At 62.1% G+C, this 54,458-nt stretch carries 58 protein-coding genes and 1 tRNA gene (2 of these 59 running past the window's edge); 24 read left to right on the top strand and 35 right to left on the bottom strand.

Going from position 1 to position 54,458, the window contains the following annotated elements:
• The 3 genes from AC1D1B_RS23695 to gcl form a co-directional block, all read right to left on the bottom strand.
• A protein-coding gene (locus tag AC1D1B_RS23695; protein ID WP_477334798.1) for a 2-hydroxy-3-oxopropionate reductase crosses the window boundary here: on the bottom strand, positions 1 to 132 show its 5' end (the start). The gene continues 783 nt to the left of window position 1, outside the view; 132 of the gene's 915 nt are visible here — the first part of the coding sequence; its start codon is at positions 130 to 132; its stop codon lies beyond the left edge, outside the window.
• Between the two features lie 223 nt (positions 133 to 355).
• The gene (gene hyi / locus AC1D1B_RS23690; protein WP_477334796.1) at positions 356 to 1,153 is read right to left on the bottom strand and encodes a hydroxypyruvate isomerase; all 798 of its coding nucleotides are present in this window, start codon (positions 1,151 to 1,153) and stop codon (positions 356 to 358) included.
• Positions 1,154 to 1,164: 11 nt separating this feature from the next.
• Entirely contained in the window at positions 1,165 to 2,946 is a 1,782-nt protein-coding gene (gene gcl, locus AC1D1B_RS23685) for a glyoxylate carboligase (RefSeq protein WP_477334794.1), read from the bottom strand.
• A 204-nt stretch (positions 2,947 to 3,150) separates the two neighbouring features.
• Between gcl and bhcR the strand changes: the two genes are divergently transcribed.
• Positions 3,151 to 3,972, top strand: a complete 822-nt coding sequence (gene bhcR, locus AC1D1B_RS23680) for an HTH-type transcriptional regulator BhcR (protein WP_477334792.1) — start codon at positions 3,151 to 3,153, stop codon at positions 3,970 to 3,972.
• A gap of 5 nt (positions 3,973 to 3,977) precedes the next feature.
• Here the strand turns inward: bhcR and AC1D1B_RS23675 are convergent, their stop codons facing one another.
• Positions 3,978 to 4,334, bottom strand: a complete 357-nt coding sequence (locus AC1D1B_RS23675; RefSeq protein WP_181061891.1) for a hypothetical protein — start codon at positions 4,332 to 4,334, stop codon at positions 3,978 to 3,980.
• A gap of 124 nt (positions 4,335 to 4,458) precedes the next feature.
• Here AC1D1B_RS23675 and AC1D1B_RS23670 point away from each other — a divergent pair, with 124 nt between their 5' ends.
• A complete protein-coding gene (locus tag AC1D1B_RS23670) occupies positions 4,459 to 4,878 on the top strand; it encodes a hypothetical protein (protein WP_477334790.1) in 420 nt (139 codons plus the stop codon).
• 57 nt (positions 4,879 to 4,935) lie between these two features.
• Here the strand turns inward: AC1D1B_RS23670 and AC1D1B_RS23665 are convergent, their stop codons facing one another.
• The gene (locus tag AC1D1B_RS23665) at positions 4,936 to 5,250 is read right to left on the bottom strand and encodes a BA14K family protein (protein WP_477334789.1); all 315 of its coding nucleotides are present in this window, start codon (positions 5,248 to 5,250) and stop codon (positions 4,936 to 4,938) included.
• Between the two features lie 261 nt (positions 5,251 to 5,511).
• Positions 5,512 to 5,679: a hypothetical protein gene (locus AC1D1B_RS23660; protein WP_477334787.1), complete on the bottom strand. Its 168-nt coding sequence runs from the start codon at positions 5,677 to 5,679 to the stop codon at positions 5,512 to 5,514.
• Positions 5,680 to 5,837: 158 nt separating this feature from the next.
• Here AC1D1B_RS23660 and AC1D1B_RS23655 point away from each other — a divergent pair.
• Positions 5,838 to 5,913: transfer RNA gene (locus AC1D1B_RS23655), tRNA-Thr, on the top strand.
• 122 nt (positions 5,914 to 6,035) lie between these two features.
• Here AC1D1B_RS23655 and AC1D1B_RS23650 read toward each other — a convergent pair.
• From AC1D1B_RS23650 to AC1D1B_RS23635, 4 genes are all read right to left on the bottom strand, one after another.
• Positions 6,036 to 6,605 carry a DUF2569 family protein gene (locus AC1D1B_RS23650; protein ID WP_477334785.1) on the bottom strand — a complete coding sequence of 190 codons (570 nt, stop codon included), beginning with the start codon at positions 6,603 to 6,605 and terminating at the stop codon, positions 6,036 to 6,038.
• Positions 6,606 to 6,756: 151 nt separating this feature from the next.
• On the bottom strand, positions 6,757 to 7,449 hold the full coding sequence (locus tag AC1D1B_RS23645; RefSeq protein WP_477334783.1) for a TetR/AcrR family transcriptional regulator: 693 nt from the start codon (positions 7,447 to 7,449) through the stop codon (positions 6,757 to 6,759).
• A gap of 65 nt (positions 7,450 to 7,514) precedes the next feature.
• Positions 7,515 to 8,942, bottom strand: coding sequence for an amidase (locus AC1D1B_RS23640; RefSeq protein WP_477334781.1), 1,428 nt, complete (start codon positions 8,940 to 8,942; stop codon positions 7,515 to 7,517).
• A gap of 98 nt (positions 8,943 to 9,040) precedes the next feature.
• On the bottom strand, positions 9,041 to 10,069 hold the full coding sequence (locus tag AC1D1B_RS23635; RefSeq protein WP_477334779.1) for an extracellular solute-binding protein: 1,029 nt from the start codon (positions 10,067 to 10,069) through the stop codon (positions 9,041 to 9,043).
• A 685-nt stretch (positions 10,070 to 10,754) separates the two neighbouring features.
• Here AC1D1B_RS23635 and AC1D1B_RS23630 point away from each other — a divergent pair.
• Entirely contained in the window at positions 10,755 to 11,522 is a 768-nt protein-coding gene (locus AC1D1B_RS23630; protein WP_477334777.1) for an NAD kinase, read from the top strand.
• A 72-nt stretch (positions 11,523 to 11,594) separates the two neighbouring features.
• On the opposite strand, the gene AC1D1B_RS23625 is transcribed toward AC1D1B_RS23630, so the two are convergent.
• Positions 11,595 to 12,275 (bottom strand): outer membrane protein, encoded by a 681-nt coding sequence (locus AC1D1B_RS23625; RefSeq protein WP_477334775.1) that lies wholly within the window; start codon positions 12,273 to 12,275, stop codon positions 11,595 to 11,597.
• A 349-nt stretch (positions 12,276 to 12,624) separates the two neighbouring features.
• On the opposite strand from AC1D1B_RS23625, the gene AC1D1B_RS23620 reads away from it, so the two are divergent.
• Positions 12,625 to 14,241, top strand: coding sequence for a DEAD/DEAH box helicase (locus AC1D1B_RS23620; protein ID WP_477334773.1), 1,617 nt, complete (start codon positions 12,625 to 12,627; stop codon positions 14,239 to 14,241).
• A gap of 67 nt (positions 14,242 to 14,308) precedes the next feature.
• Here the strand turns inward: AC1D1B_RS23620 and AC1D1B_RS23615 are convergent, their stop codons facing one another.
• The 8 genes from AC1D1B_RS23615 to AC1D1B_RS23580 form a co-directional block, all read right to left on the bottom strand.
• Positions 14,309 to 14,917: a hypothetical protein gene (locus tag AC1D1B_RS23615; protein WP_477334900.1), complete on the bottom strand. Its 609-nt coding sequence runs from the start codon at positions 14,915 to 14,917 to the stop codon at positions 14,309 to 14,311.
• Positions 14,918 to 15,145: 228 nt separating this feature from the next.
• Entirely contained in the window at positions 15,146 to 15,796 is a 651-nt protein-coding gene (locus AC1D1B_RS23610; protein WP_181061880.1) for a YiaD family glycine zipper/OmpA-like lipoprotein, read from the bottom strand.
• Positions 15,797 to 15,947: 151 nt separating this feature from the next.
• Positions 15,948 to 16,316 (bottom strand): GFA family protein, encoded by a 369-nt coding sequence (locus AC1D1B_RS23605; protein WP_477334771.1) that lies wholly within the window; start codon positions 16,314 to 16,316, stop codon positions 15,948 to 15,950.
• A gap of 108 nt (positions 16,317 to 16,424) precedes the next feature.
• Positions 16,425 to 16,802 carry a hypothetical protein gene (locus AC1D1B_RS23600; protein WP_477334769.1) on the bottom strand — a complete coding sequence of 126 codons (378 nt, stop codon included), beginning with the start codon at positions 16,800 to 16,802 and terminating at the stop codon, positions 16,425 to 16,427.
• A 267-nt stretch (positions 16,803 to 17,069) separates the two neighbouring features.
• Entirely contained in the window at positions 17,070 to 17,477 is a 408-nt protein-coding gene (locus tag AC1D1B_RS23595; RefSeq protein ID WP_477334767.1) for a GFA family protein, read from the bottom strand.
• A gap of 165 nt (positions 17,478 to 17,642) precedes the next feature.
• Positions 17,643 to 18,774, bottom strand: a protein-coding gene (prfB, locus tag AC1D1B_RS23590; protein WP_477267708.1) for a peptide chain release factor 2 whose coding sequence is annotated in 2 segments (ribosomal slippage) — positions 17,643 to 18,707 and positions 18,709 to 18,774 — 1,131 coding nt in all. Because the reading frame shifts where the segments join, the coding sequence is not laid out codon by codon here.
• 209 nt (positions 18,775 to 18,983) lie between these two features.
• Complete coding sequence (locus AC1D1B_RS23585; protein ID WP_181061873.1) at positions 18,984 to 21,440, bottom strand: penicillin-binding protein 1A; 2,457 nt, start codon at positions 21,438 to 21,440, stop codon at positions 18,984 to 18,986.
• A gap of 213 nt (positions 21,441 to 21,653) precedes the next feature.
• Positions 21,654 to 22,913, bottom strand: a complete 1,260-nt coding sequence (locus AC1D1B_RS23580; RefSeq protein ID WP_477334766.1) for an N-acetylmuramoyl-L-alanine amidase — start codon at positions 22,911 to 22,913, stop codon at positions 21,654 to 21,656.
• Between the two features lie 649 nt (positions 22,914 to 23,562).
• Here AC1D1B_RS23580 and AC1D1B_RS23575 point away from each other — a divergent pair.
• The gene (locus AC1D1B_RS23575; protein WP_477334765.1) at positions 23,563 to 26,508 is read left to right on the top strand and encodes an Rne/Rng family ribonuclease; all 2,946 of its coding nucleotides are present in this window, start codon (positions 23,563 to 23,565) and stop codon (positions 26,506 to 26,508) included.
• 232 nt (positions 26,509 to 26,740) lie between these two features.
• Here the strand turns inward: AC1D1B_RS23575 and AC1D1B_RS23570 are convergent, their stop codons facing one another.
• Both AC1D1B_RS23570 and AC1D1B_RS23565 read right to left on the bottom strand, forming a co-directional pair.
• Positions 26,741 to 27,670 (bottom strand): glutaminase, encoded by a 930-nt coding sequence (locus AC1D1B_RS23570; protein WP_477334764.1) that lies wholly within the window; start codon positions 27,668 to 27,670, stop codon positions 26,741 to 26,743.
• An 11-nt stretch (positions 27,671 to 27,681) separates the two neighbouring features.
• A complete protein-coding gene (locus AC1D1B_RS23565; protein WP_477334763.1) occupies positions 27,682 to 28,830 on the bottom strand; it encodes a pyridoxal phosphate-dependent aminotransferase in 1,149 nt (382 codons plus the stop codon).
• Between the two features lie 155 nt (positions 28,831 to 28,985).
• Here AC1D1B_RS23565 and AC1D1B_RS23560 point away from each other — a divergent pair, with 155 nt between their 5' ends.
• The 6 genes from AC1D1B_RS23560 (at position 28,986) to aat (ending at position 34,316) form a co-directional block, all read left to right on the top strand.
• Positions 28,986 to 30,398: a M48 family metalloprotease gene (locus AC1D1B_RS23560; protein ID WP_477334762.1), complete on the top strand. Its 1,413-nt coding sequence runs from the start codon at positions 28,986 to 28,988 to the stop codon at positions 30,396 to 30,398.
• A 57-nt stretch (positions 30,399 to 30,455) separates the two neighbouring features.
• Positions 30,456 to 31,259, top strand: a complete 804-nt coding sequence (locus AC1D1B_RS23555; RefSeq protein ID WP_477334761.1) for a DsbA family protein — start codon at positions 30,456 to 30,458, stop codon at positions 31,257 to 31,259.
• Between the two features lie 150 nt (positions 31,260 to 31,409).
• Complete coding sequence (aroQ, locus tag AC1D1B_RS23550) at positions 31,410 to 31,844, top strand: type II 3-dehydroquinate dehydratase (protein WP_112564337.1); 435 nt, start codon at positions 31,410 to 31,412, stop codon at positions 31,842 to 31,844.
• 26 nt (positions 31,845 to 31,870) lie between these two features.
• A complete protein-coding gene (accB, locus tag AC1D1B_RS23545) occupies positions 31,871 to 32,332 on the top strand; it encodes an acetyl-CoA carboxylase biotin carboxyl carrier protein (protein ID WP_477334760.1) in 462 nt (153 codons plus the stop codon).
• Positions 32,333 to 32,342: 10 nt separating this feature from the next.
• On the top strand, positions 32,343 to 33,686 hold the full coding sequence (accC, locus tag AC1D1B_RS23540) for an acetyl-CoA carboxylase biotin carboxylase subunit (protein WP_112392211.1): 1,344 nt from the start codon (positions 32,343 to 32,345) through the stop codon (positions 33,684 to 33,686).
• Positions 33,687 to 33,698: 12 nt separating this feature from the next.
• Positions 33,699 to 34,316: a leucyl/phenylalanyl-tRNA--protein transferase gene (gene aat, locus AC1D1B_RS23535; protein ID WP_477334759.1), complete on the top strand. Its 618-nt coding sequence runs from the start codon at positions 33,699 to 33,701 to the stop codon at positions 34,314 to 34,316.
• Between the two features lie 9 nt (positions 34,317 to 34,325).
• On the opposite strand, the gene AC1D1B_RS23530 is transcribed toward aat, so the two are convergent.
• The 3 genes from AC1D1B_RS23530 to AC1D1B_RS23520 form a co-directional block, all read right to left on the bottom strand.
• Entirely contained in the window at positions 34,326 to 34,712 is a 387-nt protein-coding gene (locus AC1D1B_RS23530) for a hypothetical protein (protein WP_477334758.1), read from the bottom strand.
• 75 nt (positions 34,713 to 34,787) lie between these two features.
• Entirely contained in the window at positions 34,788 to 35,339 is a 552-nt protein-coding gene (locus AC1D1B_RS23525; protein WP_477334757.1) for a DUF2155 domain-containing protein, read from the bottom strand.
• Positions 35,340 to 35,454: 115 nt separating this feature from the next.
• Positions 35,455 to 35,853: an NADH:ubiquinone oxidoreductase subunit NDUFA12 gene (locus AC1D1B_RS23520; RefSeq protein WP_477334756.1), complete on the bottom strand. Its 399-nt coding sequence runs from the start codon at positions 35,851 to 35,853 to the stop codon at positions 35,455 to 35,457.
• A 225-nt stretch (positions 35,854 to 36,078) separates the two neighbouring features.
• Here AC1D1B_RS23520 and panB point away from each other — a divergent pair, with 225 nt between their 5' ends.
• The 3 genes from panB to AC1D1B_RS23505 all read left to right on the top strand — a co-directional run bounded on the left by panB (position 36,079) and on the right by AC1D1B_RS23505 (position 39,146).
• Positions 36,079 to 36,909 (top strand): 3-methyl-2-oxobutanoate hydroxymethyltransferase, encoded by an 831-nt coding sequence (gene panB, locus AC1D1B_RS23515; RefSeq protein ID WP_477334755.1) that lies wholly within the window; start codon positions 36,079 to 36,081, stop codon positions 36,907 to 36,909.
• A complete protein-coding gene (gene panC, locus AC1D1B_RS23510) occupies positions 36,906 to 37,763 on the top strand; it encodes a pantoate--beta-alanine ligase (RefSeq protein ID WP_477334754.1) in 858 nt (285 codons plus the stop codon). The genes panB and panC overlap by 4 nt, the downstream gene beginning before the upstream one ends.
• Before the next feature lie 222 nt (positions 37,764 to 37,985).
• Entirely contained in the window at positions 37,986 to 39,146 is a 1,161-nt protein-coding gene (locus AC1D1B_RS23505; RefSeq protein ID WP_477334753.1) for a helix-turn-helix transcriptional regulator, read from the top strand.
• Positions 39,147 to 39,181: 35 nt separating this feature from the next.
• On the opposite strand, the gene AC1D1B_RS23500 is transcribed toward AC1D1B_RS23505, so the two are convergent.
• Both AC1D1B_RS23500 and gatB read right to left on the bottom strand, forming a co-directional pair.
• Entirely contained in the window at positions 39,182 to 39,670 is a 489-nt protein-coding gene (locus AC1D1B_RS23500) for an N-acetyltransferase family protein (protein WP_477334752.1), read from the bottom strand.
• On the bottom strand, positions 39,671 to 41,170 hold the full coding sequence (gene gatB / locus AC1D1B_RS23495; RefSeq protein ID WP_477334751.1) for an Asp-tRNA(Asn)/Glu-tRNA(Gln) amidotransferase subunit GatB: 1,500 nt from the start codon (positions 41,168 to 41,170) through the stop codon (positions 39,671 to 39,673).
• 414 nt (positions 41,171 to 41,584) lie between these two features.
• Between gatB and AC1D1B_RS23490 the strand changes: the two genes are divergently transcribed.
• Positions 41,585 to 41,827: a YjhX family toxin gene (locus AC1D1B_RS23490; RefSeq protein WP_477334750.1), complete on the top strand. Its 243-nt coding sequence runs from the start codon at positions 41,585 to 41,587 to the stop codon at positions 41,825 to 41,827.
• Between the two features lie 48 nt (positions 41,828 to 41,875).
• On the opposite strand, the gene AC1D1B_RS23485 is transcribed toward AC1D1B_RS23490, so the two are convergent.
• Complete coding sequence (locus AC1D1B_RS23485) at positions 41,876 to 42,307, bottom strand: CBS domain-containing protein (protein ID WP_477334749.1); 432 nt, start codon at positions 42,305 to 42,307, stop codon at positions 41,876 to 41,878.
• Between the two features lie 89 nt (positions 42,308 to 42,396).
• A complete protein-coding gene (locus AC1D1B_RS23480; protein WP_477334748.1) occupies positions 42,397 to 43,158 on the bottom strand; it encodes a rhomboid family intramembrane serine protease in 762 nt (253 codons plus the stop codon).
• 273 nt (positions 43,159 to 43,431) lie between these two features.
• Here AC1D1B_RS23480 and AC1D1B_RS23475 point away from each other — a divergent pair, with 273 nt between their 5' ends.
• From AC1D1B_RS23475 to AC1D1B_RS23455, 5 genes are all read left to right on the top strand, one after another.
• The gene (locus AC1D1B_RS23475) at positions 43,432 to 44,514 is read left to right on the top strand and encodes a WD40/YVTN/BNR-like repeat-containing protein (protein ID WP_477334747.1); all 1,083 of its coding nucleotides are present in this window, start codon (positions 43,432 to 43,434) and stop codon (positions 44,512 to 44,514) included.
• 59 nt (positions 44,515 to 44,573) lie between these two features.
• The gene (locus AC1D1B_RS23470) at positions 44,574 to 44,813 is read left to right on the top strand and encodes a MoaD/ThiS family protein (RefSeq protein ID WP_477334746.1); all 240 of its coding nucleotides are present in this window, start codon (positions 44,574 to 44,576) and stop codon (positions 44,811 to 44,813) included.
• A gap of 522 nt (positions 44,814 to 45,335) precedes the next feature.
• Entirely contained in the window at positions 45,336 to 45,974 is a 639-nt protein-coding gene (locus tag AC1D1B_RS23465) for a PAS domain-containing protein (protein ID WP_477334745.1), read from the top strand.
• Positions 45,975 to 46,130: 156 nt separating this feature from the next.
• A complete protein-coding gene (locus AC1D1B_RS23460) occupies positions 46,131 to 46,748 on the top strand; it encodes a PilZ domain-containing protein (RefSeq protein ID WP_477267700.1) in 618 nt (205 codons plus the stop codon).
• A gap of 300 nt (positions 46,749 to 47,048) precedes the next feature.
• Complete coding sequence (locus AC1D1B_RS23455) at positions 47,049 to 47,657, top strand: transglutaminase-like cysteine peptidase (protein ID WP_477334744.1); 609 nt, start codon at positions 47,049 to 47,051, stop codon at positions 47,655 to 47,657.
• 180 nt (positions 47,658 to 47,837) lie between these two features.
• On the opposite strand, the gene AC1D1B_RS23450 is transcribed toward AC1D1B_RS23455, so the two are convergent.
• On the bottom strand, positions 47,838 to 48,497 hold the full coding sequence (locus AC1D1B_RS23450; protein ID WP_477334743.1) for a DUF2726 domain-containing protein: 660 nt from the start codon (positions 48,495 to 48,497) through the stop codon (positions 47,838 to 47,840).
• A gap of 101 nt (positions 48,498 to 48,598) precedes the next feature.
• Between AC1D1B_RS23450 and AC1D1B_RS23445 the strand changes: the two genes are divergently transcribed.
• Positions 48,599 to 49,210: an ankyrin repeat domain-containing protein gene (locus AC1D1B_RS23445; protein ID WP_477334742.1), complete on the top strand. Its 612-nt coding sequence runs from the start codon at positions 48,599 to 48,601 to the stop codon at positions 49,208 to 49,210.
• 148 nt (positions 49,211 to 49,358) lie between these two features.
• On the opposite strand, the gene AC1D1B_RS23440 is transcribed toward AC1D1B_RS23445, so the two are convergent.
• On the bottom strand, positions 49,359 to 49,886 hold the full coding sequence (locus AC1D1B_RS23440; protein ID WP_477334741.1) for a gamma carbonic anhydrase family protein: 528 nt from the start codon (positions 49,884 to 49,886) through the stop codon (positions 49,359 to 49,361).
• A 100-nt stretch (positions 49,887 to 49,986) separates the two neighbouring features.
• Positions 49,987 to 50,355 (bottom strand): DUF6949 family protein, encoded by a 369-nt coding sequence (locus AC1D1B_RS23435; protein WP_477334740.1) that lies wholly within the window; start codon positions 50,353 to 50,355, stop codon positions 49,987 to 49,989.
• Positions 50,356 to 50,470: 115 nt separating this feature from the next.
• Between AC1D1B_RS23435 and AC1D1B_RS23430 the strand changes: the two genes are divergently transcribed.
• The gene (locus tag AC1D1B_RS23430) at positions 50,471 to 51,196 is read left to right on the top strand and encodes a hypothetical protein (RefSeq protein WP_477334739.1); all 726 of its coding nucleotides are present in this window, start codon (positions 50,471 to 50,473) and stop codon (positions 51,194 to 51,196) included.
• Positions 51,197 to 51,281: 85 nt separating this feature from the next.
• On the opposite strand, the gene AC1D1B_RS23425 is transcribed toward AC1D1B_RS23430, so the two are convergent.
• The 3 genes from AC1D1B_RS23425 to AC1D1B_RS23415 form a co-directional block, all read right to left on the bottom strand.
• Entirely contained in the window at positions 51,282 to 51,485 is a 204-nt protein-coding gene (locus tag AC1D1B_RS23425; RefSeq protein WP_006200852.1) for a DUF3126 family protein, read from the bottom strand.
• A 153-nt stretch (positions 51,486 to 51,638) separates the two neighbouring features.
• Entirely contained in the window at positions 51,639 to 52,487 is an 849-nt protein-coding gene (gene cysE / locus AC1D1B_RS23420) for a serine O-acetyltransferase (RefSeq protein ID WP_142864913.1), read from the bottom strand.
• A 229-nt stretch (positions 52,488 to 52,716) separates the two neighbouring features.
• On the bottom strand, positions 52,717 to 53,343 hold the full coding sequence (locus AC1D1B_RS23415) for a VOC family protein (protein WP_477334738.1): 627 nt from the start codon (positions 53,341 to 53,343) through the stop codon (positions 52,717 to 52,719).
• A gap of 112 nt (positions 53,344 to 53,455) precedes the next feature.
• Here AC1D1B_RS23415 and AC1D1B_RS23410 point away from each other — a divergent pair, with 112 nt between their 5' ends.
• The gene (locus AC1D1B_RS23410; protein WP_477334737.1) at positions 53,456 to 54,067 is read left to right on the top strand and encodes an HD domain-containing protein; all 612 of its coding nucleotides are present in this window, start codon (positions 53,456 to 53,458) and stop codon (positions 54,065 to 54,067) included.
• A gap of 22 nt (positions 54,068 to 54,089) precedes the next feature.
• Here the strand turns inward: AC1D1B_RS23410 and AC1D1B_RS23405 are convergent, their stop codons facing one another.
• On the bottom strand, positions 54,090 to 54,458 hold the 3' portion of the coding sequence (locus AC1D1B_RS23405) for a GNAT family N-acetyltransferase (RefSeq protein ID WP_477334736.1). 129 nt of this gene lie beyond the right edge of the window; only the last 369 of its 498 coding nucleotides appear in the window; the start codon falls outside the window, past its right edge; its stop codon occupies positions 54,090 to 54,092.

The raw sequence follows: 54,458 nt of genomic DNA, 5'->3' as shown, positions 1-54,458 counted from the left end.
GCCCTTGGCGATAAGATCGGCCGGCGGTTTCGAGCGGTGATCGCTGGCGATGACGGTGTAGCCGGCGTCAAGCAGATGCCCCGCCATCGGCGCGCCCATGATGCCGAGGCCGATAAAGCCGATGGTTTCCATTTTGGTTCTCCGTCTTTTGTTGGGCCGCGTTCTGTCGCGCCCCCCTCTGTCCTGCCGGACATCTCCCCCACGAGGGGGGAGATTGGCAGCCTCGACGCATCGCTCCCTCCCGCCACGTTGGGGATTGGCGAAAGCCGAGATGGCATCCGATCTCCCTCCTCGTGGGGGAGATGGCCGGCAGGCCAGAGGGGGGCGCGAAGGATCGCGACTTCAATTGCAACAGCTAAGCCGCCGCGCTCCCCTGCCCGTTAAGCTCCCTGAACCACCCCAATCCAGCCTCCGTCCCCGCCTTCGGCTTGTATTCCGCCCCAACCCAGCCGGAATAGCCGATGCGGTCTATGTGCTCGTAGAGGAAGGGATAATTGATCTCGCCCGTCCCCGGCTCATGACGGCCGGGATTGTCCGCAAGCTGGATATGCGCGATGCGGCCAAGGTTAGTCTCGATGGTACGGGCGAGATCCCCCTCCATGATCTGCATGTGATAGATGTCGTACTGCAGGAACAGGTTCTTCGAGCCGACGCGGTCGATCAACGCCAGCGCGTGCTCCGAATAGTTCAGGAAGAACCCGGGAATATCGCGGGTGTTGATCGGCTCGATCAAAAGCCTGATGCCGGCCTGCTCCAGTTTCTCGGCCGCGAAAGCCAGGTTCTCGGCAAAGGTGTTTTCCAGCACCGAACGATCGGCACCCTGCGGCGCGATACCGGCGAGGCAATTGATCTGTTCGCAGCCAAGTGCATGGGCATAGCTGATCGCCTTGGCGATGCCTTGCCGGAATTCCGGCACGCGGTCGGGCAGCACGGCAATACCGCGCTCGCCCTTTGCCCAGTCGCCGGCCGGCAGATTGAACAGCACCTGACTGAGGCCGTTCTTCTTCAGCCGCGCCGCGACCACGTCAGGCGCATGGTCGTAAGGGCCGATATATTCGACGCCTTTGAAGCCGGCGCGGGCGGCGGCATCGAAACGGTCGAGGAACTCCTGCTCGCCAAAGAGCATCGACAGATTGGCTGAAAAGCGCGGCATTCTTTTTCTCCCTAGTCGAGCATCACGATCGCCGTCGGCGCGTCCTCATGGTTTTCGGCAAGGTCCTCGAATTCGGTGATCTTGTCGATTTCCGTGCCCATGGAAATGTTGGTGACGCGCTCGAGGATGAATTCGAGCACAACCGGCACCTGATATTCCTTCATCAGCCGCTGCGCTTCCTTGAACGCGCCGGCGAACTCTTCGGGCTTCCTCACCCGCACCGCCTTGCAGCCCATTGCTTCGGCGACCGCGACATGATCGACGCCGTAGCCGGCTTCGGGATCGTTGGCGCGGTTGACGTTCTCGAAGGCCAGGCTGACCTCGAAATCCATGGAAAAACCGCGCTGCGCCTGGCGGATCAGGCCGAGATAGGCGTTGTTCACGACGACGTGGATGTAAGGCAGTTTGTGCTGCGCACCGGCCGCCAATTCCTCGATCATGAACTGGAAGTCGTAGTCGCCCGACAGCGCCACGATGGTGCGGTCCGGGTCGGCGGCGCGCACACCGAGTGCTGCCGGCAGCGTCCAGCCGAGCGGGCCGGCCTGGCCGCAATTGATCCAGTTGCGCGGCTTGTAGACATGCAGGAACTGCGCGCCGGCGATCTGCGACAAGCCGATCGTGGTGACATAGGTGGTGTCGCGGCCGAACGCCTTGTTCATCTCCTCATAGACGCGCTGCGGCTTCAACGGCACCTGTTCGAAATGCGTCTTGCGCTTCATCGTCTTCTTGCGGGCCTGGCATTCCTTCGCCCAGCCTGACCAGTCGCGCAATTTTCCGGCCGTCTTCCATTCGGTGGCGACGTCGAGCAGTATTTTCAGCGCCGCACCCGCATCCGAGACGACGCCGAGATCCGGCGCGAAAACCCGGCCGATCTGCGTCGGCTCGATATCGACATGAATGAACTTCTTGCCCTTGGTGTAGACATCAACCGAACCGGTATGGCGATTGGCCCAGCGATTGCCGATGCCGAAGACGAAATCGGCTTCCAGCATCGTCGCATTGCCGTAGCGATGCGACGTCTGCAGCCCGCACATCCCGGCCATCAGCCTGTGGTCATCGGGGATTGCGCCCCAGCCCATCAGCGTCGGGATGACCGGAACGCCCGTGATCTCGGCGAATTCGATCAGAAGATCGGACGCATCGGCATTGATGATGCCGCCGCCGGCAACGATCAGCGGCTTTTCCGCAGCGTTGAGCATCGCCAGCGCCTTTTCGGCCTGGGCGCGCGACATTGCCGGCTTGAACGGGACAAGCGGCTCATAGGCGTCGATGTCGAACTCGATCTCGGCCAACTGGACATCCACCGGCAGGTCGATCAACACCGGACCCGGCCGCGACGAGCGCATCAGGTGAAACGCCTTCTGCAGCGCCATCGGCACCAGATAAGGCTCCATGACCGTGACCGCCCATTTGGCGACCGGTGCTGCGATCGCGGCGATGTCGACAGCCTGGAAATCCTCTTTGTTCAACCGGGCGCGCGGCGCCTGCCCTGTGATGCAGAGGATCGGGATCGAATCCGCCGCCGCCGAATAGAGGCCGGTGATCATGTCGGTGCCGGCCGGACCGGAGGTGCCGATGCACAAGCCGATATTGCCGGCCTTGGCCCGCGTGTAACCTTCGGCCATATGCGAGGCCGCCTCGACATGCCGCGCCAGGATATGGCGGATCGAGCCCCTCGCCTTCAGCGCCGAATAAAACGGGTTGATCGCCGCGCCCGGCACGCCGAAGCCGCAGGAAATGCCTTCCTTTTCGAGAACGAGAACCGCTGCATCGACAGCGCGCATCCTGGCCATGTCCAGCCTCCGCAAGTTTGTTGGTTGGCTGACAATGCCAGCGCGCCGGCTATTTTTCAATTTTTTCAGAATAATTTTCCATTTATAGGAAATAGCTCCTAGAAATTGATTTAGCTAGCTTTTTCGTTTTTCATGAATCCGGTCCTAGAAATCAGTGAAAAACTTTTTCATTGTGCTTTTGGTGAAATCGGCGACAATGCCGGCATGGAAACCAGTGAAAAACGCCAGCGCGGCCGGCCGCGCGCTTTCAACGGCCCGGCCGAGGCGGGTTCGGTGCAGTCGCTCGACCGAGCCTTGCGCATCCTGGCCATCGTCGCCGAAGGCAGCGGTCTGTCGCTCAGCGAGATTTCGGCGCGCAGCGAGCTCGCCGCGTCCACCGCCTACCGCATGCTGACGACATTGCAGAACCACGGCATGGTCGAGTTCGATACATCAGACCAGTTGTGGTCGATCGGCGTCGAGACCTATCGCATGGGCGCGGCCTTCCTGCGCAGCCGGAAGCTGGTCGACCGTGCCCGCGTGGTCATGCAGGAATTGATGGAAAAGACCGGCGAGACCGCCAATCTCGGCGTCGCCGAGGACGATTGCGTCGTCTTCGTCAGCCAGGTCGAGACGCATCAGGCGATCCGCGCCTTCTTCCGGCCGGGCACGCGCAGCTCCTTCCATGCCTCGGGCATCGGCAAGGCGGTGCTGGCGCAGCTCGAGCCGGAACGCGTCGCCGCCATTCTGCGCAAATCGGGCCTGCAACGCTTCACCGACAAGACGCTGTCGGACATTTCGGCGCTCGCCCATGATCTGGCTGTCATCAAGCATCGCGGCTGGTCGGTCGACGACGAGGAGCGGCACCCCGGCATGCGCTGCGTCGCCGCCGCCATCTTCAACGAATTCGGCGAGCCGATCGGCGGCGTTTCGGTGTCCGGCCCGACCGTGCGGGTAACGCCGGAGCGACTGGACGAGATCGGGCCACTGGTGCGCGACGCGGCGGCGGAGGTGACGAAGATGATTGGCGGACATAAGTCCGGCTGACCTGACTAAGCCCCGACCAGCGCGCTCCTCGCCGACACCTCGAAGACATCGAGCAGAATCGCCAGCCCGACGCCGCAGGCGGTCAGGATGATGCCGGCCATGAAGATGCGGTTGGCGCGTTCGTAGATTGGCCGGCGGAGCGAATCCAGGTCGAGCAGCAGCGACAGCGCCCGCATCTGCAGGGCGATGCCAACCAGGATCGGCACCACGGCAAGCAAATGATGGAGTTGCCACGGTATCGGGTTGGCCGCCCAATGGGTGACGAAGCCCAGCGAGAACGCCAGCAGGATGCCGACTGTGGTGACCGTGCCATTGCGGAAAACCGGCTCGATCAGGTCTTCCTTCGGGTCCTGCTCGTCCAAACCACCCTCCCCTCAATCGGCGCTCGGGTGGCAGACTAGACTTTCGCAAAATCGCTGTACATCGCCGGCCACATGGACGTTGCCCGTCTTGCCGCGGCTTTCGCAGGCATGCAAAAAGGCGAGCATGCGGAAAACGGTCCAGCTTTTGCTCTTCGCTTCGCTTTGCGGTTGCGTGGCGACGACACCGCCGCGACCTGAACCCGCCGCGAGCCAGCGCGCCGATCCCATTGCGGTCTCGCTCGCCCTGGAGGAGACCATCACCATTGGCGTGCGCCAGCGCTTGAAAAACCCGGTAGCGGCAAGGTTCGGAACCATACTTGCCGGCGAGCGCACGGTGAACGGCCGCAAAGAGATCGTGGTATGCGGCTCTGTCGATGACAAGAACGCTGCCGGCGGCTCTGCTGACTATGAGCCTTTCCTTGGCAAGATTTACCCGGATGCCGACAACAGCTTCGGACTCACCGCCATGGGCAACACGCAGCAAGGCGGGATTGTGGATGCCTGCCGCGCGGCAGGGTTGCCGATCGACGCGCAGAAATCCTAGCGCGAATGACGAAAAAGGGGCTGTGGAGCCCCTTCTTCATTGCCTGAAACCGACCTGTTAAAGGTGGCAATAGTGGCGGTAGCCGTCATAGCCGACATAGGTGTCGGAGTACGGATCGTAGCTCGAATAGCGGTTGAGGCAGCGGCGGACGTGCCAGGAGCCACCCTCGTCTTCGTCGACATAGACGGTGCGCGGCTGCTGCTGGTTGAGCAGGCTGCCGAGGACGAAGCCGCCAACGCCGGCAGCGATGCCGATGCCGATTTCGCGGTTGTGGTGATGGCTATGGGCGGCCGAGGGCTGGACGGTGCCGACCAGCGACGTGGCGGCGACGGTGCTGGCGATGAGGGCAGAAGCGATTTTGCGCGTGAACATGATGATCTCCTTGTTTCGTTGGGAGAGGCGATCCATCCGCCTCTTGATCATCTGTCGTTGCGGCGCGGAAAAAGGTTCGAAGGGTTTTGAAGATTTTTCTGGAACCTGAAAAACGCTGCTGCTGCCCAGGTTTTCATCGCTCGGTGAATCTCAACGCTTCGACGGGAAATCCCAGGCCCCTGCTCAGCACCGGCGCCGCCACACGCAAAAAGGGCGGCCGAAGCCGCCCTTTCCAAGAAAAAACAGGGTCTACTCGCTGCCTCACCCCATGCCCGTCACATGCCGCAGCCAGAAGGCCAGCACGATAAAGCCGACGATGGTGGCGACGCCGGTCCAGTCGATTTTGGCGCTCTTCACGTCCTTGATGAGCTTCACCACGAGAAACCAGGCGATGACGACAAGCGGCAGGATGATGAAAAGTCTGATCATGCGACACCCGTTCGATGCGGTTGCACCTCTCCAATATGTAGGGAGCCCATTGGCGGTTTTCAGCATGGCGGCGCCTACCGGCCCGGCGGGGTTCATTAGCAATCGAAAACGGAGTTTTGTCTTTACTGGCGCGGCAAATATGCTAACCGGAGCGCCGTGCCCTTGTAGCTCAGCTGGTAGAGCAGCGGTTTTGTAAACCGAAGGTCGGCGGTTCGATTCCGTCCGGGGGCACCACCCTTCGCTCTTCGAGCTTCGGGTGGCAAGCCACCTGAAGCTCGTTAGACGAAGGAGTGTCCTCCGAAGCCTTGGCGTAGGAGGACTGCTGATGGCCACGCGAAGAGCTGAACTCCTCGCCTTTACTGAAAGGCAGTCGCGATCTCCGCATTTGCCGCAGCCCTGTCGAAGGTGTTTCTGACCCTGACGGAGTTGTAGACATAGGCAACCCAAATTCCGGTCACCACGAAGGAAACTATCGGCTTGACCAGCGCATCTCCCGCAAGAACCTGGCTCACCGGAACCTTGATGAGGGTGGAGATCCAAATAACGTCGACCAGGAACACGACCGGTATTGCAAACCACTGGAGGAGGAACAGCTTCTTGAAACGGGGACTGCGCCGAAACATGGCAATGAGAACAACCAGCTGAAGCACCAGAAATGCCAGCAACAAGGCGATCTCGCCATAAGTCGCCAAGGGACCATTGGGCAGCGTCATGAGCTGCTGATAGCCTTCGATCGAATTGCCGAATTCGGCCAGTGTGCGCAATGGCGACAAGGTCTGACCGATTGCCAGCAGCAAAAGCCACCCTCCAAACCCCACCAGATCAGTCGAATTCTGTGATGGCCTGCGTGCCGACCGGACAGCGAAAAATACGGGCACTCCGATCAGCAGCAGCAGGATCACCCAATGCCAAATTGAAAACTGCATCCGCCCCTCCATCAAACACACGCTAAAGTTGTATCATATTCTGGATTCAACTCAATAGGGACATTGTATGACGCCGGCGTCAGTTGATCGACGGGATTCTGGCGCGCAGAAGCGCGAGGCCGGCTGTCACCTGCGGCAGCGCGCTAATGGATCAAGCCATCAACTCAAAATGCCGTGGAAATGCCTGATGCAGCAGGAGCAGCATGGTCTTGCGCAGCACGTCGGTGTCACGGCTGGACGGATTGAGATGATCCCAATACCAGGCGCCATGAACCAGATAGTTCAGGCTCTCTGACAGAGTGTGGATGTCGACGCCGATGTAACCGCCGCTCTGCGAAATCTCGATCAACAGGTCGCGCGCCTCGGCGGTGTAGGCGAGATCGCTGGGCAGGCCGATCTCGTTGTAGAGCTGCATGCTCTTGCGGTCGCTGGAGAACACGACGAACACCGAAACCCATTTCGGATGCAGGCGGGCAAAGCGCTGCGCGCAATCGACCGCGCCCAGGACCCGCTCGACCGGTGACAGGCCGGGCGCCCGCACCAGCGTCAGCCACAGCGCATCATATTGGTCGCTGAGATACTGCAGCACGGCCCGGAACAGGTTCTCCTTGCTGCGAAAATGGAAGACGACCAGCGCGTTGGACGAACCGACATGCTCGGCGATGCGCTGCATGGTGACGCTGGCCAGGCCCTCATCCGAGATGAGTTCGATGGTGGCGTCGATGATGCGCTGGATGCTCGCTTCGCCGCGTTCGCGCCGGCGGTCCTTGGGCGCAGCGTCGTTTGCCGCGCCCTTGGCTGCCTTGTCTTTTCCCGCATCCGCGGTGGCTTTGCGTTGCGCCATCGTCGTCAGGCCTTTCCTCGGCGAAACATCCCGCCACTGCTTTGGCACGCCGGCTCTTCGCGGACTCAGAGCGACGGGCGTGTCCCCGCGTTCGTGTACCATTGACCCTGAGCCGTCTCATAGGCCATCGCCGCCCGGAAAACATCGGCATCGCTATAGGTGCGGCCGACAATCTGGATGCCAGTCGGCACACCGTTGGCGGCGCGGCCCGACGGCACGGACAGAACCGGACAGCGGCTCAGCATATTGAACGGCGTCGTCATCACCCAACCCAGCGACGGGTTCACTTGCTTGCCATTGATCTCGACCTTGCCTTTGGTCTGGTCGAATTCCGCCGGCACCGCGGGAAGCGCATTGGTCGGGCAGATCAGCACATCGTATTTTTCCAGCAACGGCCCCAGCGTCTGGTACATCCTGGCCGCCACCTCCAGAGTCGCGACAAAATCCGTGGCCTTCGACTTCTGCCCGTCCTCGGCAAATTGTCTGGCGTAGCTGGTCATGTCCTTGCCGTGCTTAGCGAGCAGTGGCGACAGCGAGGCGCCGAACAGATGCTCAAGATAGGCCATCCCGGCCTTGAGCACCTCGTCGCCCCAGCCGAGATCGACCTCCTCGACCGTGGCGCCAAGCGAGCGGAACACGTCACAGGCGGCAAGCGTGTTCTTGCGCACCTCGGGGTCGACCTCAAAAGATCCGAGGTCCATGGAGAAAGCGATCTTCCAACCCTTGATCGGCTTGTAGTCGAGCGGCAGGCGCAGTTTTGGGCGCAGCGTGGCGATGTCGAGCGGGCTCGGGCCGGCCATGACGTTCTGCAACAGGATCGCATCTGTAACATTCCGCGCCAGCGGCCCGGTGTGGCAATAGAAATCGAGGTTGAAGGGCGGCTCGTCCGGGTTGCGGCCGTAAGGCGGCTTGAAGCCGACCAGACCGCAGGCCGAGGCGGGGATGCGGATCGAGCCGGCAATGTCCGAGCCGGTGGCGATCGACGATGTGCCGGAGGCCAGTGTTGCCGCTGAACCGCCGGATGAACCGCCCGGCGTAAAATCCGGATTCCACGGGTTGCGCGTCACGCCCCAGCGCTTCGACCAGGTGTAGCCGGCGCAGCTGAATTCGGGTGTCGCGGTGCGGGCGTGGACGATGCCGCCCGCCTTCATGACACGCTGGTTCATCGTCGAGGTATGGCCGCCAATGGCGTCCTTCGACAGCAGCGAGCCATGCGATGTCGGCTTGCCCTTGATGTAGCTCTCATCCTTGATGCCGATCGGCAGACCTTCCAGCGCCCCGGTTTTGGCGCCTTTGGCGTATTTCGCCTCGGCTTTTCTGGCGAGATCCATCGCCTCGTCGAAATGCGTGAAGGTGAAGCAGTTGATCGTCGCCTTGGTCGCCTCGGCGCGATCGATGGTCGCCTGCATCAGGTCGACAGGCGAAAGTTTCTTCGCCTTGAACAGCCGCAACGCCTCGCTGGCCGGCATGTAGCAAAGGTCGAGATCGGACATCAAAAATCTCCCGCGGCGGCATTACCGCATCTGGCATTGGGGATGGCCGGGCCGCGCTGGGCGGCCCGACGGTTGTGCGTCTGATACGGCTGGCGCTGCTATTTCTGCAGGTCGGTCCAGATTCTGGTGTAGAGCGCCTGGACGTCGGTCGGACAGGCCGGCATGAACTGGCCCTTGTCGGCAAACTCGGCCGGAACGTCCACTTCGGGCGCGCCCTTCATGTCGTCCGGCAGAAAAGCCTCGGAGCCCTTGATGCCATTGGCGTAGCGGGCGAAGGCCGAAATCAGCGCGGCGTTCTTCGGATCCATGATGAAGTTCTGGAAAAGCTTGGCGTTCTCGACATTCTTGGCGTCCTTGAGCACCGCGACATTGTCCATCCAGATCGGAAAGCCCTCTTTGGGATAGCCGTAGACGATCTTGTCGTTTTGCAGCCGTTGGCGCAGTGATATGCCGTTCCAGTTGACGCCGGCGGCAATGTCGCCCCGGCCCAGTCCGTCGACAGCAGCGTAATCGAGCGACAGCCATTTCGCTTTCGCCTCGACCAGCTTGTCATGCACCTTCTTCAGCAGCGCCTTGTCGTCGGTGCAATACTTGCCGCCCTCATAGGTGATGGCGAGGAACATGATGTCTCCCATTTCGGGCACGACATTGATCTTGCCGACGAGCTCCGGCGGCGGGTCGAGGAAAAGCGCCGAGGTGTTCGGGTCGCCGGCATAGACCGATTTGTTGACCGAGATGCCGGTCGTGCCCCATTGCCACGGCACTGAGTATTTGCGGCCGGGATCGAAGGGCACATCGACCCATTTCGGATCGACGTTTTTGAAATTCTCCATCGTGTTGGGATCGGTTTCCAGCAGCAGGCCTTCGCTGATCCAGATCGGCATGACACTGGCCGAGGGCACGACGATGTCATAGCCGGAAGCGCCCTGGCGGACCTTGGCCAAAGCGGTGTCATTGGAATCGTAGTCGGTGACGGTGACCTTGACCTTGTAGGTCTCCTCGAACTTCTTGATCAGGTCCGGGCTGGTGTAGTTGCCCCAATTGTAGATTTGGAGTTCGCCATCGGCGCGGGCAATGCCGGTCATGGCGAGCAGCGCGAGCGCCGTCGCGGTCGATTTCAGGTGCATGCTTATTGTCTCCCATTGTTGGGACCGGCGGGATTGCCGCCTCGAGTCCGTATGTTCCCTTCGTCCTGGTGGCCATTCACCGGCGGATGCCGGCTGACCAACTCGGTATGTTCGCAACGGTATTAATTACTAAACATACAGTCAATATCTTTTTGCTGGCATGGCGACGGGCATCGGTCAGACGTCGACGACGCGTGGTCGATGCCGTCAAACCTACAGATTGTCAGGCAGTGGGTGATGGATTGCAGCCGCGCGGCGGCAGCTCGCTTGCGGCTTCAGCCTACAAAGCGTTTTGCGGGCATGGCATGCCGGGGTCGCCGCAGCGTGAAGCCGTCGGCCTTGGCCTGGAACTCATGTCCTCGGACTGTCGCACAAGTTCGGCGAAGAGAAGCGCGAAACTTCCCAGCATGAGGAAGACGATAATCAGGCGTGTCACCGGCAATAGACAGGTCTCGACTAGCTAGCCCCCCAGCCACCCATCCTCTGCCGGCTAACATGATCGATCGGGCTTTACGAGTGTTTAAGCCCGCTCTTAACCATCACATTCGCCGCACCGGCGACATGAAGCGAGAGAAGCCGATTTTCGCGCTGCCACAGCCGTGGCGGAACCGGATGCTGCCTCCCTTTGCAGATGCGCTTGCCCATGCTACCCCACGCAACCGCCGCCGACCGCCATCGGGAAGTCATGAGCAAAGCCAGTCTCGCCTTCGTCTCCTCCGACACCGCCGATGCCAAGGCGGCGATGGAAAGCCTGTCGGCCCGCTATGGCCAGGCCTCCTTCGACGATGCTGAGGTGGTGGTGGCTCTGGGTGGCGACGGCTTCCTGCTGCAAACCTTGCGCGACACGATGAGCACGGGAAAGAAGGTCTACGGCATGAACCGTGGCACCATCGGCTTCCTGATGAACGAATACCGCGTCGGCGGCCTCACCGAACGCATCGCCGCCGCCGTCGCCGAAACGATCCGTCCGCTGGAGATGCTGGCGGTGACGCATGAGGGCGAGACGGTTTCAGCGCTGGCCATCAACGAGGTGGCGCTGTGGCGCCAATCCTACCAGACGGCAAAGATCCGCATCACCGTGGACGAGCAGGTCCGCATCGAGGAACTGAACTGCGACGGCGTGATGATCGCGACGCCGGCCGGCTCCACCGCCTACAATCTGTCGGCGCACGGGCCGATCCTGCCGCTCGACGCGCCGCTGCTGGCGCTGACCCCGGTCAGCCCGTTCCGGCCGCGCCGTTGGCGGGGTGCCCTGTTGTCCAACAAGGCGACCGTTCGCTTCGATATTCTGGAGCCGGAGAAGCGGCCGGTGAACGCCGCCGCCGACCACACCGAGGTCAAAGCGGTGGCTTCGGTGACGGTCCGGGAATCACTGAGCGCGACGGCGACGCTGCTGTTTGACCCCAACCATTCGTGGAACGAACGCATTCTCGCCGAGCAATTTCGTTACTGAGCCAGCGAAGGACATCCAGAAACGGGCGCTGTCACAGTGCCTCGTTTTTATGGCTATCGCGAGAACGTCGGCCTAGAAATGATAGTTCACGCCGAGCCGAACGGTGTTGAACTTGAACTTGGCCTCGAAACCATCGCCGCCGTTGCCGGTGCCAAAATGGCCTATGCCGAGATCGGTATAAAGATATTCCGCCTTGGCGGACCAGTTCTGGTTGAAGGCCCATTCCACGCCACCGCCGGCAGTCCAGCCGATCTTGGTGTCACTGCCGCACCATTCGTCGCCGGGGCAAAACCCTGACAGTTCTCCCTTTACCCTGCCAACGGCGAGGCCGCCGGCAAGGAAGGGAAGGAAATTTTCCATCGCATATCCGACACGGGCGCGCGCTGTTCCAAACCATTGTGTCTTGAATGTGCAGCTGTCGGTGTCACCACACCCCCAACCATCTCCGCCGTCGCCCGAACCCTTCAGGCCGGACAGCGATAAATCCGCTTCGACGCCCGCGACGACATTGCCGAACTGCTTGTTGTAGCCGATCGTTATGCCGCCCAGAACGCCGTCGTAGTCGATGCCGTCGGAAGGATCACCATCGTCCAGCGCGTGCGTGGTGCCCCAACCATAGCCCACGATGCCACCCAGATAGGCGCCGGTCCAGTCATGGACCGCGGCGACAGGCGTCTCGACCACGGTGTCCGCGGCAAATGCAGGCGTCAAAGCCGCAGCTGCAAATACCACTGCAACGAGAGTGCTTTTCATATTGATTTATCCCCAAGCGAAATCATCTGGCTGGAAATGTGTTCGACGAGGTCTCAAAGTCAATTGCCCGGCTCGGGTTGGAGATTCAGAAACACGAGAATGCACGCCGACGTTGCAAGTTTGCATCATACTAGTTGTGGGTTGGAATCGTGGTCCTCCACAATGGCCGGCGATCGGTGAGGATTAAGCATCGCGATTAGGCTTACGTTTCACAATCGTGCCAATCCCGCCCGTTTCTGTTGACAAATCGTGGGCTTGCGCCTAATCGCAATACCAATCTTGCAGGCACCATGTGCTTGCCGCGACGGATGCCGTTGCGCTTCCCCGAACCAGCCAAAGACAACAACACTTGTCCTCAGACACCACGACCGCTCAAGAAGCGTTGACCTTTTCAGACCTCGGCCTGTCGCCGAAGGTCCTTTCCGCAGTCACCGATGCCGGCTACACCGTGCCGACGCCGATCCAGGCCGGCGCCATCCCGCATGCGCTTCTCGGCAAGGATATTCTGGGCATTGCCCAGACCGGCACGGGCAAAACGGCCTCCTTTGTGCTGCCGATGCTGACACGCCTCGAAAAAGGCCGGGCCCGCGCCCGCATGCCGCGTACGCTGATCCTCGAGCCGACGCGCGAGCTCGCCGCGCAGGTCGAAGAGAATTTCATCAGATACGGCAAGAACCACAAGCTCAACATTGCGCTCTTGATCGGCGGCGTCTCCTTCGACGAGCAGGACAAGAAGCTCGAGCGCGGCGCCGACGTGCTGATCGCGACGCCCGGCCGCCTGCTCGACCACCGCGAGCGCGGCAAGCTGTTGCTCAACGGCGTCGAGATCCTCGTTATCGACGAAGCCGACCGCATGCTCGACATGGGCTTCATCCCCGACATCGAGCGCATCTGCGAAATGATCCCGTTCACCAGGCAGACGCTGTTCTTCTCGGCGACGATGCCGCCGGAGATCACCAAGCTCACCGAAAAATTCCTGCATACGCCGGTCCGCGTCGAGGTTTCCAAGGCAGCATCCGCTGCCACCAACATCATCCAGCGCCTGGTCAAGTCCGGCTCGAAGCCATGGGACAAGCGCGAGACGCTGCGCAATCTGATGAAGGCCGAAGACGCCGAGCTGAAGAACGCCATCATCTTCTGCAACCGCAAGGTCGAAGTGTCGGAACTGTTCCGCTCGCTGTTGAAGTATGATTTCGACGCCGGTGCGCTACACGGCGACATGGACCAGCGCGCCCGCATGCAGATGCTGGCCAATTTCCGCGACGGCAAATTGCGCTATCTGGTGGCATCCGACGTCGCCGCGCGCGGCCTCGACATCCCGGATGTCAGCCACGTCTTCAACTACGACGTGCCGATCCACGCCGAGGACTATGTCCACCGCATCGGCCGCACCGGCCGCGCCGGACGCTCGGGCAAATCCTTCACCATCGCCACCAAGTCGGACACCAAATACATCGACGCCATCGAGCGGCTGATCGGCAACAAGATCGAGTGGCATGATGGCGACCTGTCGACCGTGGTCGCCAGCGAAGGCGGCGAGGACGAAGCGCCGCGCCGTGGCCGTGGCGCCCCGCGCCGCGCTGGCCGCAAGGACGAGGACCGCAAGGCCCATGATCGCAAAGACAGCGGCGAGCGCAAGCCGCGCGAGCGCCACGCCAGGCACAGCGAAGACGCAGCACCGGCAGCGGATGCCGCGCGCGAGGAACAGCCGGCCGTAGCCGAAGCGGCGGTCGCCGACATCGGCGAGCGGCGTCAGCGCAAGGAAGCGATCCGTTCGGAAAACAGCGACCGCAAGGTTTCCGATCGCAACAACGAGAACCGTGCGCCGGAACGCGGCGACACGAGGCCGCAGCGCGCCAGCAACAGCCGCCCTGCCCGCAACAACCGCAGCGGCGAAGACAATGACGGCACCGTCGGCTTCGGCGATGACATGCCGGCCTTCATGAAGATCGTCGCCAAGGTCTGATTTCCAGTTTCGTTTTCGCGAGGCAAGCCGATCACCCGGCTTGCCTGCCGCGATCACATCTGTCCCGTCACATCGGGCCGGGCATCATCTTGGTCGGTTTTTCCAGCATCGGAAACTCGGCCTTGCTGCATTTCACGTTCGGATTCGTCGGACTGAACATGCCGTTCGGATTGTCCCTGAACAGCCAGGCATGAAGGTCGTAGTGGACGAACTCCCTCGGAATGAGCGGATAGTGCCCTTCCATCGGTCCCATGAAGGTCTGGCCAAAGAGTTTTGGAGGTTCCTTGGTGTCTGGCGTCAGGGGCACCAGCCATTCCACGCCAACCAACTTCAAGCCTTTCTTGGTCGGCTCGTAGATCAGCACATTGGGGCGCATCGGATCGAGTTTCTGACCGACACTCGGGACGTTGACGAAATGGATGCCCATGGCACCCTTCGGATAGTCCATTGTGCCGGCGATCTTTTCCCCGCTGAAGTAGACGCACCCGACGGTCGACAGATAAAGGTCGCGGACGGCGGTCGTGTAGTCCTCATATTTGGCGAGCGATTTCTTCAAGGCTTCGATGTCGGCCTTGTTGGCGTCCTCGGCTCGAGCCGTGGCAGCCGCGCACCAGGCAGAGACTAGACTTGTCAAAACGAGGGCGCCGCAACGCCCAAGGCGAGCTGTTTTTGTCATGCATTCCTCCCAGATTTCATGATCTGGCCGTGCAGGACCGGGGCCGATTGCGCGGCCATTTGTACCGCCCCATCCCCTCTGGAACGGCACCAATGCTAATCCTTTCCGAGGTCTCCGGAAAGCAATTATTAGTGAACTCTAATGCTCTAGGTCTTTTGGCTGATCACAGGAGCCAAAAATGAAAACGGCCCCTTGCGGGGCCGCCTTCCCATTTCGATGCCGACCTGATCAGGTAAGCGGCGAAAGCTGGATCTCGACGCGCCGGTTCTGCGCGCGGCCGGCCGTCGTTGCGTTGGATGCGATCGGACGGGTCTTGCCGAAACCGGTGACGGCGAAGCGGCGCGAATCGACGCCCTGTCCCGACAGATAGTTGGCAACCGCCAATGCACGGCGCTGCGACAGGTCGAAATTGTGCTCGTCACCACCGGTCGAATCGGTGTGGCCGAACACGTCGACCGTCGTCTGGCGGAACTTGTTCAGCACCAGCGCCACCGAATTCAGCACCTGGTAGAAGCCGGGCTTCACCGCATCCTGGTCGACGTTGAAGGTGATGTCGGACGGCATGTTGAGGATGATCTGGTCGCCGGTGCGGGTGACGCTGACGCCTGTGCCCTGCAACTGGCGGCGCAGTTCAGCCTCGTTCTGGTCCATCGTCGCGCCGATGGCGCCGCCGGCAAGCGCGCCGATGCCGGCGCCGATCAGCGCGTTGCGGCGGTCATTGCCGCCGGCAAGCAGGCCGAGGCCCGCACCGGCCAGCGCGCCAAGGCCGGCGCCGGCCGCGGTGTTGGAAACCTTCTGCTCCCCGGTATACGGATCGGTCGTCGTGCAGGCGCTCACCAGCACAGCCGTCGCAACGGCGACGAGCACAGTCTTTTTCATAGAAATCGTCCCTCTCCAAACCGCGGCCCTTGCGGCCGCGCATATCAGCCCTTCCACGGGTCTTTGTACATGAAATACGGCGAAAAGCGGAACGGCGAAAGCGGCTTTTCCCCGCTTGCGCCACTCTTCTGCTTCAGTGGTTGGCGCCGACCTACCAGAGGTTCTTGCCGTCGATGACGACCACTTCGACCTTGTCGAGGTCGAAATCGTCGAACAGCCGCGAATTGACTGAGATTTTGGGGTTGTCGAAGTTCGGTTTGCCGGTCGACCAGTCCGGCGTCTCGGTGAAGGTGCCGCAGCCGCAAGTGGCGCAAAACCCGTGTTTGACGGTCTTCGATCCCCAGAGGTAGACGGAGACGTTTTTCGGCGAGCTGGTGAGCTTGAATTGCGACGGAACGTAGTAGGCCCACAGCGAGCCGCGCTTGGAGCAGAACGAGCAGGTGCATTGCGTTACTGTCTCGGGCGCCTGCGAAACCTCGAATGTCGTCGCCTTGCAGTGACAGCTGGCCTTGATGGTCATGTATAGCTTTCCTCTCCATTGCCCGCCGCCCGTGCGGCAAAGGCAACATAAAGGAACGCTCCTGACAACTGTCTGTCAGCTATGGCCGAATGGACGGGCGACTTGCCGTCAGTAGGAACGCGGCGGCACGAACAGGCAGATCGTCTTGCCAGCGTCGAGACCAGCCTGATGCGCGCACCAGTGGAAATCGCCGTCGGGTGAGTCCTTGACCCGCTTGTCGCTCATCGGAACGACCTCCCCCGTTCCGGCGATGACATAACCCTCGGGTTTTTCCAGCACCTCGCCCGTATGGGTGGCGCGGCAGTCGTAGTTTGCACAGCAGGCGAAGGGATAACTCCAGCCTTGCGGTTTCGCCGCCGTCGGCTTGGCGTCATGGGCAAAGGCGGGTGCGGTCAGCACCGCGATCGCGCCGATCACGAACAGAGAAAACAGAAGTCGGCCAGCCGGTTGAACGGCTTTGGCCGATCGGACTGTGGCAGCAGACATGGAAACGTTCCTTTCAACCGAGCATCAAGCGTTTGCTTGCCCGTTCTTGGAACGTGTCTTCCCCGTGGCCGAATCGTCAGGTCGCAGATACGCCGCGTCCGGCCATAAATGCTTTTTCATCCCTCAGCCCGAGATGCTGGGCTGATTCCTTGGTCGGCGCAAGAAGTGCATAGGTACAGTGCCGCACTCGGAGCGCCGACATCTGCCGTCCAAAAGGGTGCGCCGGCTTGGTTAACGAGAGGTTAACGACGCGGGACCCATGAGGCGTTAACCGTCCGAGGCGTGGCCTTCATATTGCGGCAGGTCGTCGGCGATGGTGAACCACGGCGCCTTGGAGCCGACGAAAATATGTGCGGTCGGCCGGATCGTCGGATCGTCGACCAGCGTGCCCATGGCGACATGGACATAGGCGCCGTCGCGGACCAGCGAATAGAGCAACGAGCCACAGCGGCTGCAATGCGCGTCATGGCCGCTGTCGTCGCCGAAATAGATGAGCCCGTGATGCCCTTCGGCAAGCGCGAACTTGTCGCGCTCGATGCCGGCGAAGGGCTTGAAGGCCGAACCCGTGGTGCGCCGGCAGTTCGAACAATGACAGTTCGCGGCATAAAGGAATTCGTCCGCCACCTCGTAGTGGACCGCGCCGCAAAAGCACTTTCCGCTGAGCTTGCGAGCCATGGTTCCTCCTTCGCTCCCCGCCTGAGGATATGTTCAGATTCAGGTCAGGCTGAGCCGAGAGTGGCTGATCCCAAGAACCGGAGCGGAGCGTACTCAAGGACGTGAGCACCGGAAGCGCAGGCATCAGCCATTCGCAGGCCGGCCTCACCTGAATATGGACATATCCTAGTCGAGGTCCGCCACCGCTTCACCAGCACCGCCTTCGATGCGCTGCGACAGCGAGGCTTCCATGAAGTCGTCGAGATCACCGTCGAGCACGCTCGACGGGCTGGTGCTCTCGACGCCGGTGCGCAGATCCTTCACCAGCTGGTAGGGCTGCAGCACATAGGAACGGATCTGATGTCCCCAGCCGATGTCGCTCTTCGACGCCTCGGTGGCATTGGCCACCGCTTCGCGCTTCTTCAACTCTTCCTCGTAAAGCCGCGAGCGCAGCATTTCCCAGGCCTTGGCCTTGTTCTTGTGCTGCGAGCGCTCAGCCTGGCAGGCGACCGCAATGCCGGTGGCGATATGGGTGATGCGGACCGCCGAGTCCGTCGTGTTGACGTGCTGGCCGCCCGAACCGGACGAGCGATAGGTGTCGATGCGCACGTCGGATTCAGAGACGTCGATCTCGATCCTGTCATCGACGACCGGATAGACCCAGATACTGGAGAAGGACGTATGGCGGCGCGCATTGCTGTCATAGGGCGAAATCCGCACCAGGCGGTGGACGCCGGATTCGGTCTTCAGCCAGCCATAGGCATTGTGGCCCTTGATCAGCAACGTGGCGGACTTGATGCCAGCCTCTTCGCCATCATGGACTTCCAGCACCTCGACCTTGAAGCGCCGCCGTTCGGCCCAGCGCGTATACATGCGCAAAAGCATCGAGGCCCAGTCCTGGCTCTCGGTGCCGCCGGCGCCGGCATGGACTTCGAGATAGGTGTCGTTGGCGTCGGCTTCGCCCGACAGCAGCGTCTCGACCTGGCGGGCCTTGGCCTCGCCCTGCATCGAGCGGATGGCTGCTTCGGCCTCGGCGATGACGCCTTCGTCGCCCTCTTCCTCGCCAAGCTCGATCAGGCCGATATTGTCTTCCAGCGCCTGCGTCAGGCCTCTGACCGCCGCGATGCCTTCTTCGAGGCCCTGGCGTTCGCGCATCAGCTTTTGCGCTTCCAGCGGTTCGTTCCAGAGGCTGGCGTCCTCGGCCCGCACATTCAGGTATTCAAGCCGCTTTATGGCCTGATCCCAGTCAAAGATGCCTCCTCAGCAGGGTTATCGCCTGCCTGATTTCGTCGACAATATTCTGCGTTTCCGCGCGCATGGCTTCTGGTTCTGCCCTGTTGTTCTGCTTCTTGTCCGGGATAATGCATGTCGCTCAAAAGTGGTCCCGGTTTTGAGACAACGACATGCATAAACAAAGACCTAAAGCGCGTCGACGCGCTTTAGGCGCGATACATAGGCACGGCACCGCCGCCTGTAAAGCGAAATGGGCCGGCTCAACAAGCCGGCCCATTTCGAATTCTCGCGATGTCAGTAAAGCCCGCCGCCGGGCGCCTGGATGGCTTGCGAAGCCTCCGGCGACAACGGTCCGCCGGCGCCATTGGAGCCGTCGGCGCCCATGCCGATCACCCAATAGCTGTCGGCGGGGCCGGTGCCCGGCTTGAAGGCTTCGATGATGGTGCCGGGATCGCCCGACGCGGCACGCATGCCGGTCTTGCGGTTGATGGCGACCAGGTTCATGCCTTCCGGCACCTTGAAGTCGACATTGGGCGTGCCGTCCAGCGCCACGCGCATGAAGTCCTTGAAGATAGGCGCCGCCAGACCGCCACCGGTGGCGCCATGGCCGAGACCGCGTGGCGTGTCGTAGCCCATGTAGAGGCCGACGACGAGGTTCGGCGTATAGCCGATGAACCAGGCATCCTTCTCGTCATTGGTCGTGCCGGTCTTGCCGGCGATGTGACGGCCAAGTTCGGCGATGGTGGCGCCGGTGCCGCGCTGGACCACGCCTTCCATCATCGAAGTGATCTGGTAGGCGGTCATCGGGTCGAGCACCTGCTCGGAATTGTCGACCAGTTCCGGTTCGGGCTGGTTGTTCCATTCGGACGCATTGCAGCCTTCGCAGCCACGCTCGTCCTGCTTGAACACGGTCTTGCCGTAGCGGTCCTGGATGCGGTCGATGAGCGAGGGTTTGATCGACTTGCCGCCATTGGCCATGATCGAATAGGCCGACACCATGCGCATCACGGTGGTTTCACCGGAGCCCAGCGCCATCGGCAGATACGGCGCCAGATGGTCGTAGACGCCGAAACGCTCGGCATATTCGACCACCAGCTTCATGCCCATGTCGTTGGCGAGCCGCACCGTCATCAGATTGCGCGACTTTTCGATGCCGGAGCGCAAGGTCGCGGGACCGGCGACCGTGCCGTCATAGTTCTTCGGCGTCCATGTCGTGTTGCCGCTCTGGATGGTGATCGGGCCGTCCATGATCACCGAGGCCGGCGTATAGCCATTGTCGAGCGCCGCAGAATAGACGATCGGCTTGAACGACGATCCGGGCTGCCGCATCGCCTGCGTGGCGCGGTTGAACTCCGACTGCGCATAGGAGAAGCCGCCGACCATGGCCAGCACGCGGCCGGTATGCGGATCCATGGCGATCAAGCCGCCCTCCACTTCCGGCACCTGGCGCAGCGTGTAGGCGCCTTCCGAACCCTCGTTTTTCTGCACGAAGATGACGTCACCCGGCTGCAGCACGTCGGCTGGCGACTTGGCCTTGACCGTCTTGCCATCGACCACATGGCGCATGGCAAAGCTCATGTCTTCCTTGCTCACGGTGCCTTCGACGCGTTCCTTGACGATATCACCTGAAATCTGCCGCGTCGGCTGCAGGCCGATGGAAAGACCGGTGTCGGAACTGTCGAGGACGACGGCAAGCGACCATTCCGGAACGTCTTCCAACCCCTTGACCTTGCCTAGCGCAGCGCCCCAGTCGCCGGAAGCATCGATATGCGTCACCGGTCCGCGATAGCCGCGCAGTGTATCGTATTTGAGCAAACCGTTTTGCATCGACTTGCGGGCGATGAGCTGGATCTTCGGATCGAGCGTCGTGCGCACCGACAGGCCGCCCTCATAGAGCGCGTTCTCGCCATAACGCGCGATGATCTGGCGGCGCACTTCCTCGGTGAAATATTCACCCGCGAACAGATAGGAGCCGTTGCGGCGCGGTGTGACGCCGAGTGGCTCGGCTTTGGCCTTGTCGCCTTCCTCGCGCGTCACGTAGCCATTCTCGACCATCTGGTCGATGACCCAGTTGCGGCGCTCGATGGCCCGGTCAGCATGCTTGAAGGGATGGTAGTTGTTGGGACCCTTCGGCAGCGACGCCAGATAGGCGGCTTCCGCGACGGTGAGTTCGTTGACCGACTTGTCGAAATAGGTCAGCGCCGCGCCCGCCACGCCATAGGCGCCGAAGCCGAAGAAGATTTCGTTGAGGTAAAGCTCGAGGATGCGGTCCTTCGAATAGGCCTGCTCGATGCGGAAGGCCAGGATCATCTCCTTGATCTTGCGCTCGTAGGTCTGGTCCGAGGACAGCAGGAAGTTCTTCGCCACCTGCTGGGTGATGGTCGAGGCGCCGACCTGGCGCCTGCCCGAGCCCATATTCTGCAGGTTGACGTAGATGGCGCGGCCGAGCCCGGTGATGTCGATGCCGGGGTGGTTGTAGAAATTCTTGTCCTCGGCCGACAGGAACGCCGCCTTGACCCGGTCCGGAACCGCCTGGATCGGCAGATAGAGCCGCCGTTCGCGCGCATACTCGGCCATCAGCGCCCCGTCGGAGGCATGGATGCGGGTCGTCACCGGCGGCTCGTACTTGGCCAGCACCTCGTAGTCGGGCAAGTCCTTCGACAGATGGCTGATGTATATCGCCACGCCCGCGGCGACCAGAAGCGCCAGCGTTGTGCCGATACCAAAGAAATAGCCGATGAGACGAATCATGCCCGCTCCAGTCCGAGGTTCGGGAATTTCCTAGACGAAGCCGCCTTTCGCGCAAGCTTTCGCAACGGTCCCAATCCGCAATGGCAAACCCTTGTCGCCACCATGTGGACAAAATACGGCAGCGTCCGATTTCGGCATCCCCTGCCGGAAATAAAAGCGCCTGGTGTTGTCGTCGTGCAACGCTGCCTCTGGTTGCGGGCGGCGGCGGCCATCTCAGCCCCCGGTTCCCGTTCCCATCTTGGCGGAGGCAAACAGGGCGACAGCGTTGGTGATGCTCTGCGCCGCCTTTCCGCGCCAGTCGGCGTCGAGCAGCTGCGCCTCGTCCTTGGCATTGGAGAGATAGCCGAGTTCGACCAGCACCGACGGCACATCGGGCGCCTTCAGCACCTTGAAGCCGGCCGAACGCTGCGGATTGTTGATCAGGCCGACGCTGGTGGACAACTGGCCGACAAGGGTGTGGGCGAAGCTCATCGAGAAATTGTGCGTCTCGCGGCGGATCAGGTCGATCAGTATGTCGGTGACTTCCTTGTTGTCGTCCTTGATCACCATGCCGGCGAACTGGTCGGAGAGGTTTTCGCGATCGGCCAGCGCCTGCGCTTCCGGGTCGGATGCTTTGTCGGAGACGGTGTAGACGGTGGCGCCGCGAATGCCTTTGACGCTGATCGTGTCGGCATGGATCGAGATCAACAGGTCGGCCTCGTGCTGGCGGGCAATGCGCACGCGGTCATCGAGCCGCAGGAACTCGTCGGTCTCGCGCGTCATGAACACGTCGTAGTTGCCGACGGCGGCGAGCTTGTCACGCAGTTCGGTGGCGAAGGCGAGCGTGACGTTCTTCTCGATGGTGCCGTTGAGTCCTTCGGCGCCGCCGTCGATGCCGCCGTGGCCGGGGTCGATGACGACGGTGAAGCGATGCCCCGGATTGGAGATCGGCCCGGTGCCGACCCTGGCGCCCTTGTCGGTGGAGACGGTCGAGCCGGTGGTCAGCGCCTGGTTGGCAAGGGCTTCATCGAACTCGCGGTCGGAAGCCGCCGACATGTCGATGGCGATGCGGTAGCCGTTGCCGTCATCGTTCTTGAGCACATCCAGCCTGTCGACCGAGAACGGCCCCTTGCCGGTCAGGATCAGCCGCGATCCCTCACCCTGGTCGCCATAACGCACCGCCTTGACTAGGCCGCGCGCCTTGGCGTCCTTCGCGCTGATGGCGAATCGTGTGTGCGGCAGGTCGACGACCAGCCGGTTGGGGCCGCGCAGCAGGAACCATTTGATATCAGGTTCGCGGTCGAAATCGATGACGATGCGCATTTTGGTGGCGTCGCCCGCCATCTTGTAGGCGGTGGCGCCGAGCGGCGCATCGGCCGCGCGTGAAACCGGCGCAAAAGCGAAGCAAAGCGCCAGCAGCAAAAGTACACAAGCAGCGCGCAGCAAAAGGCCTGCACGGCCATGGCCCTTGTCTGTGGTGCCCGCCAGTCCCATCTCTTTGCAGTCGCTCCCGGTTTGGCGCCTTGCGCCCGCGTGGTTGGTCGAAATGCCGGTCAGGCCGCAGACTCGATTAACGATTGGTATCCAGAGAAGGTTAACCAAGCCTTTTCATTGAGGATTAGGGCCTTTGCTTCCGTTACGGCACTGCTTTTTGCCGGCATCCGAAATCGGGGTTGCCTTCCACCCCGTCAAATCATAAAAGCGATGGTGGATCACTGCAATCCTGGAACCGCTTCTCCCGCAGCTTCCCGCTACAGGTCAGATGAAAGGCGGCTCCTTTCGCTTCCAGCGAAAAGGCTTCAGGTGATCGCGACGAATTTCGCAGGTGTGCGCCCGTGGCGGGGGAATCGCCTGCGTGAGGAAAACGGCCGGGTTTGTTCCCGTGCCGGCTCTGTATGAGCAAACAAGCTGGTCCGGTTCGTCCGGGCTTTGGTTCAAAAGGTTCTGCTGGTGACGATGGCTTCAAGCGCAATCATGGAAAGGTCCGCATCAAACCGCGCCATTATGGCTGCGGGCGGCACCGCCATGGCGCTCAAGCGGCGTCCCGCGGACATTCAGACATCCGGCACCCACATCTCAGACACGCAGCAGCGGGCTTTGCCTCGCAAGCTGCGGCTGACGGCTGCCGGGAGGAAACGTAATAATGCCCAACAAAATGCTGATAGACGCCTCCCACCCGGAGGAAACACGTGTTGTCGTTATCCGCGGTAACCGTATTGAAGAATTCGACTTTGAATCCCAAGACAAGAAGCAGCTCAAAGGAAACATCTATCTCGCTCGCGTAACGCGCGTCGAACCTTCCCTTCAGGCAGCCTTTGTCGAATATGGCGGCAACCGTCACGGTTTCCTCGCCTTCAGTGAAATACACCCCGACTACTACCAGATCCCGGTCGCCGATCGTCAGGCTCTGCTGCGCGCCGAAGCGCAGGAAGCCGAGGACGAGGAGAACGAAGACAATGACGGCGACGACCGCCAGAGCCGCGATCGCGGCCGGCGCGGCCGCCGGCGCGGCGGCAAAGGCCGCGAGCGTGGCGAACACAAGCGCGACGCCGGCACGGATGATGACAGCGGCGAACATGGCGATGCCGGCAGCGATGCCGTTGCCGAAGAGCCTGCTTCCGAGCATGCCGCGGCTAATACTGCCGGGCATGAAGATCACGCCGGGCACGGCGAGAGCGAAAGCTCCGACACCGAGACATCCGAGACCGAACCGTCCGAAGGCGGCCCGACATCGATCGCGGCAAGCGTCGAAGCGGATGTGATCTCCGAAGCCGTCCCGCAGGCTGAGGCCGGCGACGAGGCGGCCTCCAGCGAGGCAAGCGGCGAGACTGCATCAGCCGATCATAGCGGCGAAGCCACATCCTCCGACAATGATCGCGGCATGCTGGAAGAGGTGCAGTCCTCGCATCCCGACGACCACGAGATTGAATCGGTCGGCGCCGAGGATGCGCTGGAAGAGGTGCGCAACCGCCGCAAGCCGGTGCGCCGCCAGTACAAGATCCAGGAAGTCATCAAGCGCCGCCAGATCCTTTTGGTGCAGGTGGTCAAGGAAGAGCGCGGCAACAAGGGCGCTGCTCTCACCACCTATCTGTCGCTTGCCGGCCGCTATTCGGTGCTGATGCCCAACACGGCGCGCGGCGGCGGCATTTCGCGCAAAATCACCAGCGCGGTCGACCGCAAGCGCCTCAAGGAAGTCGTTGCCGATCTCGAAGTGCCGCAGGGCATGGGCGTCATCCTGCGCACCGCCGGCGAAAGCCGCACCAAGGCAGAGATCAAGCGCGACTACGAATATCTGATGCGGCTTTGGGAAAACGTCCGCAATCTGACGCTGCAATCCACCGCCCCTGCCCTCGTCTATGAGGAAGGCAGCCTGATCAAGCGCTCGGTGCGCGACCTCTACAACAAGGATATCGACGAGATTCTTGTCTCCGGCGAGGAAGGCTATCGCGAGGCCAAGGATTTCATGCGCATGCTGATGCCGAGCCACGCCAAGGTGGTTCAGCCGTTCCGCGACACGACGCCGATCTTCGTGCGCAACGGCATCGAGGCGCAACTCGACCGCATGCTGCAGCCGCAGGTGACGCTGAAGAGCGGCGGCTACATCATCATCAACCAGACCGAAGCGCTGGTCGCCATCGACGTCAATTCGGGCCGGTCCACCAAGGAGCACTCGATCGAGGACACCGCGCTCCACACCAACCTCGAAGCGGCGGAAGAAGTCGCCCGGCAGTTGAGGCTGCGCGATCTCGCCGGCCTGATCGTCATCGACTTCATCGACATGGAGGAGAACCGCAACAACCGCTCCGTCGAGAAGCGGCTGAAGGATCACCTCAAGAACGACCGGGCGCGCATCCAGGTCGGCCGCATCTCGCATTTCGGCCTGATGGAGATGTCGCGCCAGCGTATCCGCGCCAGTGTGCTGGAATCGACCATGAAGCCCTGCCCGCATTGCGGCGGCACCGGCCATGTGCGCTCCGATTCGTCTGTGGCGCTGATGGTGGTGCGGGCGATCGAGGAATTCCTGCTCAAGGATTCGCGTAGCCACATCACCGTGCGGACGCCGGCGGCAACCGCGCTCTATGTGCTCAATCACAAGCGCGGCACGCTGGTGGAACTCGAAGGTCGCTTCGGCCTGACCATCACCATCGAGGCCGATGACACGGTCGGTGTGCAGCACTATGCGATCTTCCGCGGCGCCATTGCCGAAAAGCCGGAAGGCTTTGTCGAGGCGCGCAGTTTTCCGGCCTATGTCGAGCCGGAAGAGCCCGAGGACGAGATCGTCATCGAGGAAGAAGACGATGAGGTTGTGGTGCAGGCCGAACAGCCACGCCCGGCGCAGCCGCAGTCGCAGCAGCAGCCGAGATCGGCTGAGGACGGCGAAGGCCGCGACCGCAAGCGCCGCAAGCGTCGCAGGCGGCGTGGCGGCAAGGATCGCGAGCACGGCGAGCGCGAGCATGGCCATACCGCCGAAGGCGCTTCGGCCCCCGCGGCAAGCGACGACTTTGGCTCTGAACCAGGCGAAGACGATGCGGCACCGCAAGGCGAAGCCCCGGTTGGCGCCGCCGACACTGTCGAAGCGTCTGATGACGCCCAGGGCAAGAAGCGCCGGCGCGGCAAGCGTGGCGGCAAGCGCAATCGCCGTGAGGACGGCGAAGGCGGCACGGAGACCGAAGCCGGCGAAACCGCCGACGTTTCGGTGGCCGATGCCTCCGAGGCGACGGTCAGCGAGCCTGTCGCGGCGGTAGCAGTCGAAGAAGCCGCGGCTCCTGCAGCGGCCAACGACGACGAACCGGCCGCCGAAAAGCCGAAGAAGAAGCGCGCCTCGAGGGCGAAGAAGGCCGTGGCCGAAATCGCCGCCGAGACGGTGGCGGAAGCACCGGCCGCACCTGTTGAGGACGCTGCACCGGCCGAGGCGGCGACGCCCGCGCCGGCCGCCAAGGAGGAAGCGCCTGCCCGTCCCTCACGGCGCAAAGCCGTAGCGGCGGATACGCCGGTGGTGCCCGTGGTTTCCTCCAGCGTTGCCGACGAGGCCAAGGCCGAAGAAAAGCCGAAGCGTGCCGGCTGGTGGCAGCGGAAGGGTTTTTTCTAAGCTTTTCAGCTGATTAAGATAGATTTCTGACAAAAAATCCCGCGCCACCCTAAGAGATGGCGCGGGATTTTTTGTTATGTGGCGCGGCGTAAGGACTTGCCGAGATTCAGGTCAGGCCGAGTCGAGAATGGTTGATACCGAGAACCGGAGCGGAGCGTACTTGAGTACGTGAGCACCGGAAGCGCAGGAAGCTGCCATTCGCAGGCCGGCCTCACCTGAATATCGGTAAGTCCTAGGGAGCGAAGATCGACCAGTTCATCATCCTGGCCAGTTTTTCCAAGGCGATCGACCCCAGCTTTGAATTGCCGTTGGCGTTCAAGCCTGGCGACCACACGGCGAGCGAGGCGACGCCCGGCACGATCCCCAATATACCGCCGCCGACGCCGCTTTTGCCGGGAATGCCGACACGGAAGGCGAAATCGCCGGAGCCGTCATAGTGACCGCAGGTCAGCATCATGGCGCCGATGCGGCGTGCGCGCTCGGCCGACACCACCTGATACCCGGTCGCGGGATTCTTGCCGCCATTAGCGAGGAAGCGACCGGCCAGCGCCAGTTGCCGGCAGCTCATGGCGATGGCGCAATGGTGGAAGTAGACGCCCAGCGCCAGCTCCGGCGCGTGGTTGAGATTGCCGAAGGATTTCATATAGTTGGCGAGCGCAAAGTTGCGATAGCCGGTGGCCCGCTCTGAGGCCGCGACCTCGCGGTCGATGATGATCGTCTCGTCATCGGCGAGAAACTGGATGAAGCGCAGGATCTCGCCGATCGCCTCGCGCGGCTGGTGGCCGGCAAGCAGGATGTCGGAGACAACGATGGCGCCGGCATTGATGAACGGATTGCGCGGAATGCCGTTCTCATGCTCGAGTTGGACGATCGAGTTGAACGGATTTCCCGATGGTTCGCGCCCGACCCGCTTCCACAGCGCGTCGCCGACATTGCCGAGCGCCAGCGTGAGGGTAAACACCTTCGAAATACTCTGGATCGAGAACGGCTGGTCGGCGTCGCCGGCGACAAGCACGCGACCGTCATTGGTGACGGCGGCAATGCCGAATTTCTTCGGATCGACCTTGCCAAGCTGTGGAATGTAGGTGGCGACGTCACCGCGATCGGTTCGCTCCGCCATCTCAGTGGCAACATCGGCCAGTGCCTGTTCGAGTTCCGGCATGCTCGTCCCCGCTATTTCAGCCAACGCTCGATGCGCGCCATCGCCTCGACCATGTCGTCATGGCTGCCGGCATAGGAAAAGCGCATCGTGCGGTGTCCGGCCAGCGGATCGAAATCACGGCCGGGCGTCGCCGCCACATGCGCCTCGGCCAGCATTTTGCGCGCAAAGGCCATGCTGTCATTGGTATGCCGGGTGACATCGCAGAAAGCGTAGAAGGCGCCGTCCATGGGCGCCGCCAGAGGAAATCCGAGCTCCGGCAGCCGCTGCATCAACAGCTCGCGGTTCCAGGCGTAGCGCGCCTTCACCGCTTCCAGCTCTTCCGTCGCCTTGAAGGCTTCGATCGCCGCAATCTGCGACAGTTCCGGCGGCGAGATGTAGAGGCTCTGGGCAATGCGCTCGATTGGCCGCACCAGGGCATCCGGCAGCACCATCCAGCCGATGCGCCAGCCGGTCATGCAATAGTATTTCGAGAAGGAATTGATCACCGTCACGCCCGAGCCGTAGGCCAACGCCGTGGTGTCCGGCGCGGCATAGGCCAGCCGGTGATAGATTTCGTCCGATATCACCGCGATGCCAAGGTCTTCGGCAGTCGTCACCAGTGCCGACAGCTCGTCGGCGGGAATAACCGCGCCGGTCGGATTGGCCGGGCTCGCGAACAGCACGCCCTTCAACGGCTTTTCGCGGTGCGCCGATTTCAAATGGTCGGCATGCAGATAGGCGTCGCTGCCGAGTTCGATCTCGACGATCTCGATGCCGAGTGCGGCCATGATGTTGCGATAGGCGGGATAGCCGGGTGCTGCGATAGCGACGCGGTCGCCCGGGTCGAACATGGCCAGGAAGGCCAGATTGAAGGCTGCCGACGATCCCGTCGTCACGGCGATGCGGTTCGGCGCGACATCGATCCCGTAATGGTCGCCATAATGCGCGGCGATCGCCTTGCGCAGATCCGCCAGACCGAGCGTATCGGTATAGCCGATGCGGCCGATCTTCAGCGCATTTGCGGCGGCCTCCCTGACCCCCACCGGAGCCGGGTCGGATGGCTGGCCGACGGCCATGGAGATGACAGGCACGCCCGTCGCCTTCAGCCGGTTGGCCTCGGCCAGAATGTCCATGGCGTGAAACGGCTCAACTTCCCCGCGGCGCGACAGCGAAACAACCATTTGACCTCACTCTTTCCGCCCAAACCCGCCGCCCTGACCCACCGACCAAGGCGGCAGCGCCGCACAAATGCCCGATTGATGTGAGGATCACAAGTTCGCCTAGTTTCGGTGCCGACTCTTTTCATCGTTCGCCCGCTCGTTTACCAGTGGACCTCATGCTGAGCCGACCCAAATCGACGATTTCCAAATCTTCCATCGGGAAGACAGCACGGGGCCTCGCGACGCTTTTGCTTGCCGCCGCCGTCGCAATCTCCGGCTCGGCGACGGCGTTCGCGCAGGGCGTGCCGGTGGTGCGCGATGCCGAGATCGAGGCGCTGGTGCGCGACTATGCGCGGCCGATCTTCAAGGCGGCCGGTCTTGCCAATGACGGCGTCGATATCGTTCTGGTCAACGATCAGAGCTTCAACGCCTTCGTCACCGGGCGCCGGCTGTTCATCAACACCGGCGCGCTGATGCAGGCCGAAACGCCCAACGAGATTATCGGCGTCATCGCCCACGAAGCCGGCCACATCGCCGGCGGCCACCAGCAGAAATTGCGTGACCAGCTCGAGCGCGCCAAGACGATGGCCATCATCGCCACTCTGCTTGGCGCCGGCGCCATCGTTGCCGGCGCCACCACCAACAGCCGCGGCCTTGCCGGCGCCGGCATGGGTGTCGCCGCCGGTGGCGGCGAGATGGCGCAGCGCAGCATTCTTGCCTACCAGCGCACCGAAGAGTCGACCGCCGACCGCTCGGCCATCACCTATCTCAATGCCACCGGCCAGTCCGGCATGGGCATGCTGAAGACCTTCGCCCGCTTCCAGAACGCGCTGTCTTTGTCCGGCACGCAGGTCGATCCGTACCGGATCAGCCATCCAATGCCGCAAGAGCGCATCGCCAATCTCGAAGTGCTGGTCAAGCAGAGCCCCAATGTCGACAAGGTCGATCCACCGGCACTGCAGCAGCGGCACGACATGATGCGCATCAAGATCGCCGCCTATATGGGCGGCCAGGCCGCCGCGACGCGGCTGATCCGCAAGGCCCCGGGCAGCCTCGCATCGCGCTATGGAGAAGCGCAGATGGCCTATCTCTACGGCAATCTGGGCGCTGCACTCACCAAGACCAACGCGCTGATCAAGGAACAGCCGAAAAATCCCTACTTCCAGGAATTGCGCGGCGACATCCTGATGAAGGCCAACAAGCCGAAGGACGCGGCGGACGCCTATGCCAAGGCGGTCAGCCTTGATCCGGTGAAGTCGGGCCTGCTGCCGGTTTCGCTCGGTCAGGCACTGATAGCCATCGGCACGCCCGATTCGCTGAAGAAGGCGGTGGTGCAGATCAACAACGGCCTCGGGCGCGACAAGGAAAACACCGATGGATACCGCTATCTGGCCCAGGCCTATGGCGAACTCGGCAATATCCCTTCGGCCGAGCTCGCCACCGCCGAGGGCCATTTCTATTCAGGCGACTACAAGAATGCGAAAATCTTTGCCATGCGCGCGCAAAAAGACTTGAAGCGCGGCGAGCCCGGCTGGATTCGGGCGCAGGACATCATAAACTACAACCCTTCAGGCAAACTCAAGAAGTGAACCTTCCGGTCGCCCGTAGCGACTAGGATAGACCAGAACCGGCAAGAGGATGAGACGATGAACAAGGCAATATTGCTCGGCACGACGGGAGTGGCGGCTGCTCTTGCCATGCTGGCTTTCGGGTTCGTCGCCGGCAGTCCGCAGGTGGCCAAGGCCGATACGGCGCAGATCGTGCAGGTAGCGTCCTCGGACACCAAGATCGATCGCGCCGAGGTCGAGGGCATCATCCGCGACTACCTCTTGAAGAACCCTGAGGTTCTGCTCGAGGTGCAGGACGCGCTCGAGGCCAAGCAGAAGGAAGAACAGCGGATCGCCGCCCTCGGCGTCATCAAGGACGCCAAGGAGCAGATCTTCAACTCCACCTTCGACGGCGTCGTCGGCAATCCGAACGGCAAGGTCACCATTGTCGAGTTCTACGACTACAATTGCGGCTTCTGCAAACGCGCCATCCAAGACATGCGTGAACTGACCAAGTCCGATCCGGACCTGCGCTTCGTGCTCAAGGAATTCCCGATCCTCGGTCCGGATTCGCAAAAGGCCAGCGTCGTCTCGATGGCCTTCCACCTCATGATGCCGGAGAAATACGGCGAGTTCCACAATGCGCTGCTCGGCGGCCAGGGCCGCGCCACGGAGGCGGCGGCCATCAAGGTGGCGCTGTCGCTCGGCGCCGATGAGGCGACGTTGCGCGAGAAGATGAAGGACCCGACCATCACCGAGGCTTTTACCAAGACCTACGACCTCGCCAACAAGCTGGCCATCACCGGAACTCCATCCTATGTGGTCGGCAATGAGGTGGTATTCGGCGCGCTCGGCCAGCAAGTGCTGGCCGAAAAGATCGAGGCGGCGAAAGCCGCGCTCTGATCTTGCGCGCGAGCCTATTTCTCACGGGGACATTTCCGCCTGTTGTGGACAGTGAAAGATCGCACTTGTGCTCTTTCCGCGGGCAGCTATGCCCATTATAGAAGGCCCTGCGCGCCGGCTTGAGGCCGGCGCCGGAAAAGGTCGGCATTTTTGAAAACGATTTTCGTCCTGAACGGCCCCAATCTCAACGCGCTCGGCAAGCGCGAGCCCGGCATCTATGGCGGCAAGACGCTTGCCGCGATCGCCGACGACTGCAAGCAGGCGGGCGCCGCCCTTGGCCTCGAGATCGATTTTCGCCAGTCGAACCATGAGGGCGACCTCGTCGACTGGATCCAGGAAGCCGGCGACAAGGCTGCCGGCATCGTCATCAATCCGGGTGCCTACAGCCATACCTCGATCGCCATTCACGACGCCATCCGCGCTATCGCGCCGCTGCCCGTCGCTGAAGTTCACCTCTCCAACATCCACGCGCGGGAACCATTCCGCCACGTCTCCATGGTTGCGCCGGTCGCTGTCGGCATGATCTGTGGGTTCGGGCCGCTTGGCTACTCGCTGGCGCTGCAGGCGCTGGCGGCACGGCTATGACCGGCTCACAAACAGAAGGCTCGAAAATGTCGATAAAGAAGACCGGTGTTGACCAGCAACTGATCCGCGATCTGGCGGGCATACTGAACGACACCAACCTCACCGAGATCGAGGTCGAGCTCGGCGACCTGAAGGTGCGCGTATCGCGCCAGGCGCCGGCGGCCATCCACGCCATTGCAGCACCTCAAGCAGGCTATGCGCCGGCAGCGCAGCCCGCGGCAAGTGCTGCCGCACCCGCGGCGGCCGATCCGTCCAAGAACGCGGTCCCCTCGCCGATGGTCGGTACTGCCTATCTTGCCCCCTCGCCCGACGCCAAGGCCTTCATCGAAGTCGGCCAGACGGTCAAGGAAGGCCAGACGCTGCTGATCATCGAGGCGATGAAGACGATGAATCAGATCCCTTCGCCGCGCGCCGGCACGGTGACGGCGATCCTGTTCGAGGACGGCCAGCCGGTCGAATACGGCATGCCGCTCGTCGTGGTCGAGTAGAGCGGGCCGGATGTTCCAGAAGATCCTCATCGCCAATCGCGGCGAAATCGCGCTTCGGGTGCTGCGCGCCTGCAAGGAACTCGGCATCCAGACCGTGGTGGTGCATTCGACCGCCGACGCTGACGCCATGCATGTGAGGCTTGCCGACGAGAGCGTGTGCATCGGCCCGCCGCCGTCGCGCGACAGCTATCTCAACATCCACCAGATCGTTGCCGCCTGCGAAATCACCGGCGCCGACGCCGTGCATCCGGGCTACGGTTTCCTGTCGGAGAACGCCAAGTTCGCCGACATCCTGGCCGCCCATAACATCACCTTCATCGGTCCGTCGGGCGACCATATCCGCATCATGGGCGACAAGATCGAGGCCAAGCGCACCGCAAAGCGCCTCGGCATCCCCGTGGTGCCAGGCTCCGACGGCGCCGTCACCGATCAGAAGGAAGCCAGGCGCATTGCCGCCGAGATCGGCTATCCCGTGATCATCAAGGCGTCGGCGGGCGGTGGCGGGCGCGGTATGAAGGTCGCTCTTACCGAGGCTGACCTTGAGATCGCCTTGCAGACGGCCAGCACGGAAGCCGGTGCGGCCTTCGGCGACGATGCCGTCTACATCGAAAAATACCTGGAAAAGCCGCGCCACATCGAGGTGCAGGTGTTCGGCGACGGCGCCGGTCGCGGCGTGCATTTCGGCGAACGCGACTGTTCGCTGCAGCGCCGTCACCAGAAGGTCTGGGAAGAGGCGCCTTCGCCGGCCCTCAACGCCGAGGAGCGCGCCCGCATCGGCGGTATCTGCGCCAAGGCCATCGCCGATCTCGGCTATTCCGGCGCCGGCACGATCGAGTTCCTCTACGAGAACGGCGAGTTCTACTTCATCGAAATGAACACGCGTCTGCAGGTCGAGCATCCGGTGACGGAAGCGATCACCGGCATCGATCTCGTGCATGAGCAGATTCGGGTCGCCTCCGGCGGCGGACTTTCGGTGCGCCAGGAGGACATCAAGTTCAACGGCCACGCCATCGAATGCCGCATCAACGCCGAGGATCCGCGTACCTTCACGCCTTCGCCCGGCACGATCACGCATTTCCACACGCCTGGCGGCCTCGGCATCCGCGTCGATTCCGGTGTCTATTCCGGCTACAAGATCCCGCCCTATTACGACAGCCTGATCGGCAAGCTGATCGTGCATGGCCGCAACCGGGTCGAATGCATGATGCGGCTGCGCCGCGCGCTCGACGAATTCGTCGTCGACGGCATCAAGACGACGTTGCCGCTATTCCGCGACCTCGTCGGCAATGCCGACATCGCCAATGGCGACTACGACATCCACTGGCTGGAAAAATATCTGGCCAAAGAGGAATAGCACGAAGACGCGATGACCCGCCCGTATGCGCCCGGCTATCGCATTCCGACCGACCTTTTGCTCAAGGCCTATGCCTCGGGCGTCTTCCCGATGGCAGAGAGCGCTTCGGACCCTGAGGTGTTCTGGGTGCGGCCGGAGACGCGCGGCATCATCCCGCTCGACGATTTCCACACACCGAAGAGCCTGAAGAAGACGATCCGCAAGCACCCATTCGACATCCGCTTCGACTTCGATTTCGAGGCGACGATCGACGGCTGCGCCGAAAAGCGCGAGGAACGTCGCTCGACCTGGATCAACGCGCCGATCCGCGAAGCCTATGTCGAACTGCACCGTCTCGGGCACTGCCACTCGGTCGAAGCATGGCGCGAGGAACGGCTGGTCGGCGGCCTCTATGGCGTCTCGCTCGGCCGGGTTTTCTTCGGCGAAAGCATGTTCGCCCGGGAGACCGATGCGTCCAAGACCTGCCTCTATCATCTGGTCGAGCGGTTGAAGGCACGCGGCTTCGCGCTGCTGGACACGCAATTCACCACCGAGCATCTCAAGCGTTTCGGCGCGGTCGACGTACCGCGTGGCAAATACGAGAAGATTTTGGCCGACGCGCTGAAGGGCGAAGCGGTTTTTTATCCCTGACCGAGGCCATTAGCTTTTCGCAGCAGCCTCCATCGGCGTCTGCGAATGGAACATCATCTTCCAGCCGGTGACACGGTGGACGTAGCCGGTGCTGACCAGCGCCGCGTAGAGCTCGCCGTTTTCCCGTGTCGCGTGAGCCTCATAAGTCAGCATGATGATGTCGCTGCCGGGCTCGATGATGCCCTTGAGGTCGATCTGCAGATCGCGCCAGCGGTTGGGCTTGGTCGCGGTCTTGGCCAGGTCGGCGTTGTCCATTGCCTTCGCCATCTCAGGAAACGCCACCAGGCATTCCGTGTCGGCATTGGCCGCGTAGTAAGCCGCATCTCCTGTCCAGAACCCCTTTTCGAGCTCGAGCAGGTCCTTTTTGCTGGCGGTAATCCGCTTGCTGTCTGACATCTGGAAATCCTCCAAGCGCATAAATGCGCGGTCGTCCATGGCCCAACGCATGGTGGCCATGACGGTTCCGGAGGATCAGTTGGTGGTGGTTGCGTCGGGTCCCGCGGGATCTGGCTGTTCCACAGCCGGAGCCGCAGCGGGCTTCGGCTTTGACGTATCGACGTTAGGGGTCTCGGCCTTGGCCGCATCGGGCGGCGGCACGTCCGACTTCTGCTTGCAGCCCTTCAGCCAGACGTCATAGACGGCGTGCTCGACGGCGTTGAGGCCGGGACTTTCGGCAAACATCCAGCCGGTGAAGATGCGGCGGATCTTGCGGTCGAGCGTGATCTCGTCGACCTCGACGAAGGAATCGGTCTTCGGCTCCTCGTTTTCCGGCCGCGAATAGCAGATGCGCGGCGTCACCTGCAAAGCGCCGAACTGCACGGTTTCGTCGATATAGACGTCGAAGGTGATGATGCGTCCGGTGATCTTGTCGATGCCGGCAAATTCCGCGACCGGGTTGGTGATGCGATCCGAGATTGCCGGCGCCGCGGCAGGCTCCTGGGCTGCCGCAAACGCGGTCGGGCACATGGCAGCAGCGGCGACTGCCGTCAGTCCGGCCATCGATGTCAGGCTGAAAATGTTCATGCTGATATACCGGTGGTTTGGGCCCGGGTGATTCTGTCACGCCCAAGGCTATTCGCCGTTGTCATTCCAACAAGCAGCTAAACGCCAATTGTGGCGACAAAAGACCGGCCGGCGGTCAAGAACCAGGCGTCCACGCATCATAGTCGCCCGTCACCTGCGGACGGTGCTGATTGGTGAGCACGGAACCCTTCGGGCGATAGGCGGCCGGTGTTCCCGTGAGGTTCGGCTCGTGCGCCTTTTCCCATTCGCGCGGGCGATAGTCGTCGCTCGGCGGCGCGACATCGACACGGTGATGCATCCAGCCGTGCCAGCCCGGCGGAATCGCCGAGGCTTCCGAATAATTGGCGTAGATGACCCAGCGGCGGGTGCGGCCTTCCGAATCGACGCCGCCTTCGTAGTAGACATTGCCGGTAGCGTCCTGGCCGACCTTGCTGCCGTGGCGCCAGGTGTGGAAGCGCGTTCCCAGCGTCTGGCGGTTCCACCAGGTGAAAAACTGCAGAAGGAAAGTTTTCATTCATATCCTCGCGGAGCGCGCGGCGGTGCCTGCCTTCAGCTTATGGCGTCAGGCTATCGCGAAGGCAAGGGTTTTGCAGTGCCTGCGGCGCTGACGGCATGCCGAAAGCATGGGCGTCGGTCAATCCATTTCGCAACTGCGAACACCACACTTGCCAAGCCGGCTGCGTGTTCCTAAAGCTCTGCGCAGCCGGCGCTGGTCAACGCCGGCTGCGGGAGGTGAGGAATGGCCCCAGCTGTCGTCAGGATCAGCGCGGAGACGATTCGCGCCCGCAAGGGCGGCGTGCCGATCGTCTGCCTGACCGCTTACACCTATCCCGTCGCCCGCCTTCTCGACGACCATGTCGACCTTCTCCTGGTCGGCGACAGCGTTGCCATGGTGCTGCACGGCCACGAGACCACGCTCGGCGCTTCGCTGGAGATGATGATCTCCCATGGCCAGGCTGTGATGCGCGGGTCGGCCAAGGCCTGCGTGGTGGTCGACATGCCGGCCGGCAGCTATGAGAATTCGGCCGCGCAAGCCGTTGCCTCTGCGCGCCGCATCGTCGAGGAAACCGGCTGCCAGGCGGTGAAGCTGGAGGGCGGCGTCGACGTGGCCGACCAGATCGCGGCCATCGTCGCCGCTAGTATTCCGGTGATAGGCCATATCGGCCTGCAGCCACAATCGGTGGAAAAGGACGGCGGCTACAAGATCAAGGGCCGCACGCCGGAGAATGTCGCGACACTGATGCGCGACGCCGACGCGGTCGAGAAGGCCGGCGCATTTTCACTTGTCATCGAAGGCACGGTCGAGACTGTTGCCGCCGAGCTGACCCGGCGCGTCGCCATTCCCACCATCGGCATCGGCGCCAGTGGCCAGTGCGACGGCCAGATCCTAGTCATCGACGACATGATCGGCCTGACCGTCGACCGGGTGCCGAAATTCGTCAAGGAATATGCCGAATTGCGCAGCGTGGTCGCCGATGCCGCCGCGCGTTACGCAGCAGAGGTGCGCAGTCGTACCTTTCCCGGACCGGGCCACGTCTTTTCAGGAAAAACAGGCAAGGACAACGCATGAACCAGCCGGTCGTTGTCGACACTGTGCTTGCCCTTCGCGCGCAGATTCGCGACTGGCGGCGCGACGGCCTCAGCGTCGCCATGGTGCCGACCATGGGCGCGCTGCATGACGGCCATATCTCGCTGGTCAGGGCCGCGCTTTCGACGGCCGATCGCTGCATCGTCTCGATCTTCGTCAATCCGGCCCAGTTCGCCCCCACCGAAGACCTCGACAAATATCCGCGCCAGCTGGCGCGCGACCTCGACCGGCTGGCGCAAGCCGGCGCCCATCTTGCCTTCACGCCTACGGTTTCCGAGATGTACCCGACTGGCTTTGCGACCAGGATTTCGGTCGGCGGCCCGTCTTCGGGGCTGGAATCGGATTTCAGGCCGACCTTCTTCGAGGGCGTCGCCACGGTCGTGGCCAAGTTGTTTCTGCAAGCCCTGCCCGATCGCGCCATTTTTGGCGAAAAGGACTACCAGCAGCTTTGCGTCGTCCGAAAACTCTGCCGCGATCTCGACCTGCCGGTGGACATTATCGGCGCGCCAACCGTGCGCGACGCGCACGGCCTCGCAATGTCGTCGCGCAATGCCTATCTCGGCGCCGCCGAACTTGGTGTCGCACGCCAGCTCAATGTCGTCCTGCGCCAAGCGGCGGCAGCGCTTGCAGCCGGCACCGACGAAAGCAGCGTGACCGCCAAGGCTGGTGGCGCGCTTCTCGAGGCAGGCTTCGGCCGCGTCGACTATGTCGCCGCGCGCGAGAGCCTGACCCTTGCCCCCTGGCGGCGTGACAGCGACGGCCGCCTCCTCGCCGCGGCCTGGCTTGGCAAGACCAGGCTGATCGACAATGTGGAAGTTTCCTCATTTATTCCCTGAAAATTTCCAAATTCATTCACTTTGATTTGTATCGCAGATTGGCCCGAGCGCTCTTACACAACAGCCCCTCAGGCACGTATTGGCTGGTCTGACATTGATTGCAACACTCCAAACGCCACTGTGAGACGTTTCACAGACGTAACGTACCCGGCAATGTTGTGTGAGACCTCAGGCAGAGATAATGTGTGACCTGCCACTACGCCGCGATACATACGAGGCTCTATGTCTATCCAGGCCAACATATTCGGTCGCGCTCTGCCGCAGATCGTCGAGGCGATTTACGATTCGATTGCCGATGCCGGGCGTTGGCAATCGACGCTTGAATCAATCTGCAAATTGGCGCTTGGCCGGCTTGCCATGCTGGCGGTTGTCGACACATCAAGCAACTCGGCCCGGTTTTCGATATCCTGCGGTGATCCCGCCCTGCTTGAGCCGCTGCAGCGCGACTACGCCTGCGAGGTGCCTTTCTTCAAGGCGGTGCCGAAGATGGACATCGACATGCCGTTCACCGTCGATAGCGTCTATGCGCTGCAAGGCCCGGATGCCAGGCAGAACTGGCTCGAAAGCCGCATCGTGCGCGAGTGGGTGGAACCCAACCGTCTCGACGATTTCTTCTGGGTGGCGCTGATGAAGCAGCCGGCGCGCACTGGCACGCTGATGGTGGTGACCGACAAGGACAGACCGCAGATTTCAGCCAGGGATCTCGACCTGATTTCCACGCTCGCACCCCATGTCCGGCGGGCGGTGACCATCGGCGACCTGTTCGAGGCCGAGCGACGCAAGGCCGACATCTTTGCCTCGATCATCGAGAGCCTCGACCATCCGGTGCTGATCGTCGCCGACGACATGCAGATCATTTTCGCCAATCCGGCAGCCGAGGCGCTGCTCGCGCAAACCACCTCCGTGTCCTCGGTGCGCGGCCAGCTCTCCTTCACCTATGCGTATGCCAACACCGCCATCGGCCGCGCCGTCCAGCTCGGCACCCGCAACGAATTCGCGCTCGGCCCTTCCGGCATCAACATCCCCCTCGTCCGGTCAATGGTTCCAGCGGTGGCGCATGTCATGCCGCTGGTGCGACGCGACATTTCGACCCGCATGTCGCAACGCGCCGCCGCCGCCATCTTCATTGCCGCTGCCGGCGCCGCACCGGTGCCGGCGCTGGAGGCGATCGCGGCACTCTTCGGACTGACCGCGGCGGAAAAGCGCGTCGCCGGCCATGTCGCCGCCGGATTGACACGGCGTGAAATCGCCGCTGCCGGCGGCGTCTCGGACGGCACCGTCAAATCACAACTGGCGACGATCTTCGACAAGACCGCCACCGGCGACCAACGAGAGCTGGCGCTCCTGATGCGCGAATTGACGCCGCCGCTGCACGCGATCTGATTTCTTGCACCCGGCCGGTACAGCATCCGGTGACGCTAGCCGATAGCCTTCTCGAAGATCAGTGCCGGCAACCCCGAGCCGCCGCCGCAATCGGCGGTGCTGCCGGCCGGCAAAAATCCCTTCGAACGGTAGAAGGCAATGGCCGGCGCGTTGGCTTCTTCCACCTCGACGCGCAAGGTGTTTGCCTCGGGAAAGCTGGCCTCGACCTCGTCCAGCAAGGCCTGGCCGATGCCTTGCCGCTGGCAGGCGGGCAGCACATAGAGCTGGTTCAACAGCACGACCTTTGGATCCGTGGTAGCGGCGGCGAAAGCCATGCCGCCCATGCGCTTGCCGTCATCGGCGATCAGGAATTCAGAATTCGGCCTCGTCAGTCGCGCCTTGAGAGATGCGATCGAATGCCAGTCGTCGGTGATTTCCGTCACCCGCCGGGCGCCATAGATGGCGTCGTAAGTCGCATGCCAGGTTTCGACCAGCAGCGCTCGGATGGCGGCAAGGTCGCGTTCGCTGGCGGTACGGACGAACATCTATTCGATGCCGAGCTTGGCCTTGACCAGTTCGTTGACCGCCTGCGGGTTGGCCTTGCCGCCGGTTGCTTTCATCACCTGGCCGACGAACCAGCCGGCCATGGTCGGCTTGGCACGCGCCTGCTCGACCTTGTCGGGGTTGGCGGCTATCACCTCGTCGACCGCCTTCTCGATGGCGCCGGTGTCGGTGACCTGCTTCATGCCGCGGCTTTCGACCAGCTGGCGCGGATCGCCGCCCTCGTTCCAGACGATCTCGAACAGATCCTTGGCGATCTTGCCGGAGATGGTGCCTTCTTTGATGAGGTCGATGACGGCACCGAGCTGCTCCGGCGAAACCGGAGCATTTTCAATGTCCTTGCCGGCCTTGTTGAGCTGACCGAGCAGATCGTTGATGACCCAGTTGGCGGCAAGCTTGCCGTCGCGGCCGCTGGCTACCTGCTCGAAATAATCGGCGATCGGCTTTTCCGACACCAGGATCGAGGCGTCGTAGGTCGACAGCCCCAGCGAAGAGATCAGCCGCGCCTTCTTGTCGTCGGGCAGTTCCGGCAAGTCCTTGGCCAGCGCATCGACATAGGCCTGGTCGAACTCCAGCGGCAGCAGGTCCGGATCGGGGAAGTAGCGGTAATCATGCGCCTCTTCCTTGCTGCGCATGGAACGCGTTTCGCCCTTGACGGCATCGTACAGCCGCGTCTCCTGATCGATCTTGCCGCCATCCTCCAGAATAGCGATCTGGCGGCGCGCCTCGTAGTCGATGGCCTGGCCGATGAAGCGGATCGAGTTCATGTTCTTGATCTCGCAACGCGTACCGAAGTCACCACCGGGCCGGCGTACCGAGACGTTGACGTCGGCACGCATCGAGCCTTCGTCCATATTGCCGTCGCAAGTGCCGAGATAGCGCATGATGGTGCGCAGTTTCGTGACATAGGCCTTGGCCTCATCACCGGAACGAAGGTCGGGCTTGGAGACGATCTCCATCAGCGCTACGCCCGAGCGGTTGAGGTCGACATAGGACATGGTCGGATGCTGGTCGTGCATCGACTTGCCGGCATCCTGCTCCAGATGCAGGCGTTCGATGCCGATCTCGATGTCCTCGAATTCGCCCTGGCGGTCGGGGCCGACAGAAACAATCACCGTGCCCTCGCCGATGATCGGCTGCTTGAACTGCGAGATCTGATAGCCCTGCGGCAGGTCTGGATAGAAATAGTTTTTCCGGTCGAACACCGACTTGTGGTTGATCTGCGCCTTCAGTCCGAGGCCGGTGCGGATCGCCTGCTTGACGCATTCCTCGTTGATGACCGGCAGCATGCCGGGCATGGCGGCGTCGACCAGGCTGACATGGGCGTTGGGCGCCGCGCCGAAAGCGGTCGAAGCGCCGGAAAACAATTTTGCTTCCGAGATGACCTGCGCATGCACTTCTAGGCCGATGATGATCTCCCAATCGCCAGTGGCGCCAGGGATGAAGCGTTTGGCATCGGGCGTGCGTGTATCGATGAGGGTCATGGTGGCCTGCGTACTTTGAATTCTCGGATATGCATGAGACGCATATTTGGATGTGAAACTTCGCTAGTCCAAACAGCCTTTCGAGACAAGCACCCAAAGAAGCGCATAGCCGCAGTCTGGCCTTTTCAGCCGCTTTTCGCCTATAGGACGCCATCCCAATGGAGAGTGGATGTCCACTTACGCTCAGTCCCGGTAAGGCCCTGACCTCGTAGCGAGGCAGGGGCAAGAAGACCTGAAACCCCGTGCCGCGAAGCTTCGCGGCGGCGGCATTTTTCGTTTTCCCGGGAATTCTCCATATGGATATTTCGCGCAGCGCATGACCCCGAAAATCGGAGTCGATTTTCGGAAAGGGATCATGCGCCAAGTGATAAGTGCCACAGCGTCCTTTGCGCGTCCAAGAGGACGCGCGGCGCTGTGGAACAGCGCATCCTGCATCTGCTCGCGCAGGGCGGGCGCATCGAAGTCGAAAAGAACCAGAAAAAACGCATTGCCAACGTCAAATGCATGACGCGCGACGGTTGGCACTATCCAGGCGTCGATCTCGATCTTTTTCGAAAACTGAGGCGGAGGAAGGCGGTTTCATCTTGCGATGGCGGCCCCTGCCGCATCACAAGGCGCGGACTGCAACTCGTCCGCTCCGAACTCGACAACCGATAGGACAAGCTCCGCCGGCCGGTATTCCCGGTCGGCGGTCTCTTTCGCTGGTCAGGCCGTAGCGATATAGGCCCTGATTTCGTCGGCCTCGCGCTCGACATCCTCGATACGACGCTTGACCACGTCGCCGATCGACACGATGCCATCGAGCATCCCGTCCTTTTCCACCGGCAGATGGCGGAACCGGCCCCGGGTCATGATCTCCATTACCTCGTTGACCGTGTGGTTCTCGTTGCAGATCTTCACTTTCGGCGTCATCGCCGAGCGCACCGCAATATCAAGTGCGGCAGCGCCTTCCTTGGCAACCACCCGCACGATGTCACGCTCGGAAAGGATGCCGACGATCTTGCGATCGCCATTGGTGATGACCAGTGCACCGATCTTGTGGTCGGCCAGGATTCGAATGGCTTCGCTCAGCTTTTCATTCGGCCCGAGCGTGAACACGTCATGGCCTTTTTTCTCGAGAATTGCCTTAACCGTCATGGCGTCCTCCTCCTCCTGCTTGGCTAGCCAGCTCCCCCCTGACCGGCTTCACATAAGAGTGAACATCGTGCGCCGTGATCGGTTGCTTTTCAAGTGTGCTGGTCGTCGGGGATTTCCCATTCAGGCGCCTGCCAGCCCCGGTCGAACCAGCGCAATCCGAAGAAGCCGGCGACCAGCCCGCCAATATGCGCCTCCCAGGCGATCTGGCCGGCCTCGCCGAGCCCGAGGCCGTAAAGGCCGGTGACAAGATTGATGATCATCCAGGCGCCGAGAAAGTTGACGACGCCGCGCATGCGCAAAACGATTGCGATCGGCAGCACGGGACCGGCAAAGGCAGCCCCGCCGGACGAGCGGTCGGTGCGGAACCCGAAACGCGCCGCCGCACCCATCATGCCCGATATGGCGCCGGAAGCGCCGACCAGCGGCGCTTCACCAAATGGGTGGACCGCCCAGAACAGCACCACCGCGGCCAATCCGGTGGCGGCGAAAAACAACGCGAACCAGAACCAGCCGAGACGGTTGGCCAGCGGCGAGCCGAAGGCGGCCAGCGCAACCATATTGATGGCAATATGGGCAAGGCCGCCATGCATGAATGCATAGGTGAAGGGGCGAGTGAAGAGGAACCAGTCGAAGCCGTATTGCCCGGTGTAGAGGACAGGAATGAAGGCCCCGTCGGTGAGCAATGTTATCTGCTGCTCTTCGGTCAGCACATATTGCTGCAGCAGGAAGACGGCCACACAGATGCCGATCACCGCCAGCACCACCGGCGGCAGGTTGAACACCGGCTCGCGACGCGGCGGCGGCGCCTCCTCGGTCTGTTCGGTCTCGGTGGGGCTTATCGGTTCGCTCATTCACTTGGGTCCAGGGATTCGTTCCGCGAGCTTTAGAGCAAGGATGCTTCGGTTGAAACTGTCCTGCATCCTCTAACACCTCGCATGGCGCGCTCCAGCGCAGCGTCAGATGATGGCAGCACAAATCGCGCTGTCCCCGATGGCAGAGCCAGGGAGGCGGCATATCTTCTCACCTTGGCCTCGACGGGTTTAGACTAAAAAAAATCGTTGGCCCTGTCGGCCAGGCCCGCGCTCCGCCGTCCTTGATGAAATGGACACAATCGGGAGGAGAAAATGCCAGAAAAAATCCTCGTGCTCATCGGCACGAAAAAAGGCGCCTTCATCGCCGAGAGCGATGGCAAGCGCGGGTCGTGGAAGCTACGCGGTCCGTTCTGCGAGCACTGGCCGATGAACCATGTCGTCGGCGACCCCGAGACCGGCGCCATCTACGGCGCCGGCGGCAACGAATGGTTCGGTCCGGCGGTCTGGAAGTCGGACGACCTTGGCCAGACCTGGACGCATTCCAGCGAAGGCTTGGCCTATGCGGCCGGCGAGGAACCGATCAAGGCGGTGTGGAGCCTCGCCAGGCGCAACGGCAACCTCTATGCCGGCGTGCAGCCGGCCGGCCTGTTTCGCTCCGACGACGGCGGGGCCACCTGGAGCCACATCGAGGGCCTGCAGCATCACCCAAGCCGCAAGGACTGGAACCCAGGTGGCGCGGGCCTCATCCTCCATTCCATCGTCACGCACCCCAGAGACGAGGAGCAAATCTGGGTGGGCATCTCGTCCGCAGGCGTGTTCTACACCTGGGACGGCGGCAAGACGTGGGAGCCGCGCAACCGTGGCACCCGCGCCGACTTCCTGCCCGAAGGACAAAACTATCCAGAATTCGGCCAGTGCGTGCACTGTCTGGTGATGGCGCCCAGCAAGCCCGACCGGCTCTACCAGCAGAACCATTGCGGCATGTACCGCTCCGACGATGGCGGCAAGAACTGGCAGAGCATCGAGAAGGGCCTTCCCTCGACCTTCGGTTTTCCTGCGGCCACGCATCCGCGCGACGCCGACACGCTCTTCCTTCTGCCGCTCAACGGCGACAGCGCCGGCCGTTACGTGCCGGACGCGAAGGCGGCGGTCTGGAAGACGGAGGATGCGGGCGCCACATGGCTCGACGAGCGCAAGGGTCTGCCGCAGGAGAACTGCTATGCGGGCGTGTTGCGGCAGGCTATGGCGACCGACAGCCTCGAGCCGGCCGGCGTCTATTTCGGCACCAGCGACGGCTCGCTCTTTGCCAGTGCCAACGAAGGCGAAGACTGGTCGGAGATCGCTCAGCATCTGCCCACGATTCTGTCCGTCGAGACGATGGTGGTGGGCGAGTAGGGCAAATGTCGAACAACCCAGCCCGCAGTGTACACCATGTCATCGCTCGGCTCCCGGGCGTGCTCATCGACCTGTTTCCTGGCGCGCCGCGCCGGGTCGAACTGCCGGCCTCGACCGTGAAGGAAATGATCGACGGGCTGGACGCGCTCTGGCCCGGCATGCGCGACCGGATGTGCGATTCCCGCCCTGCCATCCGCCGCCATATGAACGTTTTCGTCGATGGCGAGAAGGCAACCCTGGAAACCAGGCTCGCGCCCGGCAGCGAGGTTTTTATCCTGACGGCAATCAGCGGCGGTTAGGGAAGACAGGTAGCCCAACCTCCCGACGATATCTCCTGGCCGTAAGCGAGGGAGAGGAGAAGGATCAGTTGGAGGGATCCAGCTGGTGGCAGCCGCGTTCATCGCTCGCCGACGGCAGGAAGCTTGGCGTCGAGACGCCTCGACCGCTTCGAAGCCATTGGCAAATGTTGCTGTTGGCTGGCCGCAACGCGCCTCGACCGCGAATCACCGGACGCGAATCAAAAAGAAGCCGTCCAAGGTTTCCCTTGAACGGCTGGTCGAGCCCCCTGCTCCCCTAAAACTTTTGACCGAAGTGCTGTTGGTCGTCGCTAAAACGACCGCTTCTGGAGTGGTTTTTGTGTGCCACGACGGCCGTCGGCGCGCAACGTAAACCACTTGTTAACCTTAACGTCCCCGACCCGTGAACAAGTGTTAACGACGCTGGCACGCATCCTGCTCCGGAACGCATGTAGGTCATCGGAGGGCGCCCTTTCTGTTCACCGATGGGACCATCAGACGGCAGATTGCGCGGAGTTGCATACCATGAACCAGAACGGATCAATCACGCTGTTCCATTATTGGAACCGACTGCGTGATGGACGTGCTGCGCCAAAGCGTTCGGAGGTCGAACCGGCCGATATCAAGGCGCTTTTGGCCGACACCTTCATCCTGGAAAAGGATACGCGCGGCGAAGCGGTGTTCCGGCTTGCCGGCACCAGGCTTTGCGCCGGCTACGGCCGCGAACTCAAGGGTTTTTCGTTTCCCTCGTTGTGGCGCGACAAGGACCAGCGGCTGGTGTCGCGGCTCATTCATGGCGTTTTCGAGCAGAAATCCGTGGTGCTCATCACCTATGAGGGGTTCAGCCGCAACGGCCGTTCCAACCGCTTTGAACTCCTCGCCTTGCCCCTCGACGGTGGCGTCGAGAACCCGCGCTGCCTCGGTGTCGTCAGCGCCGTCGAAAAGCCGTTCTGGCTGGGCGCAGACCCGATCACCGACGCGCTGATCGACGCCATTCGCGTCATCGATCCCGACAAGGAACCGATGTTCCTGAAAAACCGGCCGGAAATACCGGTTCCCTCACTGGCTCCCACCGAGCTCGACGCCCCGGAAACCATCTCGGCGCTCGGTCGGTCGCGGCGCATCCGCCACTTGGTCGTGTTCGACGGTGGGCGTGGGGAATAATGCATGGTGCTCAACAGTGGCGCGCTTAGACTCAAATCCAGGGCTCGACCTTAAGTATTGACGGCCCGCTTTTCCCCTTTGTTAACCTGATTTGCTGTAGCGTTTCGGCGTGAAGTTCCACGCACGACGCGGGAATGCCAAGGGGTGTAGGCAGTCATGAGGTCAGCGGCGGTCGAATATGCGCCGTCCCGCGCCGAAAGGCGTAACTTTCAGCGCGTCCGGGTCAAGATCTACGGGCGCTTCATGCTGGAGGACCGCACCGAACACCCGTGCCAGGTGGTCGACATGTCGCCGGGCAATGTCGCGCTGCGCACCGACCGTGTCGGCATGCCGGGCGAAAAAGTCATTGCCTATATCGATCATATCGGCCGCATCGAGGGCGTGGTGACGCGCACGTCGCAGGACGGCTTTGCCATGACCGTCATTGCCTCGGATCGCAAGAAGGACAAGCTTGCCGCGCAGTTGACCTGGCTCGCCAACAAGCACGAGCTCGACCTGCCGGAAGATCGCCGCCACGAACGCGTGGCGCCGCGCAACCCGACCAGCGTGCTGCAGCTCACCGATGGGCGTCAGTACCAGTGCCGCATCATCGACCTGTCCTTGTCGGGCGCGGCGGTCGAGATCGACGTCAAGCCGGCGCTCGGCATCCAGGTGACGCTCGGAACCATGCGCGGCCAGGTGGTGCGGCATTTCGAGGACGGCGTCGCCATCGAATTCGCTGTCATCCAGCGTCCGGAAACACTCGATTCCGAGTTCAACGCGCCACGCGCCTGAACGATCGGCAACACGCAGCAAAAACGAACCGGCCCTTCGCGGCCGGCTTTTTTGTTGCCCGGCATTCCTCCTGCTCCCTCCACACCCGACGTCGCCGCAGCAGACCCCTGAGGCCTGCGGCTTCAGCCAGAACTGCGTCGCGAAAGCTCGGACTTTGCGCCGAGACCTGAATAATTTTATATTAAAATAGATCAAATTTTACGCGTATTCTATTGAGGTTTTACTCAATGTCTACTTCGCGTTTTTGCGTCAAATAAATCCAACGCTGCTATTGTCTCCTCAAACGGGGAGACTGACCAAATGGCGAAGACGTGGGGCAAGCTGTTGCTCTTGGCAATGGCGATGCAGCTTTCCGCTTGGGGAACGGCGGAAGCAGCGGGGCCGGCCTACATGCACACTGGCGGCCGCACCACGCAGCCAGTCGGCCATTACGAATTCTGCCAGAAGCTGCCGCAGGAATGCGCGCAGCGTACGCCCAAGCAGGCGCCGGTCGAACTGACCCGCAAGCTGTGGGCGGCAATCGTCAACGTCAACAATTCGGTCAACACCCGGATCGTGCCGCGCACCGACATGGAAATGTGGGGCAAGGAAGAGGTCTGGTCCTATCCCGACAGCGGCTTCGGCGACTGCGAGGATTATGCGCTGGAGAAGCGCCGCGAATTGATGGCGCTCGGCGTTCCCGCCGGCAATCTGCTGATGACGGTGGCGCGCCAGCCGAACGGCGACGGCCATGCGGTGCTGACCGTGCGCACCAGCCTCGGCGAGTTCATCCTCGACAATCTGGAGTCCAAGGTGCTGTCCTGGACCGACACCGACTACACCTATCTGAAGCGCCAGTCCGACACGAATTCCGGCGTCTGGGTAACCATCAACGACGGCCGCGCCGACGCGGTTGCCAGCGTCCGCTAGGACGCGGAAACAAGAAAACGCGCCCGCTCAGGACGCGACGAGAAAGCCCGGTCGAGTCCCCACCCTCCCCGTCCCCAACGACCGGGTTTTAGGAGCCGGCCCCGTCCCCGGGCCGGCTCCACCATCTCTACCGCAAGGTCGAAGCAGCAGATCGCACCCGAGACGGCAAACATAGGCGAGCTATTGCGCAGCCGAGGGCTTGTCCACGAGCTTCTCGACCAGCCGCCTGAGTTCCGAAGGTGTTGTTTCGCCGCCAACAATCTCGTGATAGCCGATGCCTGCTCGCCGCAATGCTTCCTTCTTGACCGCGTCCCGCGCTGCAGCCGCACCTTGATGATGCGCATGACCTTGGTATTCGACTGCATGTCGAGGCAGACAGTTCTCGTCTACAAGAAGAAGGTCCACCCGTTTCGAGTTGATGCAGCTGTAGGCGTCGGCATCCTTGCTGCGCAGAATTTCGCCCAATGACACTTGGGCCATCACCTGCCACCCCGGATTGCAGCCGATCACCATGCGATCAAGCTCTTTGAAGACGCGCACCTCGCTCCTGTTGAGGAGCGGTTGAACAGTGAAGTTCGCCTCCATAACAATCCGCAACTGGTCAGCAGGATCAGTCGGTTTCGGTGGCGCGGAAACAGGCTTCGGGGCGACCCACAGGCCGCTAAGGATGTCGCCCCCACTGCGCTCTCTCGCCCAGCGCGCGCGGTTCCTTGCCCTCCATGCCTGCCGTCGCTTCCTCGACAGGAAACGCTCCAAAACCATGCCCGCAAGGACGCCGGCAAGGAAAATGACGACTAGCAGAGTAGGTTTCGGGCTTAGCTCGACGAACTCGGGCGGCATGCAAGTAAGCTACCTCCACGACTTAGATTTATGCATTGACGGCCATCTTCCAGTTGCAACAATAAGCGACCAAGAGCCGTCCGATGTCAATTTGAGCACTAATGTTTGCCAAGAAGTGCCCCCCCAACAAAGACGAACGCTTGATCACTGATCTCATCGAGCCGCCAGGCGCACCTGAAGATCGCGACACGCCTTTTCACGCGCAGAAGATCGAAGCACTATATGCCGTTGATTTCACCTTCTGGATCACGGCGATGTTGGAAATCCCGGAAGATCGATGCGAGCGCCATCGCCTGTTCAAGGCTATCGACGATGCGTTCAAGGCCGGCGATTTCGAGGGCCTCGGCGTGGCCTTGGGCAGTTCGCCACGCTGGTTCGATGAGCGCATGCCATTCGAGCTCGGCCTCGGGCATCCGCTGGAATATGCGATCTATTGGAGTCCGGCCGGGTTCATCTCGACCTTGTTGGATGCGGGCTCGGACCCGAATTATCAGGATCACGGCGGGTTTCCGGCAATCATTGCTGCGCTGTCCACCGACCGAACCGATAGACTGGAAATCGTCCGGGCGCTGATCGACGGCGGCGCCGACCCCGACATGCGGGGCGTGAACGACTGGACGCCGCTTCACTATGCGGTGGCCATCCGCAGTGTCGAGGCGATCCGCCTGCTTTTGGCGGCGGGCCGCCGACCCGGCGCTCGAAACCCGGATTGATGACCATACGACGCCCCTTGAGGAAGCCGACAATGCCGGCTTTGAAGCCGGCGCTTCATTGCTGCGCGATGCGATGAGCGGGCGCGGCTCCGACAGACGGTGAGTTAGGCGCAAAAAACCGCAGGCAACAAGGATTGGCCGGCCGGCCTTACGTCTCTTTCAGCCCGGCCTTGAACCGCTTGCCGTTGGCGACATAGTGCGCGGCAGAGGCGCGCAGCCTGGCAATCGCGGCCTCGTCCAGCGTCCTGACTACCCGCGCGGGCGAGCCGACGATCAGCGAATTATCAGGGAATTCCTTGCCTTCTGTGACCAGCGCGCCGGCGCCGACCAGTGAGTTCTTGCCGATCCTGGCGCCGTTGAGGACGATGGCGCCCATGCCGATCAGGCTGTTGTCGCCGATCGTGCAGCCATGCAGCAAAGCGCGGTGGCCGATGGTGCAGCCTTGCCCGATCGTCAGCGGAAAGCCGGGGTCGGTGTGCATCACCGTGTGTTCCTGGACATTGCTGTCGGCGCCGATGACGATTGGCTCATTGTCACCGCGGATGACCACGCCGAACCAGAAGCCGGCATTGCGGCCGACCTCGATGTCGCCGATCAACGTGGCGTCCGGCGCGATCCAGTTGCTGTCGGAATCCTCGAAACGGGGCGCCTTTCCGTCGATCGCATAGGTCGGCATTTTAGTCTCCGATTCGTCTCAGGCCGGGACGAACCCTAAAACAATCCGAGGAAAACCGCGTGGCGGTTTTTCCTAGGGAAACCGCGTAACGGTTTTCAGGTCAAGACAAATACCGGGCCAGCGATTCCACCAAAAGCTGAGCCGCTCCGGGAGAGCCGACGCCCCAGGAGGCAATGGCGATCAGCACGATGCCCAGCGCCAGCGCCCAGGCCATCACGGTGCAGCCGCACGACATCAGCATCAGCGTCGAAATGCGGCCTTCGCGCCGCGCATCGAGCGCATCGTTGGCGAGCATGAACGGCCCGGCGCAAGCGGTCGCGGCCAGCGAGCGCAGGATATGCGACGGCGATACATAGGGCTCGGCAAACGCAAGCCGGCGGCCGGCCGCCAGTTCCATCACGGATCCGGTGAGCCCGCAGGCGGTGAGCCCGACGGCAAAAGCGAAGAGAACGGGCATCAGCAGGCTCATCTTTACCTTCCGTTTACCATGAAATCGCACAGTCGCGTCCGACAGCCGCGTTGCAAGAGCCATGCCGCGGCATGTGTGCCGTCCAAGGACAGGAGCGGCCATTGTGGGGATTGCGATGAAGCAGGCAGCGACCGCCGAAGAATTCAACGTCGTCGATTCCGTGCTGATGAAGCGGGTGTTTTATGCCTTTGCGGCGCTTGCGCTGCTGTCGTTGGCGATCAGCCTTGGCGGCAAATGGTTCGGCCGCTCGATCGCCATGGCCGGCTATACCGACGACACCACAATCCACCGGGTTGTGATCGGCGACAATGTCATTGCCGTGCCGGCCAACGCCATCCGCTTCCTGCAGGCGCGCCGCGACGGCATCGCTTCGCGCCTCGACCTCTATCTGCGCTATCCCCAGATGGAGGGTTACAGCGAGGCCGCCCGCGACGATTTCAACCACATGGGAACGGCCAAAAACATCATCTTCCTGTCGTTCGAGCACCAGATGATGTCGCGCGACATGAGCGGCCGTTTCGCGCCGATCTACAGCGCGCTGATCAGCCAGCCCGGCACGCCCGGCCCCGGAGGCACGACGATTTACGGTTTCAACGAAAAATCGGGCTATCTCAACGAGGTGCTTGCGGTTGCCGGCCGCCCCAGCAAGGACCCATTCGTCGCCCGCTGCCTAAGCGGACCAAGTGCCGAGGAATCGCTGGCGCCCTGCGAGCGCGACATCCAGGTCGGCGACGGCCTCAGCCTGACCTACCGCTTTCCCCAGGAGTTCCTGGGCAATTGGCAGGCGCTCGACGCGGCAATCGTCGCCGAGGCCACACGCGTCCTCAAGGCAGCGAGATAGCTGCCCGAATTCGTTGCATATTTTCTGAATGTGAAAGGCTGCCGGCCTGCACCATGGCAGGTCCGGTCAGCCGCAAGGCCCTGGCTCAGGCCAGATCGATGTCGAGGATCGCCATCGAGAAATTGTAATCGCCGTCGTCTTCGTCCTTGAAGACGATGCCGAGGAACTCGTCACCGACATAGACCTCGGCCGAATCTTCCTTGCGCGGCCGCGCCTTCACTTCGAGTTTGGGATTCTGGAAGACGCGCTTGAAATAGGCGTCCAGCTTTCTGATTTCGTCCGGCTTCAAAAGTCTTCTCCGATCGTCGGGCTTGCTCGTTGGAACGCGCTTCTGGCACGTCGACAATGGCGATGTAAAGGCAAGCCGGCTGGATAGAACGCGAAGTTAAGCGGCAACAGCGCCGGCAGCCGGACTTCAGCCCGGCACACCGGATCGTGCAGATCAGATGTCGAAGCTGACGACCTGGTCCATCGACTGCGATGGCAAAAGCTGGTCCATCTGGCGCGAAGGCTGGTCGCAGCCGGTCTCGCCGACGACACGGGCCGGCACACCTGCAACCGTCTTGTTGTGCGGCACCGGCGACAGCACCACCGAACCTGCCGCGATCTTCGAGCAATGGCCGACCTCGATATTGCCGAGAATCTTGGCGCCGGCGCCGATCAACACGCCGTAGCGAATCTTCGGGTGACGGTCGCCGCCGGCCTTGCCGGTGCCGCCCAGCGTCACGCCGTGCAGGATCGACACATCGTCCTCGATCACAGCCGTCTCGCCGACGACGAGGCCGGTGGCGTGGTCGATGAAGATGCCCTTGCCGATGCGGGCGGCCGGATTGATGTCGGTCTGGAACACCGAAGACGAGCGGCTCTGCAGATAGAGCGCGAAATCCTTGCGGCCCTGGTTCCACAGCCAATGCGCCAGCCTGTGCGTCTGGATGGCGTGAAAACCTTTGAAATAGAGCACCGGCATGATGAAGCGGTCGCAGGCCGGATCGCGATCGTAATAGGCCTGGATGTCGACACGCACGGTGGACGACCATTCCTTGTCGTCGGCCAGCATCGATTTGAACGTCTGGCGGATGAGGTCGGAACCGATGTCCTGATGCGCAAGCCGCTCGGCGATCCGGTGGATGACCGCTTCTTCCAGGCTCTCCTGGTTGAGAATGGTCGAATAGAGGAACGCCGCCAGAAGCGGGTCGCGGTTGACCGCTTCCATCGCCTCGTCGCGGATCGAGCGCCAGATCGGATCGACCGGCTGCACCATTGTGGGGCGGGCAATCGTAATGCTGTTCATCGACGTCTCCGGCCTGCCGGCTTGTTGTCCGGCCGCACATATAGGCCAGATCATAGCACGATTGAACTCAATTTTCCTTAGTGCTTCATCAAATGGATTTGGTTCACGCAGATTCAAGCCGCCATGGAAAACGAACCCTTGATCACCGGGAACCGGAAAACTGGCCTTCCGCACCTGCCCCATGCGGAAGGCGCAGCGATCTTGTGCTCGGCGAACCCAAGGGCGCCGTTCAAGTCGGCAGCGGCTTTCCTGCCTGTTCCGCCACCATATATTCGGCGTACCAGTCGGGCCAGTTCACATCGTGCTGTCCGCCGGTCCGCTTCTCGTGCTCGCCATGTGCGGCTGCCGCGCGCCTAAGCGCCGCGGCAAGCTCGCCCGACGAGGTAAATATCGCGTCGCCGGCGTCCACGCGCCCGGGCAAGCGCTGGGTGATCTCCTGCAGGATAAAACTGTTGCCGTCCGGATCGCTGAACGTGACATAGGAGGAATAGCTGCGCCCTTCCGGATGCCTGCCGCTGACCGGCGGCTGACCGGGGCCAGTACGGTGGAACACCTCGCTTGCCTCGACGCCGCGCGCCACGAGTTCGGCATGCGCCGCCACGATATCGGATACGACGAGATAAAGTCCTTTGGCCGAGCCTGGCGCGGCTGTCGTCAGGCCTTTGCCGAAGTGGATCGAACATGGCGAACCCGGCGGCGTGAACTGCACGACCCGGAACGCATCGCCGACGACGAAGTCGGCATCGAGCCGCCAACCGAGGCCACCATAAAAACGCTTGGAGCGCTCGGCATCCGCAACCGCAATGATGACGGCCTCCAGCTTCATGTCGATCGTCCCCGGCAAGGTATTCGTCATGTCAGCCTCCTTGGTTGAATGGAATGGCAACATTCCCCAGAGCCCCGGCCCGCGCAAGGTTTGAAATGATTGGTTTTGACTCCGAGGGGCTGGGGCCGGTTAAACTGGACGGATGACAAACTTGAAAGACCAGCACTTGATCGACGAACCGCTGAAGCGAGAACTCTCGGCGCTCTATCGGGCCGAAGACCGCCACTACCACAACCTCAGACATATCGAGGCGATGCTGGCGCTGGCCGGCGACTATCGCGCATCGCTGCATGATCCCGAAGCCGTAGAGGCCGCGATCTGGTTCCACGATGCCATCTATGACAGCAAGGCCAAGGACAATGAGGCGCAAAGTGCGGCCCTTGCCGAGAAAAACCTGGCTGGACGCACCGATGCGGAACGCTTAAGCCGCATCGCTGAGATGATCCTCGCCACCGCCACGCACCAACTGCCGTCCTTCGACGACGCAGCGGCGCTTCGCGATGCCAGCCTGTTCCTCGACATGGACCTGTCGATCCTGGGCGCCGCGCCGGCTACGTTCGATGCCTATGAGCGTGCGGTCCGGCTCGAATATGCCTGGGTCGAGGAGTCGATGTGGCGCGCCGGCCGCAGCGCTGTCCTGAAGAGTTTTCTCGCCCGCGACCACATCTTCCACACCGACGAATTCCGGCGCCGGTTCGAACCGCAGGCGAGGCAGAACATCGCGCGCTCGATCGAGGCTCTTGCGCAAGACTGACCGGCTGATCGCGGTCGCAGCATTAGTCGGGAAATGTCTCCATGCGTTGCGCGTAAGGCTTGAAGCCTGCCCGGCCGTAGACCGATTGCGCCGACGGATGGTCGTAAGTGTCGGTATGAAGCCAGACCCTTTGCGGCGCATACGACCAGACGGCGCGAAGCGCCTGGTCGAGCAAGAACGGCCCGAGCCTGCGGCCATGGAAAGCGGGAACCAGCCCAAAATGAACCAGTTCGACGTCAGGTTTGCCGACGCCATTGAATTCGCACAGGCCGGCGGCCACGCCCTCGACGCGCAGCACATGGATATGTGTCGAGGGTAGCGCCAAAAGGCGCTCGAGGTCTTCGGCCGCCATGCGCAGCCGCTGATCCCACTGCACAGGCTCGCCGACGGC

The sequence above is a fragment of the Mesorhizobium sp. P2_C5_2 genome, from assembly GCF_056404535.1.
Note: the sequence above shows the minus strand (reverse complement) of the source record. Positions and strands in the feature narration are given on the sequence as shown.

Bases quoted from the DNA above. Each gene is read 5' to 3' on its own strand.
- panB (WP_477334755.1), top strand. From the start codon at position 36,079: ATGGCCCCAGCTGTCGTCAGGATCAGCGCGGAGACGATTCGCGCCCGC.
- AC1D1B_RS23555 (WP_477334761.1), top strand. From the start codon at position 30,456: ATGAACAAGGCAATATTGCTCGGCACGACGGGAGTGGCGGCTGCTCTT.
- AC1D1B_RS23410 (WP_477334737.1), top strand. From the start codon at position 53,456: ATGACAAACTTGAAAGACCAGCACTTGATCGACGAACCGCTGAAGCGA.
- AC1D1B_RS23430 (WP_477334739.1), top strand. From the start codon at position 50,471: ATGAAGCAGGCAGCGACCGCCGAAGAATTCAACGTCGTCGATTCCGTG.
- AC1D1B_RS23645 (WP_477334783.1), bottom strand. From the start codon at position 7,449: ATGGCGCAACGCAAAGCCACCGCGGATGCGGGAAAAGACAAGGCAGCC.
- AC1D1B_RS23485 (WP_477334749.1), bottom strand. From the start codon at position 42,307: ATGACGGTTAAGGCAATTCTCGAGAAAAAAGGCCATGACGTGTTCACG.
- hyi (WP_477334796.1), bottom strand. From the start codon at position 1,153: ATGCCGCGCTTTTCAGCCAATCTGTCGATGCTCTTTGGCGAGCAGGAG.
- AC1D1B_RS23475 (WP_477334747.1), top strand. From the start codon at position 43,432: ATGCCAGAAAAAATCCTCGTGCTCATCGGCACGAAAAAAGGCGCCTTC.
- AC1D1B_RS23450 (WP_477334743.1), bottom strand. From the start codon at position 48,497: ATGCCGCCCGAGTTCGTCGAGCTAAGCCCGAAACCTACTCTGCTAGTC.
- AC1D1B_RS23440 (WP_477334741.1), bottom strand. From the start codon at position 49,886: ATGCCGACCTATGCGATCGACGGAAAGGCGCCCCGTTTCGAGGATTCC.
- AC1D1B_RS23635 (WP_477334779.1), bottom strand. From the start codon at position 10,069: ATGCACCTGAAATCGACCGCGACGGCGCTCGCGCTGCTCGCCATGACC.
- AC1D1B_RS23435 (WP_477334740.1), bottom strand. From the start codon at position 50,355: ATGAGCCTGCTGATGCCCGTTCTCTTCGCTTTTGCCGTCGGGCTCACC.
- accB (WP_477334760.1), top strand. From the start codon at position 31,871: ATGTCGATAAAGAAGACCGGTGTTGACCAGCAACTGATCCGCGATCTG.
- AC1D1B_RS23575 (WP_477334765.1), top strand. From the start codon at position 23,563: ATGCCCAACAAAATGCTGATAGACGCCTCCCACCCGGAGGAAACACGT.
- AC1D1B_RS23465 (WP_477334745.1), top strand. From the start codon at position 45,336: ATGAACCAGAACGGATCAATCACGCTGTTCCATTATTGGAACCGACTG.
- AC1D1B_RS23500 (WP_477334752.1), bottom strand. From the start codon at position 39,670: ATGTTCGTCCGTACCGCCAGCGAACGCGACCTTGCCGCCATCCGAGCG.
- AC1D1B_RS23670 (WP_477334790.1), top strand. From the start codon at position 4,459: ATGCGGAAAACGGTCCAGCTTTTGCTCTTCGCTTCGCTTTGCGGTTGC.
- AC1D1B_RS23415 (WP_477334738.1), bottom strand. From the start codon at position 53,343: ATGACGAATACCTTGCCGGGGACGATCGACATGAAGCTGGAGGCCGTC.
- panC (WP_477334754.1), top strand. From the start codon at position 36,906: ATGAACCAGCCGGTCGTTGTCGACACTGTGCTTGCCCTTCGCGCGCAG.
- gatB (WP_477334751.1), bottom strand. From the start codon at position 41,170: ATGACCCTCATCGATACACGCACGCCCGATGCCAAACGCTTCATCCCT.
- AC1D1B_RS23505 (WP_477334753.1), top strand. From the start codon at position 37,986: ATGTCTATCCAGGCCAACATATTCGGTCGCGCTCTGCCGCAGATCGTC.
- AC1D1B_RS23570 (WP_477334764.1), bottom strand. From the start codon at position 27,670: ATGCCGGAACTCGAACAGGCACTGGCCGATGTTGCCACTGAGATGGCG.
- AC1D1B_RS23445 (WP_477334742.1), top strand. From the start codon at position 48,599: ATGTTTGCCAAGAAGTGCCCCCCCAACAAAGACGAACGCTTGATCACT.
- AC1D1B_RS23520 (WP_477334756.1), bottom strand. From the start codon at position 35,853: ATGAAAACTTTCCTTCTGCAGTTTTTCACCTGGTGGAACCGCCAGACG.
- AC1D1B_RS23560 (WP_477334762.1), top strand. From the start codon at position 28,986: ATGCTGAGCCGACCCAAATCGACGATTTCCAAATCTTCCATCGGGAAG.
- bhcR (WP_477334792.1), top strand. From the start codon at position 3,151: ATGGAAACCAGTGAAAAACGCCAGCGCGGCCGGCCGCGCGCTTTCAAC.
- aat (WP_477334759.1), top strand. From the start codon at position 33,699: ATGACCCGCCCGTATGCGCCCGGCTATCGCATTCCGACCGACCTTTTG.
- AC1D1B_RS23630 (WP_477334777.1), top strand. From the start codon at position 10,755: ATGAGCAAAGCCAGTCTCGCCTTCGTCTCCTCCGACACCGCCGATGCC.
- AC1D1B_RS23460 (WP_477267700.1), top strand. From the start codon at position 46,131: ATGAGGTCAGCGGCGGTCGAATATGCGCCGTCCCGCGCCGAAAGGCGT.
- AC1D1B_RS23530 (WP_477334758.1), bottom strand. From the start codon at position 34,712: ATGTCAGACAGCAAGCGGATTACCGCCAGCAAAAAGGACCTGCTCGAG.
- gcl (WP_477334794.1), bottom strand. From the start codon at position 2,946: ATGGCCAGGATGCGCGCTGTCGATGCAGCGGTTCTCGTTCTCGAAAAG.
- AC1D1B_RS23615 (WP_477334900.1), bottom strand. From the start codon at position 14,917: ATGACAAAAACAGCTCGCCTTGGGCGTTGCGGCGCCCTCGTTTTGACA.
- AC1D1B_RS23665 (WP_477334789.1), bottom strand. From the start codon at position 5,250: ATGTTCACGCGCAAAATCGCTTCTGCCCTCATCGCCAGCACCGTCGCC.
- AC1D1B_RS23585 (WP_181061873.1), bottom strand. From the start codon at position 21,440: ATGATTCGTCTCATCGGCTATTTCTTTGGTATCGGCACAACGCTGGCG.
- AC1D1B_RS23640 (WP_477334781.1), bottom strand. From the start codon at position 8,942: ATGTCCGATCTCGACCTTTGCTACATGCCGGCCAGCGAGGCGTTGCGG.
- AC1D1B_RS23605 (WP_477334771.1), bottom strand. From the start codon at position 16,316: ATGACCATCAAGGCCAGCTGTCACTGCAAGGCGACGACATTCGAGGTT.
- AC1D1B_RS23455 (WP_477334744.1), top strand. From the start codon at position 47,049: ATGGCGAAGACGTGGGGCAAGCTGTTGCTCTTGGCAATGGCGATGCAG.
- accC (WP_112392211.1), top strand. From the start codon at position 32,343: ATGTTCCAGAAGATCCTCATCGCCAATCGCGGCGAAATCGCGCTTCGG.
- AC1D1B_RS23565 (WP_477334763.1), bottom strand. From the start codon at position 28,830: ATGGTTGTTTCGCTGTCGCGCCGCGGGGAAGTTGAGCCGTTTCACGCC.
- AC1D1B_RS23660 (WP_477334787.1), bottom strand. From the start codon at position 5,679: ATGATCAGACTTTTCATCATCCTGCCGCTTGTCGTCATCGCCTGGTTT.
- AC1D1B_RS23595 (WP_477334767.1), bottom strand. From the start codon at position 17,477: ATGGCTCGCAAGCTCAGCGGAAAGTGCTTTTGCGGCGCGGTCCACTAC.
- AC1D1B_RS23610 (WP_181061880.1), bottom strand. From the start codon at position 15,796: ATGAAAAAGACTGTGCTCGTCGCCGTTGCGACGGCTGTGCTGGTGAGC.
- AC1D1B_RS23480 (WP_477334748.1), bottom strand. From the start codon at position 43,158: ATGAGCGAACCGATAAGCCCCACCGAGACCGAACAGACCGAGGAGGCG.
- AC1D1B_RS23525 (WP_477334757.1), bottom strand. From the start codon at position 35,339: ATGAACATTTTCAGCCTGACATCGATGGCCGGACTGACGGCAGTCGCC.
- AC1D1B_RS23650 (WP_477334785.1), bottom strand. From the start codon at position 6,605: ATGCAGTTTTCAATTTGGCATTGGGTGATCCTGCTGCTGCTGATCGGA.
- AC1D1B_RS23600 (WP_477334769.1), bottom strand. From the start codon at position 16,802: ATGTCTGCTGCCACAGTCCGATCGGCCAAAGCCGTTCAACCGGCTGGC.
- AC1D1B_RS23580 (WP_477334766.1), bottom strand. From the start codon at position 22,913: ATGGGACTGGCGGGCACCACAGACAAGGGCCATGGCCGTGCAGGCCTT.
- cysE (WP_142864913.1), bottom strand. From the start codon at position 52,487: ATGAACAGCATTACGATTGCCCGCCCCACAATGGTGCAGCCGGTCGAT.
- AC1D1B_RS23625 (WP_477334775.1), bottom strand. From the start codon at position 12,275: ATGAAAAGCACTCTCGTTGCAGTGGTATTTGCAGCTGCGGCTTTGACG.